The organism is Novosphingobium marinum (genome assembly GCF_013408095.1).
In the GTDB taxonomy this organism is placed as follows: Bacteria; Pseudomonadota; Alphaproteobacteria; order Sphingomonadales; family Sphingomonadaceae; genus Novosphingobium; species Novosphingobium marinum.
In genome coordinates, this window is sequence record NZ_JACBZF010000002.1 from 670,144 (window position 1) to 725,812 (window position 55,669).

The window sequence follows — 55,669 nt, forward strand, 5'->3', positions numbered from 1 at the left end:
TGCTTGCCTTCGTAGGAGACGACGTCGCGCAGCGGCTGGCCATCGTGCGCGGTGACGAAGTTGATGCCCGCCCAGGTGCGGCGCGCGCGGTGATCGAACAGGTCGGCGGAACCGGCGATGCGGTTGGCGAACTCGGGCCGCATCCCCGAATCCCCGCGCCAGAACCGGCGGGTGGCGTCGCGGAACTTGTCGTTCCACTCGGCAAAGCCGGGCGGGTGATTGCCCAGCTGGTAGCCGCCTGGGCCGATGTCCCACGGCTCGGAAATGAGCTTGAGCTGGTTGAGCACCGGGTCCTGCCGCAGGACATCGAAGAAGCCCGCGCGCGGCGTGAAGCCGTTGTTGCCGTCGCGTCCCAGCGTCACGCCGAGGTCGAAGCGGAACCCGTCGACGTGATAGCTTTCCGCCCAGTAGCGCAGCGAATCCGCCACCATCTGCAGGACGCGCGGATGGCTGAGGTCGAGGGTGTTTCCCGTCCCCGTGTCGTTCACGCAATAGCGCGGATCGTCCTCGACCAGCCGGTAGTAGGTCGCGTTGTCCAGCCCCCGGAAATTGAAGGTGGGGCCAAGCTCGCTGCCCTCGGCGGTGTGGTTGTAGACGACATCGAGGATCACCTCGATCCCTGCGGCATGGAGGCGGCGGATGGCGATGCGCAGTTCGTCGCAATGCTCGGTCGCCATGTAGCGCCGCTCGGGCGCGAAGAAGGCGAGCGTGTTGTACCCCCAGTAATTGACGAGACCCGCTTCCTGCAGCCGCCGGTCCTGCACGAACTCGTGGATCGGCAGCAGTTCCAGCGTGGTCACGCCGATCCGTTTCAGGTGGTCGATCACGCGGGGATGGGACAGCGCCGCGAAAGTGCCGCGCTCCATCTCGGGCACCTCGTCCATCAGCCTGGTCAGGCCCTTGGCGTGCGCCTCGTAGATCACCGTGTCGCTCCACGGCACCTGCGGGCGCACGTCGCCGGTCCAGTCGAAGCCGCTGGCGGTGACGACGGCCTTGGGCATCGCGGCGGCGCTGTCGCGGCGGTCGAAGGTCAGGTCCTTGCGCTTCGACCGCACGCGGTAGGAATGGAGCGCGTCGGTCCACCTGACCCCGCCGTGCAGGCCCTTGGCATAGGGATCGAGCAGCAGCTTGTTGGGGTTGAAGCGATGGCCTTCCTCCGGCTCCCACCTCCCGTGCGCGCGAAAGCCGTAGAGCAGCCCCGGCGTCGCGCCCGGCAAATAGCCGTGCCAGACCTCGTCGGTCCACTCTGGCAGTTCGTAGCAGGCAACCTGCTTGCGGCCCTTGGGATCGAACAGGCACAGGTCGATACGGTCGGCATTGGCCGAAAATACCGCGAAATTGACGCCGAGCCCGTCGAACGTCGCGCCGAGGGGGTAGGGGGAACCGGGCTCGAGCCGGTCGGGAAAGCCGTTCAAGCGATCAGGCTCCTTCGTGCCGCAGGATCACCGCGCCGAGCGGCGGCAGCGTGACGGCGGCGGACTGGTCCTGTCCGTGCAGGCCGTGTCCGTCGGCGTGGACAGAGCCGCCGTTGCCGGTGTTCGATCCGCCGTAGCCTTCGGCGTCGGAATTCAGTACCTCGGTCCAGCGTCCGTGGCCGGGAAGGCCGATGCAATAACCCTCGCGCGGTTCGGGCGTCATGTTGAACGCCGCGACGACCGGCGCGCCGCCGCCGTACCTGGCGAAGGCGAATACGCTGTTGTCGGCATCGTCCCCGACGAGCCACTGGAAGCCGCCCGGCTCGGTATCGCGTTCGTGCAGCGAGGGTTCGGCCCTGTAGAGGCGGTTGAGATCGCGCAGCAGCTTCTGGACGGCGGCGTGCTCGGGCTGGTCTAGCAGATGCCAGGGCAACGCCTCGTCGTGGTTCCATTCGGGCTCCATGCCCAGTTCGCAGCCCATGAAGAGCAGCTTCTTGCCGGGATGCGTCCACATGAAGGCAAGATACGCGCGCAGGTTCGCGAACTTGCGCCATCGGTCGCCGGGCATCTTGTTCCACAGCGATCCCTTGCCGTGCACGACCTCGTCGTGGCTGATCGGCAGGACGTACTTCTCCGAATAGGCGTAGACCATCGGAAAGGTCAGCTCGCCGTGGTGCCAGCGGCGGTGGACCGGATCGCGCTCGATGTACTGCAGAGTATCGTGCATCCAGCCCATGTTCCACTTGTAGTCGAAGCCGAGACCCCCGTCCGGGACCGGAGCGGTGACGCCCGGCCACGCGGTCGATTCCTCTGCGATGGTCATCGCACCGGGGCAGCGCTCGCCGACCACGGCGTTGAGGTGCTTGAGGAATGCGACCGATTCGAGGTTCTCGCGCCCGCCGTGGACGTTTGGCACCCACTGTCCGGCCTCGCGGCTGTAGTCGCGGTAGAGCATCGAGGCGACGGCATCGACGCGCAGGCCGTCGATGTGGAAGGTTTCCAGCCACCACATCGCCGAGGCGAGGAGGAAGCCCGAAACCTCGTTGCGCCCGAGGTTGTAGATGAGGGTGTTCCAGTCCTGGTGGAAACCCTCGCGCGGGTCCGAATGCTCGTAGAGGTGCGTCCCGTCGAAGTGGGCGAGGCCGTGCGCGTCCGTGGGAAAGTGCGCCGGCACCCAGTCGAGGATCACGCCGATCCCGGCACGGTGCGCGGCGTCGACGAAGGCGGCGAAGTCCTCCGGTTTGCCGAAGCGGGCGGACGGCGCGAACTGCGACAGCGGCTGGTAGCCCCACGACCCGCCGAAGGGATGCTCCATGATCGGCAGCAACTCGACGTGGGTGAACCCCATGTCGGCGACATATGGCAGGAGCCTGTCCGACAGGCCGCGCCAGTCGAGCGCGCGGTCTCCTTCGCCCTCGGGCTTCATCCACGAGCCTGCGTGGACCTCGTAGATCGAGATGGGAGCGCCCGTGCCGTGACGGCGGGCCCGCTCCTCCATCCAGTCGCTGTCGGTCCATGCGTAACGCGCCTTCGCGGCGACGACCGAGCCGGTCGCGGGCGGTGCCTCGGTCTGGCGGGCGAGCGGATCGGCCTTCTGCACGATGCCGCCGTCCGCGCCCGCGACTTCGAACTTGTAGCGTGCGCCGGGACCGATGCGCGGCAGGAACAGCTCCCAGACGCCGGCCGAATGGCGCAGCCGCATCGGGTGGCGGCGGCCGTCCCACTGGTTGAAATCGCCGACAACCGAAACTCGCCGGGCATTGGGCGCCCAGACCGAGAATGCGGTTCCCTCGACTCCGTCGATGCTGGTCGGCTGCGCGCCGAATGCGTTGCCGAGTTCGAAATGCCGGCCTTCGGAAAACAGGTGCAGGTCGAAGTCCGACAGGACGACGCCGAAGGCGTAGGGATCCTCGGTCTCCTGAACCGTTCCGCCCGGCCACGTGATCTTCAGGCGATAGGGCTCGTCCCTGCCGAGCCTTCCGGAGAACAGCCCGTGCGCCACTTCCTCGAGCATGCCGAGAGGCTTGCCGCCCTTGCGGGCGATGGCCTCCACTGCTTCGGCCCCCGGCTGGAACGTGCGCACGAGGACGGCGTCGCCCTCTCGGTGCGGGCCGAGGAGCGCGAACGGATCGTCGAGGCGGCCTTCGAGCACCGCCGAAGCGGCGAGGCCGAGCGTGTTGTCGTGGGCGGTCATGCGGAATCTCCGTCGATGAGGTCCCGTGCGGCGCGGGCAAGGCCGGCAACCGGCACACCGATCCAGTCGGGCCGGTTCGCCGCTTCGTAGGACACTTCGTAGGCGGCCTTCTCGATGATGAAGAGGCCGAGGATGGGGTCGGGTTCGTCGTCGCCGAAATAGCCCTTGAGGAAGGCGGTGATCGCGCTCCTGCGGAACAGGGTCGCGCGCTCGTCGGCACGGGTTTCCCACGTTTCGGCACCCGCGGGGCGCTGTTCCTCGGCGACGGCGGCGGCATAGTCGAAGCTGCGCACCATGCCCGCGATGTCGCGCGCGGGCAGGTCCTTGGCCCGGCGTTCGGCAAGCGGGCGCGTCGGCTCGCCCTCGAAATCGATGATCATCACGTCGTTGCCGGTGACGAGCACCTGGCCGAGGTGGAGGTCGCCGTGGATGCGCGTGCGGGCCTTGCCCTGCGCTGCCCCGGCGGCCTTGCGAATGCGTGCTTCGATCGCGGAACGGTTGTCCGAAAGGAACGCGGCGTCGGCGGCGATCCCTTCTTCCAGTTTCGTGCTCGCAAGGCGGGAGAGTGCCCGGTCGAACTCGCCGACGATCCGCTCGCCCAGCGCCTTCGCCTCCTCGGCGGAAACCGCCTCGGGCGCGAAATCCGCGTTGTCGGTGGGTCGCGCCAGGATGCCGTGCATTGCGGCGAGCTTGCGCCCGAGGTTCTCGGCGAAGTTCTCGTAGTTCGAGAAGGTGAAGTCGGTCTCGGTCGAGAGCCGCTCGAGCGCGCCGAGCGTCCACTGCCAGCCGTCGCCCTGGTTGTAGACAAAGGCCTGCGCGATCATCAGCGTCGTCTCGTCCGCGCCATCGGTGCGCACGACGGTGCCGAGCACGGGCGGCACGTTGGCGAAGCCGTTGTTGGCAAGGTAGCCCGCCATCTCGGCATCGGGATGGACGCCCGGCGCGACCTTGCGCAGCAGCTTCAGCACCGCCTTGCGACCAAGGATCATCGTGCTGTTCGACTGTTCGGCCGCGATCCACTCGGGTTCGGCATCGGCTTCGAGGTCGAAGTGCGCGGTCTTGCGGAATTCCAGAGCGCCGCCCTCGCTTTCGACGCTCGCCTCCCCGGCCATGCCCGAAAGCACCGAGCGCGCGAAGTCTGCGAGCGCGAACCCGTCGGTCAGCAGGCCGACGTAGCGCTCGCGGCGTACCCTCGCGATGGCGAGGTTCGAGGCGTAGGGACCGTGCTGGTCGCCCTCCCACGCGATGCCGAGCGGCAGCGTGTAGCAGGCCGAACCGCTTTTCGTCGCAACCTCGACTTCGCCAAGCAGCAGGTCCTTGACCGCCGGCATCGGGGTGGCGCGAACGAGCGAGACCTTCCCGATCGCCTCGTCCTTCGCGCCGAACCAGCGGCGATGCGGGATGTAGGCGGGCAGCACGTCGCGTTCGAGTACCTCGCGGTTGCCGTCCTTCGTGACGTCGAGAAGATCGGGGCGCAGAACGAAGGTATGCCGCTCGACTTCGGCGCCGGGCGCGGCGCTCGCCCAGTCGGGCGCATCGGCCTCGTCGGTCAGCTCGAACCACAGGAAGCCGTAGGGCGGCAGCGTCAGCAGGTAGGGAAGCTGGCCGACGGCGGGGAAGGCCGCGCCGCCCGATAGCTCCATCGGGATCAGTCCCTCGAATTCGTGCAGGTCGAGCTCGACCGCCTGCGCGGTCCGCGACAGGTTGGCGACGCACAGGATCGTGCTCCCCTCGTGGCGGCGGACGTAGGCGAGGATGCGGCGATTGGCGGGGCGCAGGAAATGCAGCGTGCCGCGCCCGAAGGCCTGGTACGCGCCGCGAACCGCCAACATACGCTTCACCCAGTTGAGCAGCGAGTGCCGGTCGCGCTCCTGCGCCTCGACGTTGATCGCCTCGTAGCCGTAGAGCGGGTCCTGGATCGGCGGCAGGGTGAGCGAGGCGGGATCGGCGCGGCTGAAACCGCCGTTGCGGTCGGGCGACCACTGCATCGGCGTGCGCACGCCGTCGCGGTCGCCAAGGAAGATGTTGTCGCCCATCCCCAGCTCGTCGCCGTAGTAGAGCACCGGTGTCCCCGGCATGGTGAGGAGGAGCGCGTTCATCAGCTCGATCCGCCTGCGGTCGCGCTCCATCAGCGGGGCGAGGCGGCGGCGGATGCCGAGGTTGATACGCGCCCTGCGGTCGGCGGCGTAAGTGTTCCACAAGTAGTCGCGCTCGGCGTCGGTGACCATCTCGAGCGTCAGTTCGTCGTGGTTGCGAAGGAAGATCGCCCATTGCGCATCCTCGGGGATGGCGGGCGTCTGGCGAAGGATGTCGGTGATCGGAAAGCGGTCTTCCTGCGCCACCGCCATGTACATGCGCGGCATCAGCGGGAAGTGGAACGCCATGTGGCATTCGTCGGTCCGGTCGGCGCGCTGGCCGAAATACTGCTGCGTGTCCTCGGGCCACATGTTGGCCTCGGCCAGCAGCATCTTGCCTTCGTAATGCGCGTCGAGGTCGGCGCGGATTTTCTTGAGCACCTCGTGCGTTTCCTGGAGGTTCTCGTTCGATGTGCCGTCGCGCTCGATCAGGTAGGGGATCGCGTCGAGCCGCAGCCCGTCCACGCCAGCATCGAGCCAGAAGTGCATGACCGACAGCACTTCCTCCAGCACCCTTGGGTTCTCGAAGTTGAGGTCGGGCTGGTGCGAGTAGAACCGGTGCCAGAAGTAGGCGCCCGCCTCCTCGTCCCAGGTCCAGTTCGACTTCTCGGTATCGAGGAAGATGATGCGGGTGCCCGAATAGAGCTTGTCGTCGTCCGACCACACGTAGAAGTCGCGCTCGGGCGATCCGGGGGGCGCCTTGCGCGCCGCCTGGAACCACGGGTGCTGGTCGCTGGTGTGGTTGATGACGAGTTCGGTGATGACGCGGATGCCGCGATCGTGGGCCGCCTCGATGAAGGCGCGCGCGTCCTCCATCGTGCCGTAATCGGGGCTGACCTCGCGATATTCGGCGATGTCGTAGCCGTCGTCCCGGCGCGGGCTCGGATAGAACGGCAGGAGCCAGATCGCGTTGACACCAAGGTCGGCGATATAGTCGAGCTTCTGCATCAGGCCGGCGAAATCGCCGATCCCGTCGTTGTTCGAATCGTAGAAGGACTTCACGTGGACCTGATAGATCACCGCGTCCTTGTACCACTGCGGGTCCTCGGAGCCGGTGATCGTCGCGGAGCCGGTGGCGATGGTTGCCTGTTCGTTCATGCCGGCGCCTCCCACTTGCGGCCCTCGGGGGCGATGAAGCGCCAGATGCGATAGGGCTCGTCGGGGGAAAGGCGGGTGTGCTGCCACTTGCCGGTCAGCTCGAAGCGGTTGCCGTTCGCCAGGTCCTCGACCGCGATGGATGCATCGTCGCCAAGGCCGAACTGCCACAGCGGCACCTCGTAGTCGCATTCGTGCGCATTGTGCGGGTCCATGTTGACCATCACCATGATGAGGTCCGACCCGTCGGGCGCGGGCTTGCCGTACCAGATCACGTTTTCGTTGTGCGCGGTGTAGAACCGGGTGTTGAGATGCGTCTGGAGCGCCGGATGCGCCTTTCGCAGGCGGTTGAGCATGGTCACGTCGGCGATGATGTTGCCCGGCGAATGCCAGTCGCGCACGCGAATCTCGTACTTCTCGGAATCGAGATACTCTTCCTTGCCGGGGCCGAGCGGCGCGGCGTCGCAGAGTTCGAAGCCCGAGTAGACGCCCCACAGGCCCGACAGCGTCGCCGCCAGCACCGCCCGGATGCGATGCGCCGGGCGGCCGCCCGTCTGCAGGAAGTGCGGGTTGATGTCGGGCGTGTTGACGAAGAAGTGCGGGCGGTAGAATTCCTTCGGCGCCTGGGTGGTCAGCTCGGTGATGTACTCGACCAGTTCATGCTTGCGATCGCGCCAGGTGAAATAGGTGTAGCTCTGCGAGAAGCCGACCTTGGCAAGGCGGTACATCATCGTCGGGCGGGTGAAGGCTTCGGACAGGAAGATCGCGTCGGGGTGCCGCGCGCGCACTTCGCCGATCATCCATTCCCAGAACGGCAGCGGCTTGGTGTGCGGATTGTCGACCCGGAAGGTCTTCACCCCGTGTTCGGCCCATAGAAGCACGACGTCGCGCAACGCTTCCCACAGGCCCGGAACCGCGTCCGGCCCGTAGAAATCGACGTTGACGATGTCCTGGTACTTCTTCGGCGGGTTCTCGGCGTATTTCATCGATCCGTCCGGTCGCCATGCGAACCAGCCGGGGTGTTCCTTCAGCCAAGGATGGTCGGGCGAGGCCTGGATCGCGAAATCGAGCGCGATTTCCAGCCCGTGATCGTGCGCCGCCGCGACCAGCCGCCCGAAATCCTCGAAGCTGCCGAGCTCGGGGTGAATCGCGTCGTGCCCGCCGTCCGGGCTGCCGATGGCATAGGGGCTTCCCGGATCGTCGGGTCCGGGGGTCAGCGTGTTGTTCGGCCCCTTGCGATTGGTCTTGCCGATAGGATGGATCGGCGGGAAGTAAAGCGTGTCGAACCCCATGTCGCGGATGCGAGGCAGGTGGGCGACGACGTCGTCGAAGGTGCCGTGCCGCGCCTTGTCGTCGGTCATCGAGCGGGGGAAGATCTCGTACCAGCTCGAGAAGCGCGCCTCGATCCTTTCGGCGTCGACAAGCTGCGGCTTCGAGGTGACCGAATGCGGGCGATGGTCCGCCGCCATCATCAGCTCATGCAGGTCGGCGGACAGGAGCAGGGCGGCGCTTTCCTCGCCTTCGGCCCGCGAAATCGCGGCATGGTGCTTTTGCAGCGCGGTCTTGAGCTTGCCCTTCGACCGTACTGCCGCCTCGTCGACCAGCAAAGCGCCTTCGGCATGGTCCACGGGCTGGGCGACGCCCGCGTCGAGCTTCTTGCGGAAGTCGCGTCGGAACCCGCCGAACCGGTCGAGCCAGGCCTCGACCTCGAATTCCCAGCGACCGAGGCGGTCGAGGGTGAACGCGCCGGTCCAGCGATCGTTCGGGTGCTGCGCCATGCGCATCGACGACCAGCCCTTCGCATCGACGGGGCGCCAGCGCAGCTCGGCGGCAAGCTGCTCGTGACCGTCGCCGAAGGCCACCGCCTCGACATCGATGCGGTCTCCGACGACCCGCTTTGCCGGGAAGTCCCCGCCGGAAACGAAAGGCGAGACGCTCTCGATCACGAAGCGCGGCGAGTTCTCGGCGAAAGCCTTGGCGGCGACCGGCTTGCGGCGCGCGGGCGGCATTATCGCATCGTGACGTCTCGCGGTGAAGAGGCGCACTTCGTAGGGGTCGAATTCGGGATCGCCGCCGCCTTCACCGGACAGCGGCTCCAGCGCGGCGAAGGTCGCGCCAACCTGCGAGAGGTGCGCCATGCGCGGAGCGGGCTGCGGCTCGCCCGAAAGGTTGGCGAACACGACGAGCGCATCGTCGCAGGTGCGCAGGTCCGGCCCGCCGCCGACGAGCCAGGTGCCGATAGCGCCGCCCGCTCCCGAAAGCCTGCGAATCTCGCCGTCGAAACCGCGCGATTTCTCGCCGATCTGCGCGGCCTCGCGCAGGCGACCGGCGAAAGCATCCGCGCCGCCGCCCATCTCTGCAGGCACGATCAGGCCCGAACCCAGCGCCGCGCCGACAAGGACGAGCGCCGTCTCCGCCTCGCCGCTGCGGTCGGACACCTCGCACAGGACGGGCGCGGCGTGACGCAGCTCCTCCATCTCGTCGACCAGCCATGAGGCATGTCCGTCCCACCAGGCATAGGACGATACGAGGTAGTCGATCCCCGCCTGTGCCAGCGGGCGCGCGGCACTGCGGCGATCTCCGAACGGACCGGCGATGAGCACGAAGCCCGGATCGAGATTGCGCAGGCGCGCCGCGATCCGTGCGGCCAGCATGGGATCGATGCGCTCGGCGCGGGAGAGGCGAAAGCCGCCGATGTGGCATGACTTCGCCAGCGCCTCGAGCCTGCTGCCGACGATGTCCTCCAGCGTGGCGGCGGCGTCGGCGTGGTGAAGGCGGGCCAGCGCCTCGCCGGTTGCGGGCATGGCGGTGCGCGGATCGACCGGCCCGTCCGTGCCGCTTTCACGCCGGATCGCGAAGGCCGAAGGATGTTCGTCCACTGCCGGATGGTCCAGCGGGAAGCGCGAGGCATCGATCTCCACGACCAGTCGCAGCTTCTTCTTGCGACATGCCTTGCCGATGGCTTCGAGGTCGCCGAGGCTCATGTCGAACGGGGAGAACGCGCCGCGAACCAGCAGTCCGTCGAAGCCGATGTCCGCCGCCCTTGAAACGAGGTCCTTCGCCGGGTCGGGACCGCTGGTCCGGGGGTCGAAGGACAGGAGGCGAAGTGTCGGATCGGTCAAGGGCTGCTCCTCGATGGGGGCTCGCGTTCTGTTCGGGGTATCCTCTTCCAACACATCTTGTGGGCCATCGTTCCGATCCTGCCGGACCGCGAACGGTGCGCAGGCAGCTTAACCCAAGTTTACAGCCTGAAAAGCCCGAAAATCCGCGACTTCTATCATCGTCTGCGACGAAATGGTGCGCAGGCGGGGCGGGTTCGGCTGCTGCTCCTCCGATCTGCGGAACGTTTCGCCGCCGCGCCCCGTTGGTTGGGAAAGCGGAAAGGAAAGATTCCATGCATCACCAAAGCAGCAGAGGACCGTTGGCGGGTGCCGCCATCGGCATCGGCATGCTGGGCGCAGTCGCGCTCGGCGGCCTGATCGCGAAACGCAAGGCCAGCCCGCGCAGCGCCGACGACGCGCCGGGCTACACCGCGCGGCGCAGCTTCGGCGCGTACGACGTCGTCGGCCGTACTGTCACCATTCGCGAGGACCGCCACAAGCTCTTCGCGTTCTGGCGCGACTTCTCGAACCTGCCCGATGTGATGGAGAACGTCGTCTCGATCACGCCCAGGAGCAGCGACGGGCGCGCCGTCTGGAAGATCCGCGCCCCTGCCGGTCGCATTGTCGAGATCGAGACCGAGATCGCCCGCGAAATCGAAGGCGAGGTCATCGCCTGGTGTTCGGTCGAGGGCTCGGACATCGAGACGAAGGGCCGCGTTGAATTCGCCGACGCGCCGGGAGATCGCGGCACGCGTGTGACGTTGATCACCGCATACGATCCGCCGGGCGGCGCGGTCGGCAAGGGGCTTGCCAAGCTCTGGCTGCGCGAGCCCGCCGTCCAGGCCCGCCATGACCTGAAGCGTTTCAAGGCGCTGATGGAGACCGGCGAAATCACGACATCCGCGCGCACCATGGACGAGACGCGAGCCGCCAAGATGGAGAATACCCGATGAGAGCGCTTACCTGGCAGGGAACCAAGGACGTTCGCGTGGAAACCGTGAGCGATCCCGAAATCATCAATCCGCGCGACGCGATCATCAAGGTCACGTCCACCGCGATCTGCGGGTCCGACCTGCACCTTTACGACGGAGTGATCCCCGGCGTGCTTGCAGGCGACGTGCTCGGCCATGAATTCATGGGCGAAGTCGTCGAGACCGGGCCGAAAAGCACGTTGCAGAAGGGCCAGCGCGTCGTCGTTCCCTTCACCATCAGCTGCGGCCAGTGCTTTCATTGCACGATCCAGCAATACTCGTGCTGTTCGAACTCCAACCCTGCCGAGAAGCAGGACATGTCGGCAACGCTCTACGGCCATGCGATGGCCGGGCTGTTCGGCTATTCGCACCTGACCGGCGGCTATTCGGGCGGACAGGCAGAGTACGTGCGCGTGCCCTATTCGGACATCGGCCCGATCGTGATCCCCGATCACCTCGACGACGACAAGGTCCTGTTCCTTTCCGACATCCTGCCGACCGGCTGGATGGGCGCGGAAAATGCCGACATCGGTCCCGACGATACCGTCGCGGTGTGGGGCTGCGGCCCCGTTGGCCTGTTCGCGATCCAGTCGGCGCTTGTCATGGGCGCGGCGCAGGTCATCGCCATCGATCACTATCCGCATCGCCTTGAGCTCGCCCGCAAGCTCGGCGCGAAGATCGTGAACTTCCGAGAGACGAACGTGCGCGAGGCGCTGATGGAAATGTCCGGCGGCATCGGCGTCGATGCCGTGATCGACGCGGTCGGCATGGAAGCGCACGGCTTCGCGATCGACAACATGATCGACATCGTGAAACAGAAGGTCGGTTTCGGCGCCGACCGGGCGAGCGCGCTCAAGCAGGCGATCCTTTCGGTCCGCCGCGGCGGGCGGGTCTCGATCCCCGGCGTCTATGGCGGGATGACGGACAAGTTCCCCCTCGGCGCGCTGATGGAAAAGGGCCTGCAGGTCCGGTCGGGCCAGACGCATGTGCAAAAGTACACAAAGCCGCTGCTCGAAAAGATCGAGGACGGCACGCTCGATACGACCTTCCTGATCAGCCACCACCTGCCGCTGGAAGACGCGGCGGACGGCTACACCAATTTCCACGATCACCAGAACGAATGGACCAAGGTGGTCCTGAAGCCCGGCATGGCGCGCGGCAGCACGAACACCGGCACGACCACCAGCAAGGAGTACGCATGATGAGCCGCAAGATCGACAAGCTGAACGGTCTCGCCGTCATTACCGGCGCTTCGAGCGGGATCGGCCTCGAACTGACGAAGCTCGCCGCCGCCGACGGCTGCGCCCTGATCCTGTCCGCCGATACCGACCTGACCGAGGCGGAACGGGCGGCGAAGGATGCGGGTGCGGCCTCGGTCGAGACGGTGCAGTGCGACCTTGCCACCGAACGAGGCGTCGCGGCACTGCTCGATGCCATCGGCAAGCGCGAGGTCGATGCGCTGTTCGCCAACGCCGGGCACGGCGGCGACGTCGCCTTTCTCGACCAGGACTGGCAGGAGGTGGAGCACATCATCGCGACCAACGTAAGTGGCACGGTGCGCCTGATCCAGGACGTGGGCCGCGCCATGCGCGCACGAAATCGCGGGCGCATCCTCATCACCGGGTCGATCGCAGGCCACATGCCCGGGCCGTTCCAGCTCGTCTACAATTCGACCAAGGCGTTCATGAACGATTTTTCGGTCGGCCTCAGGAACGAGCTCAAGGATACCGATGTCGTCGTTACCTGCCTGCAGCCAGGCGTGACCGACACCAACTTCTTCCAGCGAGCGCACATGCTCGATTCGCAGGCGAGCAAGTCGGACAGCAAGGACGATCCGGCGAAGGTCGCAAAGGACGGGTACCAGGCGCTGCTGGCCGACGACGATCTTGTGGTCAGCGGATTCATGAACAAGATGCAGGCCATGTTTGCCGACGTCCTTCCCGATTCGGTGGTCGCGCAGATGCACCGCAAGCTTGCCGAGCCGGAGAGCCGCAAGGAAAACGAGCCTGCCTGACGGCTCGCCCGCCTCCGCGCCGTCGGAGATGGTCCGGCGGCGGCTGGTGGGGGCGGTCCGGTCCGTCTTCAACGATACCGCGCGCGGAGAACGTCCCGTCCAGCCTTCGGACGAGGCGCTTTTCGCGCCGGATACCCCGATCCGCCTCGTCCATGCAGACGTGACCGCGATGATGGTGGGCGGCGTCGCGGCATTGCTGATGCAGGCGCTGCACCCGCGCGCGCTGCAGGGCGTGCTCGACCATTCGAACTTTCGCGAGGACATGCTCGGCCGACTGCGCAGGACCGCCCGGTTCATCGCCGTCACCACCTACGCGCACCGGGACGAGGCGGAAGCCGCCATCGCCCGCGTCGATGCCATTCACGCGCGCGTCACCGGCACGATGCCCGACGGCTCGCGGTACGCGGCGCAGGAGCCGGGGACGCTTGCCTGGGTGCATATCGCCGAAAGCTGGTGCTTCATGGAGGCGCACTTGCGGTACGTTCGGCCAGACATGTCGCCCGCCGATCAGGACAGGTATTTCGCGCAAAGCGGGCTTGTCGCGCGCAAGCTCGGTGCCGATCCGGTTCCCGACACGCGCAGCGAGGCGCTGGCGCTTATCGCCCGCTATCGCCCGGACCTCCGTGGCAGCCCCGATGCCCGCGAAACCGCGCGGATCGTGCTGGCAGGCACCTCGCGCAAGCCTGCGGAGCGCGCATTGCACCGGCTTCTGGGCGAAGCGGCGGTCGATCTGCTGCCGGGTTTCGCGCGCAAGATGCTCGGCCTGCGCCGCCCGCTGCTGACCAGCCTGCCCACCCGCGCCGCGACCGGGATGCTCGCCAACACGATGCGCTGGGCCTTCGGGAGGTAGCCCGCGGCCCCCGGAACCGCCGGCGTTCTCGCGCCTTACAGGGAGGATCGCATCGCGCTGGTGACAACGCCGCCGATTGGCGCGATGGTGAGGCACCTCCGGCACGTCCGGCATGGAAGGAGAGGACATCGTGGCATCCGCCCGCTCGCAAGCGAGGCCCGTCTACCTGGTAGACGGCGCGCGTACCCCGTTCATCAAGGCACGGGGAAAGCCCGGCCCGTTCAGCCCGGCGGACCTTGCCGTGCAGTGCGGGAGGCCGCTGCTGATGCGCCAGCCCTTCGCCGCCGATTCGTTCGATCAGGTCGTGCTCGGCTGCGGCAACCAGCTTGCCGGCGAGATGAACGTGGCGCGGGTCGCGGCGCTGCGGCTCGGTTGCGGCGTGCGAACGCCCGCATGGACGGTGCACCGCAACTGCGGGTCCGGCATGCAGGCGATCGACGATGCCTTTCGCAACATCGCGCACGGCGACATGGACCTCGTGCTGGCGGGCGGCACCGAATCGCTCAGCAGAGCGCCGCTGATCGTCGCCGACGATGCGACCGAGTGGCTGGCGCGGCTGCGCAGCGCCAAGGGGGCCGCGGCACGCGCCGCTGCCTTCGCGCAGTTCGAGCTGTCCTTCCTCTCGCCCGAAATCGCGCTCAAGCAGGGGCTGACCGACCCGGTGAGCGGCCTCACCATGGGCCAGACCGCCGAAGTGCTCGCCCACCGCTTCGGCATCTCGCGCGAGGAAGCAGACGCTTACGCGATGGAAAGCCATCACCGGCTCGCCAATGCGCAGAAGCAGGGCTGGCTCGACGACGAGATCGAGCCGATGTTCGCGCCCGATGGTACGCTCTACGACCACGACGACGGGGTGCGGCCGGAATCGACTCCCGAATCGCTCGCCAAGCTCAGGCCCGTATTCGAGAAGTATGGCGACGTGACGGCGGGGAACGCCAGCCAGGTGACCGACGGCGCCTGCCTGACGATCCTCGCGTCCGAAGCGGCGGTCGAAAGGCACGGCCTCACCCCCATCGCGCGGATCGTCGACAGCGAATGGGCGGCGCTCGACCCCGAGGTGATGGGCCTCGGCCCGGTTTTCGCGTCCTCGCAGCTGATGGAACGCGCCGGCCTTTCGCTCGACGACATCGACCTCTGGGAACTCAACGAGGCTTTCGCCGCGCAGGTCCTCGCCTGCCTCTCGGCGCTTGCCGACGACGGCTTCTGCCGCGAGGTGCTGGGCCGCGACGGCGCGGTCGGGCGGATCGACCGCGACCGCCTCAACGTCGATGGCGGGGCGATCAGCCTCGGCCACCCGGTCGGGACGAGCGGGGCGCGGATCGTGCTCCACCTCGTCAACGTGCTGCGCCGCGCCGGCGGCAAGAGAGGCATCGCCACGCTGTGCATAGGCGGCGGGCAGGGCGGTGCGATGCTGGTGGAGGCGCTGTGATGGAAACCGCGACGATGAAGACCGCAATGGAATTTCTCGGCCCCGACCCGCTGACCGGCGCGGAAGGCACGCGCGGCGTCCACTGGCTGCGGCGCGAGGACGGCGACCGGCTGTGGCTGATCCTCGACAAGCAGGGAGAGAGCGCCAACACCATCGACGAGGCGGTGCTGCGCGAACTCGACATGCAGCTTTCGCGGATCGAGGACGAGGACTGGCGCGCTGTCATCCTGCGCTCGGCCAAGCCCTCGGGCTTCTGCCACGGCGCGGACATCGCGATGTTCCGCGACCTCGAAGGCAGCGCCGAGCTTCGCCGCCTGGTCGACGAGGCCAACGCGGTGATCGACCGCCTTGCCGCGCTGCGTGCGACCACGGTCGCGGTGGTGCACGGGCCGTGCCTTGGCGGCGGGCTCGAGCTGGCGCTCGCCTGCGACCGGATCGTGGCGCGCGACGATGCCACGATGGGCCTGCCCGAAGTGCTGCTGGGCCTCCACCCCGGCCTTGGCGGCACCGCCCGGCTCACCCACCGCATCCAGCCGCTCGAGGCGATGAAGCTGATGCTGACAGGCCGCACGGTGAAGGCGCGCAAGGCGAAGTCGCTCGGCATCGCCGACGCCGTCGTGCCGGAGCGGAACGTCGCCAACGCCGTCGACGCGGCGGTCGCGGGCAAGCTCCCGCGCAAGGAAGGCGGCCTCGTCGGCGGGGCGATGAGCCTCAAGCTCGCGCGCAAGGCGCTTGCTCGCCAGATGCGCGGCGAGACGGCGAAGCGCGTGCCCGAAAGGCACTATCCCGCACCCTATGCGCTGATCGACTTGTGGGAGAAGCACGGCGGCTCGGTCGCCGACATGCTCGATGCCGAGCGCGAATCGTTCGTCCGCCTCCTGCCGCAGCAGACCACGCAGAACCTCGTGCGCGTTTTCTTCCTGCGCGAGCGGCTCAAGGCGAACGGCAAGGGCCGGAGCGGCGTCTCGCACGTCCATGTCGTCGGCGCGGGCACGATGGGAGCCGACATCGGCTCGTGGTGCGCGCTGCGCGGCATGCGCGTCACCATCGAGGATCCGGACCGCAAGTCGCTCGCCCGGGCGGTGAAATCCGCGCACAAGCTGTTCGATCGCAAGCTGAAGGCCAGTGCCGATGCCGTCGCGGCGAAGGACCGCTTCGTGCCCGATACGCATGGCCTGGGCGTGCGCAGCGCCGACCTCGTCATCGAGGCCGCGCCCGAGCGCGTCGACCTGAAGCGCAGGATCTACGCCCGCATCGAGGAAGAGGCGCGGCCCGACGCGATCCTTGCCACCAACACCTCCAGCCTCGACATGAACGAGCTTGCCGAGGGGCTTTCGCGCCCGGCGCAGTTCGTGGGCATCCACTTCTTCAATCCGGTCTCGCGGCTCGAACTCGTCGAAGTCGTGCGCCACGACGGCACCGGAGACGACGCCTTCGGGACCGCGCAGAAATTCGTCGGCGACATTTCGCGCCTGCCGCTGCCGGTCAAGGCTTCGCCAGGCTTCCTCGTCAACCGCGCGCTGATGCCCTACCTGGGCGAAGCGCTCCTCATGCTCGACGAGGGCGAACAGCCCGAACGCATCGATGCTGCGGCGGAAGACTTCGGCATGCCGATGGGACCGATCGAGCTGGCCGACCAGGTCGGGCTCGACATCTGCGTTGCGGTGGCCGATTCGCTTGCCCGCGATCTCGACAAGCCGCTGCCGCCGATGCCGCAATGGCTGCGCGACAAGGTCGCTGCGGGCGACCTCGGCAAGAAGACCGGGCGAGGCATCTACGAGTACGGTTCGGACGGCAAGCCGAAGAAGGATCGCGTTGCCAGCCCGCCCGACGCCGCGATGACCGACCGGCTGGTGCTGCCGATGGTCAACACCGTCGCCGCCGCGCTCGACGAGGGCGTGGTCGAGGACGCCGACAGTGCCGACGCCGCGATGATCTTCGCCACCGGCTTCGCGCCTTTCCGGGGCGGTCCGATGCACTACGCCCGCCTGCGCGGGTTCGAGGAGACGGCAAGCGTGCTCGAATTGCTGGAGGAGGCGCTGGGCGACCGCTTCACCCCGGCGGCATGGTGGGGCAAGGCGACCTGACCGGAGTCAATCGACGCGAACAGTGCATGCAAAGCTTGCACTTATCCCGGCGCTCGCCTAACGGCGGGCCATGCACAAGTCCAACTGGCGTCTCGCGGCCTTCTTCGGCACCTGGTTCCTGATCCTGTTCGGCGGGATGTATGCTCTGTTCGGGCATGCGATCCACCTGAACCCGGTGGAAAAGGCGCACCACGATCCGAAGAAGGACTTCGCCGTGGGTTCGCTCGGCACCGAACGGCTCGAGGAACTGGTCCGCGACACGCAGGCTTACGTGAAGAGCCATCCCGAAGCCCCCGCCACCATGGCGCAGGGCAAGGAACTCGCGCCCGAGGACTTCCTGAACGACGAGCTCGCGAGGAAGGGCCTGAAATGGCGCGTGCGCCGCGTGCACGGGATGGATGCGGAAATCTACAATGTTTCGTGACCGGGTGGCCGCGCCTCCGGCAGTGACCTGCCCTGTCCCTTGCCGGTCATCCATGCTACCTGCAAGCTCATGAAATATCTGGTTATCGGCCTCGGCGCGCTGGGCCTCGTCTATTTTGCCGTCATCGGTGCAGTGCTTTTCTGGCAGTTCGGACCGAAGACCTCGGTCATGGGTTTCGATACGCGGGCGGTTTCGCGAACCGCCGGGTATTCGGCGGGTGCGCTGGGCGGCGTGCGGCACAACGCCCTGCTCGACGCGACCGAGACTTACGTCGAGACGCACGACGACGTCGCGCCGAAGATCCTCGCCGGAGAGGCCTTCGCGCCGGTTCCGTTCCTCAACAAGCAGCTCGAAAAGGACGGCGAGGCCTTCCGCGTGCGTTCGACCGACGGGATGACGGCGCTCTTCTACGAAGTGTCGTAAGGACCGGGCTCGCTGTCGCGGGGCCGTGGCCGTCCGCTTGACGCGGCGCCGGAATCGGACTAGGGGCGCGCCCACCGGAGACGGGGTTTCCCGCAACCGGTCGATATAGAGCTGAACATTGGCGTCTTTTGCGTTCGGGCCTTCGGAAGGGGCAATGCCTCGCCGCAAGGCCGGTTTACGTTGGCCGGACCTGCTTCACCGAGGGGTCCGGGCAAGCGCGGAGACATCAAAGTAATCCGGTGCAATCCGGGTGGAGCGTTTTCGGCTCACGACGTGACCCCTGCGGGTACGCGCTTCCTGCCCGACGAGGCGAGGCGGCGGTTCCCGGTCATTTCGTGACCTTCCAGACGCCTTGCCTTCGCGAACGCACCGGGCCCCACGGACCGGGGTGCGACGGGTCCGTCGCGCGGGACCCGTCCCCCAAGAGTTCCCGCGCGGCGGATCCATCGCACTCCAGACAAGAAAAGAGTACTCGATGCCGACTATCAACCAGCTGATCCGCAAGGGTCGCGAACCGCAGAAGGCCAAATCGAAGGTCCCTGCGATGGAGCAGAACCCGCAGAAGCGCGGTGTCTGCACCCGCGTCTACACCACGACGCCGAAGAAGCCGAACTCGGCACTTCGCAAGGTTGCCAAGGTTCGCCTGACCAACCAGCGCGAAGTCATTTCGTACATTCCGGGCGAGGGCCACAACCTGCAGGAGCACTCGGTAGTGCTGATCCGCGGCGGGCGTGTGCGCGACCTTCCGGGCGTTCGCTATCACATCCTGCGCGGCGTGCTCGACACGCAAGGCGTCAAGGACCGCAAGCAGAGCCGTTCGAAGTACGGCGCGAAAAGGCCGAAGTGAGCCTTTTCGTTATTTGATTGGTGCGCCCTTCGCAGCCGCGAAGGGCTTGCGGCACCGGCCCGCTCCCCCGCCCGACCACCCACAGGGTACTATCGTCGGGCGGGGGAACGGGCCGGTGCCGAAGGTGGCCACGGATGTGGCCACCGCATTCCGAAGGAACTGAAAGCATGTCACGTCGTCGTCGTCCCGAGAAGCGGGAAATCCTGCCCGATCCCAAGTTCGGGGATTCGGTGCTGTCGAAGTTCATGAACAACCTCATGTACGACGGCAAGAAGTCCGCCGCCGAGCGTATCGTCTATGGCGCGCTCGATACCATGGAAACCAAGGCCAAGGCCGATCCGGTCCAGCTGTTCCACGATGCGCTGAACAACGTGAAGCCGCAGATCGAGGTCCGCTCGCGCCGTGTCGGCGGTGCGACCTACCAGGTCCCCGTCGAGGTTCGTCCCGAGCGTGCGCAGGCCCTTGCCATCCGCTGGCTGATCACCGCCGCGCGCAATCGTCCCGAAACGACGATGTCGGCGCGCCTTTCGGGCGAGCTGCTCGATGCGGCGAACAACCGCGGCAACGCTGTGAAGAAGCGCGAGGACACGCACCGCATGGCGGACGCGAACCGCGCCTTCTCGCACTACCGCTGGTAAGGGCGCTGGTAACGGCGCCGGTAACCGGAACACGCGCTCGGCCCGTCATGCGGGCGTCGCACTTTTAACCAATGGGGCGGGGACCTATCTGGGCCGCAAGGCCAAGTCCCCCAACCCCGAACCCTCAAGGAAGCTACCATGGCACGCAGCCATCCGATCGAACGCTATCGCAACATCGGCATCATGGCGCACATCGACGCCGGCAAGACCACGACGACCGAGCGCATCCTCTATTATACCGGCAAGTCCTACAAGATCGGCGAAGTCCACGACGGCGCCGCCACGATGGACTGGATGGAGCAGGAGCAGGAGCGCGGCATCACCATCACGTCTGCCGCGACGACCACGTTCTGGAAGGCCGAGGACGGCCAGGGCGAAGAGCACCGCATCAACATCATCGACACTCCGGGCCACGTCGACTTCACCATTGAAGTCGAGCGTTCGCTGCGCGTGCTCGACGGCGCGGTCGCGGTCTTCGACGGTGTCGCGGGCGTCGAGCCCCAGTCCGAGACGGTGTGGCGCCAGGCCGACAAGTACGGCGTGCCCCGCATGTGCTTCATCAACAAGCTCGATCGCACCGGTGCGGACTTCTACTACTGCGTGCAGTCGATCATCGACCGCCTCGGCGCCAAGCCGCTGGTGCTCTACCTGCCGATCGGCGCGGAGAGCGACCTCAAGGGCGTGGTCGACCTCGTGAACATGCGCGGCATCGTCTGGGAAGACGAGAGCCTGGGCGCGACCTTCAACTACGTCGACATCCCCGCCGACCTCGCCGACAAGGCCGCCGAGTATCGCGAGCAGCTCGTCGAGACCGCGGTCGAGCAGGACGACGACGTGATGGAAGCCTACCTCGAGGGCCAGGAGCCCGACGCGGCGACGCTCAAGCGCCTCATCCGCAAGGGTACGCTCGACCGTGCATTCGTCCCGGTCCTGTGCGGCTCGGCGTTCAAGAACAAGGGCGTGCAGCCCCTGCTCGACGCCGTCGTCGACTACATGCCCGCGCCGACCGACGTTCCGGCGATCAAGGGCGTCCTGCCCGATAGCGACAAGGAAGAGACGCGTCCGTCCGACGATGAGGCGCCGTTCTCCGCGCTCGCGTTCAAGATCATGAACGACCCGTTCGTCGGCTCGCTAACCTTCTGCCGCATCTATTCGGGCAAGCTCGCCAAGGGCCAGGTACTGAACTCGGTGAAGGACAAGAAGGAAAAGGTCGGGCGCATGCTGCTCATGCACTCGAACAACCGCGAGGACATCGACGAGGCATCGGCCGGCGACATCGTCGCCATCGCGGGCCTCAAGGAGACGACCACCGGCGACACGCTGTGCGCCACCTCGGCTCCGATCATCCTCGAGCGGATGGAGTTCCCCGACCCGGTCATCGAGCTTTCGGTCGAACCCAAGACCAAGGCCGACCAGGAAAAGATGGGCGTCGCGCTTTCGCGCCTCGCGGCCGAGGACCCCTCGTTCCGCGTGTCGACCGATCACGAATCGGGCCAGACGATCATCAAGGGCATGGGCGAGCTTCACCTCGACATCCTCGTCGATCGCATGAAGCGCGAGTTCAAGGTCGAAGCCAACGTCGGCGCGCCGCAGGTGGCCTACCGCGAAAGTCTCGGCCGTGAAGTCGAGGTCGACTACACGCACAAGAAGCAGTCGGGCGGTTCGGGCCAGTTCGGTCGCGCCAAGGTCGTGGTCTCGCCGGGCGAGCGCGGCCAGGGTGTCATCTTCGAGGACGAGATCAAGGGCGGCAACATCCCGCGCGAGTACATCCCGTCGGTCGAGAAGGGCATGCGCGAGCAGGCCGAAAGCGGCTACCTCATCGGCTTCCCGATCATCGACTTCACGATCCGCCTGATCGACGGCGCGTACCACGACGTCGACTCGAGCACGGTCGCCTTCGAGATCACCGGGCGCGGCGCGATGCGCGAAGCGGCCGAGAAGGCCGGCATCAAGCTGCTCGAGCCGATCATGAAGGTCGAGGTCGTGACTCCCGAGGAGTTCATGGGCGACGTCATCGGCGACCTCAACTCCCGCCGTGGCCAGATCCAGGGCACCGACACGCGCGGCAACGCGCAGGTGGTGGACGCCCACGTGCCGCTCGCGAACATGTTCGGCTACGTGAACCAGCTGCGTTCCTTCACGCAGGGGCGCGCGCAGTACACGATGCAGTTCTCGCATTACGACGAGGTCCCGGCGAACGTCGCGGCCGAGGTCAAGGAGAAGCTTGCCTGATCGGCAAGGGTCGTCTAGGGGCGGCGCTCGATTCAGCGGGTGCCGCCTAATTCCCGCAGTATCAATCTTAACGAAAAGAAGGTTTGTAGAATGGCTAAGGCAAAATTCGAGCGGAACAAGCCGCACTGCAATATCGGCACCATCGGTCACGTCGACCACGGCAAGACCACGCTGACCGCCGCGATCACCAAGGTTCTGGCCGAGGCCGGCTTCGGCGAAGCCGTCGATTTCGCGAACATCGACAAGGCTCCCGAAGAGCGCGAGCGCGGCATCACGATCTCGACCGCCCACGTCGAGTACGAGACCGAGAACCGCCACTACGCGCACGTCGACTGCCCCGGCCACGCCGACTACGTGAAGAACATGATCACCGGCGCGGCGCAGATGGACGGCGCGATCCTCGTCGTCAACGCCGCCGACGGCCCGATGCCGCAGACCCGCGAGCACATCCTGCTCGCCCGCCAGGTCGGCGTGCCGGCGCTCGTCGTGTTCCTCAACAAGGTCGACCAGGTCGACGACGAGGAACTGCTCGAGCTCGTCGAGCTCGAAGTTCGCGAGCTGCTCAGCTCGTACGACTTCCCGGGCGACGACATTCCCATCGTCGCCGGTTCGGCGCTCGCCGCCCTCGAGGGCCGCGACGACAACATCGGCAAGGAAAAGATCCTCGAGCTGATGGCCGCCGTCGACGAGTCGATCCCGCAGCCGCCGCGTCCGACCGACAAGGCGTTCCTGATGCCCGTCGAGGACGTGTTCTCGATCTCGGGCCGCGGCACCGTCGTCACCGGCCGTGTCGAGACCGGCATCGTCAAGGTTGGCGAGGAAGTCGAGATCGTCGGCCTCAAGGACACCCAGAAGACCGTCGTCACCGGCGTCGAGATGTTCCGCAAGCTGCTCGACCAGGGCGAAGCGGGCGACAACATCGGTGCGCTGCTTCGCGGCGTCGGCCGTGAGGACGTCGAGCGTGGCCAGGTTCTCTGCAAGCCCGGCTCGATCACGCCGCACACCGAGTTCGACGCGGAAGTCTACGTGCTTTCGAAGGACGAGGGCGGCCGTCACACGCCGTTCTTCGCGAACTATCGTCCGCAGTTCTACTTCCGCACGACCGACGTGACGGGCGAGGTCATCCTGCCCGAGGGCACCGAGATGGTCATGCCCGGCGACAACGTCACGATCTCGGTCAAGCTGATCGCGCCGATCGCCATGGACGACGGTCTCCGCTTCGCTATCCGCGAAGGCGGCCGCACCGTCGGTTCGGGGGTGGTGTCGAAGATCACCAAGTGATCCGACACCAGCTCCGGCTGACGACAAGGATTTTGGGCCCGGTTCTCCACGGAGAGCCGGGCCTTTTCCTTTGGACTTTCAAGATTCTTCAAACCCACCGGTGGCATGGTGTGGCCGAGCCAGTGAATCTGCTGTGTCTTCGAATTGGACCTGGAAGGGAGCGTCATGGTCTGGGGAATGGCATTGCCGAAGGGCTTCGGCGAATTCTGGCCTGACGGGGACTTCGAAGGGTGGACCGACAGTCTGAAAGGACATTTTCTGGAATCGATGCCGGCCAGCCAGCAGGCGCCTTTCGGTGAAGGTCCGCGAGGGGCGCTTCGCTATATGGGCTATGCCGTTGATAAGTTCGTCAAGGAATCGGGCACGGTTTCGGCGTCTGAAAAGCCGCCGCTTTCGCCCATCGAGCCGCATGAACCGCCCCGGCACTTCGACACCCAGAAGACTTACGACCAGCTGGGGGCGCTAGTGATGTTGAGCGACAAGATCCTGGCGACAGACGAGGCCTTCAAGGCCATTGTCGAACGGCTTGAGCCCGGCGTTCACCAGTTCTTTCCTGTCGAAATTCGAATGCCCAAGAACAAGGTCTTTCCCGACCCCTATTACATCATGGTGATCGGCGGATACCGCGAGAGCTTTTCCGCCGAAGACAGCGCGGCGGGTTCGTTCAACGAGCGCAGGCCGGGCTTCTGCTACCACGACACGTCGAAGAAGGGCACGGCTGGGTTAGCCTTTGCGCGGAGCAGGTTTGCCGGGGCACACCTGTGGAGAGAGCGTGCGTTCCGCGAGGAGCTGACCTGCATGTCTGACGAACTTGTCGGTGAGATCGCAGCCGCGGGATTGCGTATTCCCGCCCACTACCAGATGCGCGAGGTCTGAGGGGCAGGCAGGGCCAATATTTCCCTGCGGTGCGGGCTTTGTGCGGCCAATCGAAAAATGGCCCAAATCGGGGGTTGTCAGACTCGTCGCTGATACGTATAGGCGCGGCTCCCGAACGAGATTCGTCTTGTTCGAAACGAAATTCGGCAAGGGCCGCCCGTTCCCGGGTAACCGGACAGCAGCGGGGCGGGCCTTTGTTTTTTTTGGGGCGGGCAACCGTCTCGTGGCTCTTTCGCATCGGTAAGTGGACATGGAAGCTCAGAACATCCGCATTCGCCTCAAGGCATTCGACCACCGCGTGCTGGATCAGGCGACCGGCGAGATCGCGGACACCGCGCGCCGTACCGGCGCTCTTATCCGGGGCCCCATTCCGCTGCCGACGAAGATCGAGAAGTTCACCGTGAACCGCGGTCCGCACATCGACAAGAAGTCGCGCGAGCAGTTCGAGGTGCGTACGTACAAGCGGCTGCTCGACATCGTGCAGCCCAACGCCACGACCGTCGATGCGCTGATGAAGCTCGACCTGGCCGCCGGCGTGAACGTCGAGATCAAGTTGGCCTGAGCCAATTTGCCGAAGCTCTCGCTAAGGCGGGGGCTTCCGTCCGCCCGGTCGGACGTTAACCGACCGGACCGAATTTTCGGGGTCGCGCAAGTGGCCCCGGGTTCCCGCCCAGGCAGGGACCCGCAGACACAGGGATACCTCCGGCACCGCCTTCGGGCATCGCCGGGCAAGCGTCCCCCGTCTCGCCGCAGGTGCCGGTACCGGTGCCGCGCGGCAATCAGCCCGGACGGGGCGCGCATCACGAACCAGGGCTGGCAAGCACGCGGGGATGGGCCTCGTGTGCCTCTGTTTTAGGAGTTTTGGTCATGCGTACCGGCGTGATCGCCAAGAAAGTGGGAATGACCCGCCTCTTCCAGGACGATGGACGGCACGTGCCGGTCACCGTCCTGTCGCTTGAGGATTGCCAGGTCGTTTCCGTCCGCACCGAGGATCGTGACGGCTACGTCGCGGTGCAGCTCGGTGCCGGCACGGCGAAGCAGAAGAACGTGAACAAGCCGCAGCGCGAGCATTTCGCGAAGGCGGAAGTTCCCCTGAAGATGAAGGTCGCCGAGTTCCGCGTCGCCGACGACGCGCTGCTCGACGTAGGCGCGACGATCGCCGCCTCGCACTTCGTGCCCGGCCAACTCGTCGACGTTGCCGGCCACACGCAGGGCAAAGGCTTTGCTGGTCCGATGAAGCGCTGGGGCTTCGGGGGCCTGCGTGCCACCCACGGCGTCTCCCTCTCGCACCGTTCGCACGGTTCGACCGGTAACCGCCAGGATCCCGGCAAGGTCTTCAAGAACAAGAAGATGGCCGGCCACATGGGCGACCGCATGCGCACGCAGCAGAACCTCGAGATCGTCCGCGTCGACGACGAGCGCGGCCTGATCTTCGTCAAGGGTTCGGTTCCGGGTTCGAAGAACACCTGGCTGACCGTCGAGGACGCGGTGAAGGTCTCGCGCCACGCCGACGCGCCCTATCCCGCCGGGCTGAAGCAGGCCGGTGGCGACAACAACAGCAACGACGCGCCCGAGACGCCCGCGGAAGATACCGCGGCGCCCGAGGCGACCGAAGGCCAGGAGGGCTAATCGTGAAGGTCAAGGTCCTCAATCTCGACGGGTCTGCCGGCAAGAACGACATCGAGCTTTCGGATGACGTGTTCGGCCTCGAGCCGCGCGCCGACATCCTGCACCGTGTCGTCACCTGGCAGCTCGAGAACCGCCGCGGCACCGCCCGCCCGACGCGCGAGCGTTCGGACGTTGCGCGCACCGGCAAGAAGTTCGGTCGCCAGAAGGGCGGCGGCACGGCTCGCCACGGCGACCGCAAGGCCCCGATCTTTGTCGGCGGCGGCAAGGCGCACGGCGCCCGCAAGCGCGAGTTCGAGCAGTCGCTGAACAAGAAGGTTCGCGCGCTCGGCCTCAAGATGGCGCTTTCCGCCAAGGCGAAGGACGGCCTCGTGGTCGTCGACAGCCTCGACGTGAAGGATGCCAAGACCAAGGCGCTCGCCGGCCAGTTCAAGAAGGCGGGCTGGGGCCGCAAGGTCCTCGTCATCGACGGCGAGCAGGTCGACCAGGGCTTCGCCCGCGCGGCCGGCAACCTCGTCGATGTCAACGTCCTGCCTGCGGTCGGCGCGAACGTCTACGACATCCTCAAGCATGACACGCTGGTGCTGACGCGCGCCGCGGTCGAGAAACTGGAGGCGCGGTTCGCCCTCCCGGGAGGGTCTAACTGATGGCTAAGGCGAACAAGGCGGAAGGCGTGGACACGCGCCACTACGACGTGATCGTCGCGCCGCACATCACCGAGAAGTCGACGCTGCTGTCCGAGCACAACGCGGTCGTCTTCCGCGTTGCCGACAGCGCGACCAAGCCGGAGATCAAGGCTGCGGTCGAGGCGCTGTTCGACGTCAAGGTGACGGGCGTGAACACGATCACCCAGAAGGGCAAGACGAAGCGCTGGAAGGGCAAGCCCTACAAGCGCAACGACGTGAAGAAGGCGATCGTGACGCTGGCCGAGGGCCAGTCCATCGACGTCACCAGCGGAATCTGAGGACCGGACGATGGCACTCAAGAACTACAACCCCACCAGCCCCGGCCGGCGAGGTCTGATCCTCGTCGACAAGTCGGCGTTGTGGAAGGGCAAGCCCGTCAAGGCGCTGACCGAAGGCAAGCGCAAGACCGGCGGCCGCAACAACAAGGGCCACGTGACCAGCCGCGGCATCGCGGGCGGGCACAAGCAGAAGTACCGCTACATCGACTTCAAGCGTCGCAAGTGGGACGTCTCGGCCACCGTCGAGCGGATCGAGTACGATCCCAACCGCACCGCGTTCATCGCGCTGATCAAGTACGATGACGGCGAGCAGGCCTACATCATCGCGCCGCAGCGCCTTGCCGTGGGCGACAGCGTCGTCGCCGGCGAGAAGACCGACGTGAAGCCCGGCAACGCGATGCTCCTGTCGCAGATGCCGGTCGGCACGATCTGCCACAACGTCGAGATGAAGCCCAACAAGGGCGGCCAGATCGCGCGTTCGGCGGGTACCTACGTGCAGATCGTCGGTCGCGACCGCGGCCTCGTCATCGTCCGCCTCAACTCGGGCGAGCAGCGCTACGTGCGCGGCGACTGCATGGGCACGGTCGGGGCGGTTTCGAACCCCGACAACCAGAACCAGAACTTCGGCAAGGCCGGCCGCACGCGCTGGAAGGGCCGTCGTCCGCTGACCCGCGGCGTCGCCAAGAATCCGGTCGACCACCCGCACGGCGGTGGCGAGGGCCGGACTTCGGGCGGCCGTCACCCGGTCACCCCGTGGGGCAAGCCGACCAAGGGTGCGCGCACCCGTCACAACAAGCAGACGGACAAGATGATCATCCGTTCGCGCCACGCGAAGAAGAAGAGGTAAGCGATAATGGCACGTTCCGTCTGGAAAGGCCCCTTCGTCGATCTGCACCTCCTGAAGAAGGCGGAGACCGCCCAGGATGCAGGCACCCGCGCCGGCCCGATCAAGACCTGGTCGCGGCGCTCGACGATCCTGCCGCAATTCGTCGGCCTGACGTTCAGCGTCTACAACGGCCAGAAGTTCATCCCCGTGTCCGTCAACGAGGACATGGTCGGCCACAAGCTCGGCGAGTTCGCGCCCACGCGCAGCTTCCCCGGCCACGTCGCCGACAAGAAGGGCAAGCGCTGATGAGCAAGCAGAAGGCACCCCGCCGCGTCGCCGAGAACGAGGCGCTGGCCGTCGGCACGACGATCCGTGGTTCGGCCCAGAAGCTGAACCTGGTCGCCGGCCTGATCCGTGGCAAGAAGGCCGAGGATGCGATGAACATCCTCTCCTTCTCGAAGCGCGCGATGGCGCAGGACGCGAAGAAGGTCCTCGCCTCTGCGATCGCGAACGCGGAAAACAACCACAACCTGGACGTCGACGCGCTCGTCGTGGCCGAAGCCAGCGTTGGCAAGTCCATCACCATGAAGCGCTGGCATGCGCGCGGTCGCGGCAAGTCGACCCGCATCCTGAAGCCGTTCAGCCGGCTGCGCATCGTGGTCCGCGAAGTCGAGGAGGCGTAAGCCATGGGTCAGAAGAGCAATCCGATCGGCCTCAGGCTGCAGATCAACCGCACGTGGGACAGCCGCTGGTACGCGGAAGGCCGCGACTACGGCCGTCTGCTTGAGGAAGACCTCAAGATCCGCAAGTACATCATCGAGACGATGCCGCAGGCGGCGATCTCGAAGGTCGTGATCGAGCGCCCGGCCAAGCTGTGCCGCATCTCGATCTATGCCGCGCGCCCCGGTGTCATCATCGGCAAGAAGGGCGCCGACATCGAGAAGCTGCGCAAGAAGCTGTCGGACATGACAGACAGCGAAGTGAAGCTGAACATCGTCGAGATCCGCAAGCCCGAGATCGACGCCAAGCTCGTCGCGCAGGGCGTTGCCGACCAGCTCGTCCGCCGCGTGGCCTTCCGCCGCGCGATGAAGCGGGCGGTGCAGTCCGCGCTGCGGCTTGGTGCGGAAGGCATCAAGATCGTCTGCGGCGGCCGTCTCGGCGGTGCCGAGATCGCCCGCGTGGAATGGTACCGCGAAGGTCGCGTCCCGCTCCACACGCTGCGCGCCAACGTCGATTACGCCGAAGCCGAGGCGCTGACCGCCTACGGGATCATCGGCATCAAGGTCTGGATCTTCAAGGGCGAGATTCTCGGCCACGATCCGATGGCCCAGGACCGTCTCATGATGGAGGCCCAGACCTCCGGCGTGCGTCCGGCGCGCTGAGGCTAGGACAGGGTAAGAGCAATGCTGCAACCGAAGAAAACCAAGTTCCGCAAGGCCTTCAAGGGCCGGATCAAGGGCGACGCCAAGGGCGGCACCGAGCTGAACTTCGGCTCGTACGGCCTCAAGGCGCTCGAGCCCGAGCGCGTCACCGCACGCCAGATCGAGGCCGCGCGCCGTGCGATCACGCGCCACATCAAGCGCCAGGGTCGCCTGTGGATCCGCATCTTCCCGGACGTTCCGGTGTCGAAGAAACCCGCCGAGGTCCGTCAGGGCAAGGGCAAGGGTTCGGTCGAATACTGGGCCGCCCGCGTGAAGCCGGGCCGCATCCTGTTCGAGCTCGACGGTGTCTCCGGCCCGCTCGCGGCCGAGGCCTTCGAGCGCGCCGCGATGAAGCTGCCGATCAAGACCAAGGTCGTTGCCCGCCTCGGCGACACCTCGCACCTGGGAGCGTGACGATGGCGAACCGTACCGAAGATTTCCGCGCCAAGAGCGACGACCAGCTTTCGCAGGAGCTGACCGACCTTAAGCGCGAACAGTTCAACCTGCGTTTCCAGGCGGCGACCAACCAGCTCGAACGCCCGGCGCGCATCAAGGAAGTCCGCCGCGACATCGCCCGTATCCGGACGCTGCAGTCCGAACGCGCGCGCGAAGCGGCCAAGGCGTAAAGGAGGACCCGATGCCCAAACGTGTTCTGATCGGGACCGTGGTCTCCGACAAGACCGACAAGACCGTCACGGTGCTCGTCGAACGGCGCGTGAAGCACCCGCTTTACGGCAAGATCATCCGCCGTTCGAAGAAGTACCACGCGCACGATGCCGACAATGCCTACAAGATGGGCGAGCGCGTGCGCATCCAGGAGACCAAGCCGATCTCCAAGACCAAGACCTGGGAGGTCCTCGACCGCATCCAGGCCGGTCAGGTCGCCGCCCTCGAAGCCGATCTCGAAGTCGAGGCCGCAGGCAACTGAGATAGTTTTTTGGAACTGCCGGACACCGTTCCGGCAAGCCAGTGAGAAGGAACCGGATCGATGATCCAGATGCAATCCAATCTCGACGTCGCGGACAACAGCGGCGCAAAGCGCGTCCAGTGTATCAAGGTGCTGGGCGGGTCGAAGCGCCGTGTCGCGGGCGTCGGCGACGTCATCGTCGTGTCGGTGAAGGAAGCGCAGCCGCGCGCCCGCGTGAAGAAGGGGGACGTGCACCGCGCCGTGATCGTGCGCACCAAGAAGGACGTTCGCCGTCCCGACGGCAGCGTGATCCGCTTCGACAGCAACGCCGCGGTCCTCGTGAACAAGAGCGAGGAGCCCATCGGCACCCGTATCTTCGGCCCCGTCGTCCGCGAACTGCGCGGCAAGGGCTTCATGAAGATCATCTCGCTCGCTCCGGAGGTGCTGTAATGGCTGCCGCGAAGATCAAGAAGGGCGACAGCGTCGTCGTGCGCTCGGGCAAGGACAAGGGCCGTACCGGCACCGTCCTCCAGGTCATGCCGAAGGAAGGCAAGGTCCTGGTCGAGGGCATCAACGTCGCGACCCGCCACCGCAAGCCCACGCAGGCTAACCCGCAGGGCGGCATCGACCGCGCGCCCGCACCGATGGCGATCGGCAAGGTCGCCGTCGCCGATCCCAAGGACGGCAAGCCCACCCGCGTCCGCTTCGAGGAGCGCGACGGAAAGAAGGTCCGTGTCGCCGTCAAGTCCGGGGAGACCATCGATGGCTGACAAGTACACTCCGCGCATGCGCGCCCGCTACGACGAGCAGATCGTCAAGGCGATGACCGAGAAGTTCGGCTACAAGAACCACCTCGAAGTCCCGCGTATCGAGAAGATCACGCTCAACATGGGCGTCGGCGAGGCGAGCCAGGACAAGAAGAAGGTCCAGACCGCCGCCGAGGAAATGGAACTGATCGCCGGCCAGAAGCCGGTCATCACCAAGGCGAAGAAGTCGATCGCGCAGTTCAAGCTGCGCGAGGGCATGCCGATCGGCTGCAAGGTCACCCTGCGCCGCGAACGCATGTACGAATTCCTCGACCGCCTGATCACCATCGCGATGCCCCGCATCCGCGACTTCCGCGGGCTCAACCCGAAGTCGTTCGACGGTCGCGGCAACTACGCGATGGGCCTCAAGGAGCAGATCATCTTCCCGGAGATCAGCTACGACAGGATCGAGAAGGTGCGCGGTATGGACATCATCGTGACCACCACCGCGAAGACCGACGAGGAAGCGCGCGAACTGCTGCGCCTGTTCGGTTTCCCGTTCCCGGCGGAAGCCGCCGAAGAAAAGCAGGCCGCGTGAGCGGTCCGTTGAACGCTAGCAAAGCAAAGAGAGCTTAAGTCCATGGCGAAACTGAGTTCCGTGAACAAGAACGAGCGTCGCAAGAAGCTCGTGAAGAAGTACGCGAACAAGTACGCGAAGCTGAAGGCTATCGCGAACGACAAGTCGCTCGACGAGACCGAGCGTCTCATCGCGCGTCTCAAGATGGCCGAGATTCCGCGCAACGCGAATCCGACCCGCGTGCGCAATCGCTGCGCCACCACCGGCCGCCCGCGCGGCTACTATCGCAAGTTCGGCCTCTGCCGCGTCGAGCTGCGGGACCTTGCCAACAAGGGCATGATCCCCGGCGTCACGAAGTCGAGCTGGTAAGGGGTAAAACCGAATGGCGATGACCGATCCCCTGGGTGACATGCTCACCCGCATCCGCAACGGCCAGCAGGCGAAGAAGGACTCCGTCCTGTCGCCCGCGTCCAAGCTGCGCGCCCGCGTGCTCGAAGTCCTCCAGCGCGAGGGCTACATCCGCGGCTTCAGCGAGGACGATACCGGCAAGCACAAGCAGCTGCGGATCGAACTGAAGTATTTCGAGGGCGAGCCCGCGATCAAGCACCTCGCCCGTGTCTCCAAGCCGGGCCGCCGCGTCTATTCGGGCAGCAAGGAGCTCCCGATCGTGCGCAACGGCCTTGGCATCACCATCGTCTCGACGCCCCGGGGCGTGCTTTCGGACAACGAAGCGCGCACCGAGAACGTCGGCGGCGAAGTGCTGGCGGAGGTGTTCTGATGAGCCGCATCGGCAAGAAGCCGGTTGCCATCCCGAATGGCGTGACCGCCGATCTCAAGGACGGCCAGCTTTCGGTCAAGGGCCCCAAGGGCACCCTGACCATGGGCCTGTCCGATCTCGTCTCCTATGAAATGGGCGACGACGGGATCGTGGTCCAGCCGGCGAACGACAGCAAGGAAGCGCGCAGCCACTGGGGCATGCAGCGTACCCTCGTATCGAACCTCGTCGAAGGTGTGACCGAAGGGTTCACCAAGACGCTTGAGATCTCCGGCGTCGGTTATCGTGCGCAGGCGCAGGGCAAGAAGCTCAAGCTTCAGCTCGGCTACAGCCACGATGTCGACATCGACGTGCCCGAGGGCATCGAGGTCAAGACGCCCGACAACACCACGGTGGAAATCTCGGGCATCGACAAGCAGCAGGTCGGCCAGCTCGCCGCCGAGATCCGTCGCTGGCGCAAGCCCGAACCCTACAAGGGCAAGGGCATCAAGTACCGCGGCGAATACGTCTTCCGCAAGGAAGGGAAGAAGAAGTAAGATGGCCAAGCTTTCCCTTTTCGACCGCCGCCGCCGTCGCGTCCGCACCGCGCTTAGAGCGCGTTCCGGCGACCGCCCGCGGCTTTCGGTGCACCGCACCGGCCGCCACATCTACGCGCAGATCATCGACGATGCGCAGGGCCGCACGATCGCCGCAGCGAACACGCTGGGCGGCAAGGGCGCCGACGTCGATGCCGCCGCCAAGGTGGGCAAGGACCTGGCCGAGGCCGCCAAGAAGGCGGGCGTGACCAGCGTCGTGTTCGATCGCGGCGGTTTCCTGTTCCATGGCCGCGTCAAGGCGCTGGCCGACGCCGCGCGTGAAGGCGGACTGGAGTTCTGATGATGGCAGACGATAACAACCAGACGGCCGAAGCAGCCGAGAACCTGACCGAGAAGAAGGTCTCTCAGGAACACCCGCAGGGCGGCGCCCCGCAGGAAACGCGCGAGCGTGGCCCGCGCGGGGATCGGGGCGACCGTGGCGGTCGCGGCGGTGGCCGCGGTCGCGGTCGCGGCCGGGACGATCGCCGTGGCGGTCGCGGTGGCGACGACGACGGCGAGGAGCTGATCGAGAAGCTCGTCCACATCAACCGCGTCTCCAAGACGGTGAAGGGCGGCAAGCGCTTCGGTTTCGCCGCGCTGGTCGTCGTGGGTGACGGCAAGGGCCGCGTCGGCTTCGGCCACGGCAAGGCCCGCGAGGTTCCCGAGGCGATCACCAAGGCGACCGCGTCGGCCAAGAAGAAGATGATCCGCGTCCCGCTCAAGGAAGGCCGCACGCTCCACCACGACGGCAAGGGCCGGTTCGGTGCGGGCAAGGTCAATGTCCGCACGGCGCCCGCCGGTACCGGCATCATCGCCGGCGGCCCGATGCGCGCCGTTTTCGAGAGCCTGGGCGTCTCCGACGTCGTGACCAAGTCGGTCGGCACCTCGAACCCCTACAACATGATCCGCGCCACCTTCGACGCGCTCACCGACCAGACTTCGCCGAAGTCGGTCGCGCAGCGTCGCGGCAAGAAGGTCGCCGACCTGCTCGGCCGTGGCGGCGCGAACGAGGCGGAGGCCCAGGCCGACGCCGAAGCCATCGCGGAGTAAGGACCATGGCCAAGAACAGCACGATCACGATCCGCCAGGTCGGCTCGCCGATCCGTCGGCCCGAGAGCCAGCGCAAGGTCCTCGCGGGCCTCGGCCTCGGCAAGATGCACAAGACCGTCGAGCTTCAGGACACTCCCGAAGTTCGCGGCGCGATCGCCAAGATCCCGCACCTCGTCGAAGTCGTCGCCGACTGAGCGAGGGTTACAGCGTAATTGAGAAGGCCCCGGTGGAAACGCCGGGGCCTTTTCGTTTCGGCGCAAAGGTTCAGCGGCGGCAGTCGCCCCACACCGCGATGGTGTCGGTGCGCTGGCGTTCGGGCGTGCGGACCATGTCGACGAGGCGGCAGTTCTCGCCGACGTAGGCGAGGACGCGGCGGTGGGTCTGTTCGTTGACCGGACCGTTACGCAGCGGATGCGCCATGACCACCGCGCCGGGCCTCAGCGCCAGGACGCGCTTCGTCTCGCCCAGCGTCGAAAGGTGGCTCGTGTCGCGCTCGATGTCGTGCGACAGGTGCGTCGGGAAAACGAGCGGCGTCGCCATCGGCTGCCCGGTCAGGCGGTAGAGCTGCGGCGGCGCATCGTAAAGCAGCAGCGGACCGCTCCCGACATGCTCGCGGACGCCTTGCGCCAGGCGCTCGATCGCCGCGCGCGACTGCGCCGCGTGCCCGTACTGGAAGGGCGAGGTGATCTGGAAGCCGAACACGGCGAGCGCGATTACCGCTCCGATGCCGAGCACGCCGCGCGACAGGAAGGCGCTTGCGGCAAGGCACAGCGGCACTAGCAGCGGGATCGCGTAGTGCAGGTAGAAGTTGGGGACCGCGACGAGGCCGACGATGCCGGCAGCCAGCCAGAGCAGCGTGAAGCGGCGACCATCGCGTTCCTGCCGGGCCAGCCCCAGGATCGCCAGCAGCGCGACCGGGGCGAGGGCCAGCGCCATGAACTTGCCGCGCACGAGCGAGGTCAGCAGGTGAGGCTGCTTGTCGAGATTGGAAGTGACCATCGCGTGCCAGTATTCGGGCCAGTGCCCGATGGCTGCGTACCCCAGCGCGATGGCGAGCGCGGGCGCAGCGCCGATCGCCGCCCAGGTCACGGCCGTTTGAGACAGCCTGCGCGGCGCAACGCCGGCGCGCCACAGCGTCCAGATGCCCAGGAGGCCGAGGAACGCGGCTTCGAACAATGCCGTCGTCTTGAGCGTGATTCCTGCTCCGGCGACGAGCATCGCGAGCAGGACCGAACGCGGCACGCGGCCTTCGCGAAGCGCGGGCAACGCGCGCCAGACGAGCAGCGCGGCACCGGCGATGAACAGGTTGTAGAACACGGGGCTCTGGCCGCCGAAACCCTGCAGCGGCGCAAGCCATAGGAGGTAGACGACGCCCGCCAGCAGCGCGCCCTGAGCGCCCGTCCAGCTTCGTGCCATGGCGGCGATGCACCAGGCGGTACCGGCGGCGAACAGCGTGGCGGCAATCTGGTAGGCCAGCGGCGCTTCGGAGAACGCGGCGATCAGCCAGAACAGTACGAAAAGTCCGAAGGGCTTGCGGTCCCAGACATCGACGTATGGCACCGCGCCGTGATGCATGGCGATGCCGACGGTGTGGTAGAACACCTCGTCGCCGTGGAGGTTGGGATCGCCGAAGGTATCGAACCGCAGCGCCACCGCGACGACCAGCAGGATCGCGAAGACCGCCGCGGGATGCAGCGCGCGGGCGCGCGTCGGCGCCGGCGTTTCCCCGGCGATCGTTTCCGGACCGGCAGCAGCGATGGTTGCGTTCACACCGAATCCCCTTGTTCCCCGCCTGCCGCTATGCGCTCCGATGGTTAACGCGAGGTTACGATGGCCGGGGCGACAGTGCGCCTCGCACGCGCCGCATCTCCCCGGTATCGGGCATGGCCGCAATAGGGGGTGACACGGCGCGCCGTATCGGCTAACGGGCCGCCTTTCCATCCAGCGCGAACAAAGCGAAAGCGAGTGCACGACATGAAACTCAACGACATCCGCGACAACGAGGGCGCCCGCCACCGGCGCATGCGCATCGGCCGGGGCATCGGCTCGGGCAAGGGCAAGACCGGCGGCCGTGGCCAGAAGGGCGCGAAATCGCGTTCGGGCGTCTCGGTCAACGGCTTCGAGGGCGGTCAGATGCCGCTCCACATGCGGATCCCGAAGCGCGGCTTCAACAACAAGCAGTTCGCCAAGGACTACGCCGAAGTGAACCTCGGCATGATCCAGAAGGCGATCGACGCGGGCAAGCTCGATGCCGGCTCGACCATCGATCACGACGCGCTGAAGGCTGCGGGCCTGGCGCGCGGCGGCAAGGACGGCGTCCGCCTGCTCGGCAAGGGCGAGTTCTCGGCCAAGGCCACCTTCAAGGTCGCCGGCGTGTCGAAGGGCGCGCGCGAGGCCGTGGAGAAGGCCGGCGGCTCCGTGGAAGCCACCGCGCCCGCCAGCGAAGAAGCGGCAGCCGAATAAGCGGGGTGCGCCGCTGCGCGATGCAGGGGCGTCCCGTCGTCCGCAGAGGTGTGCGGTGTCGATAGCCGCAGCCTGCGCGGGAATCGACGACGGGGGTTCGACATCGCCGCCCGCACACTATATGGGCGGTCCCACCCTTGAGGATTAAGGTCTTTCCAGTTCGATGGCATCACGCGCCGACAACTTCGCCAGCTCGCTGAGTCTCGCCAATTTCTCGAAGGCGACCGAGCTCAAGAAGCGCATCTGGTTCACGATCGGGGCGCTCATCGTCTTCCGGTTCCTGAGCTTCGTGCCGCTTCCGGGCGTCAATCCGCTGATCCTCGAGGATCTGTACGACCAGACGCGCGGCGGCATCCTCGACCTGTTCAACACCTTTTCGGGCGGCAGCCTCGAGCGCATGAGCCTCATCGCGCTCGGCGTCATGCCCTACATCACCGCTTCAATCGTCGTGCAGCTTGCCGCCTCGCTCCATCCGGCGCTGATGGCGCTTAAGAAGGAAGGCGAGGCGGGGCGCAAGAAGCTCAACCAGTACACGCGCTACGGCACCGTGTTCCTGTGCATGATCCAGGGCTGGTTCATCGCTTCGGGCCTCGAGGCCTACGGCGCGCAGAGCGGGCTGCAGGCGGTTGTCGACCCCGGCTACATGTTCCGCGTCGGCGCGGTCATCAGCCTTGTCGGCGGTACGATGTTCCTGCTCTGGCTTGGCGAGCAGATAACTTCGCGCGGGATCGGCAACGGCGTCTCGCTTATCATCATGGCGGGCATCGTCGCCCAGATGCCGACCTTCGTCGCCAACCTCTTCGAGGGCGGGCGCAGCGGCTCGATCAGCCCGTTCGTCGTCGTCGGCCTGGTGCTGATGATCATCGTGCTGATCCTGTTCATCTGCTTCATGGAGCGCGCGCAGCGGCGCCTGCTGATCCAGTATCCCAAGCGCGCGACGCAGCGCGGCATGATGCAGGCGGACCGCAGCCACCTGCCGCTCAAGCTCAACACCGCTGGCGTCATCCCGCCGATCTTCGCCAGCTCGCTCCTGCTGCTGCCGCTCACCATCACGCAGTTCGCGGGCAACTCGCTCTCGACCGACAGCGCGATGGGCGGTTTCGTGGTGTCGCTGAACCAGTACCTTCAGCACGGGCAGCCGATCTACATGCTGCTGTACGGTGCCGGGATCATCTTCTTCTGCTTCTTCTACACCGCGATCGTCTTCAATCCGGAGGACACGGCGGAGAACCTCAAGAAGAACGGCGGCTTCATCCCCGGCATCCGGCCGGGCAAGAATACCGCCAACTATCTCGACTACGTGCTGACGCGCATCACGGTGATCGGCGCGGCCTACCTGACGGTGGTCTGCATCGTGCCCGAGTACTTCATCGCGCAGACGGGACTGCCGATGTTCTTCCTGGGCGGCACCAGCCTGCTCATCGTGGTGAACGTGACCGTCGACACGATCACGCAGATCCAGTCGCACCTGCTGGCCCACCAGTACGGCGACCTCATCAAGAAAGCCAAGTTGAAGGGCAGGGTGCGCTAAGCGTCGCGGCTGCCATGGGGGGATACGAGAGGTGAACATCATCCTGCTTGGTCCGCCGGGGGCGGGCAAGGGAACCCAGGCGCAGCGCCTCATGGATCGCCACGGCATGCGCCAGCTTTCCACCGGCGACATGCTTCGCGCCGCCGTCAAGGCGGGAACGCCCGTAGGGCTTCAGGCGAAGGCGGTGATGGAGCGCGGCGAACTCGTCTCCGACGAGATCGTCTCGGCGCTGATCAGCGAAGAGCTGAAGGTCATGGGCGATGGCGCAGGCGCCATTTTCGACGGCTACCCGCGCACCGCCGAGCAGGCTGCCTCGCTCGACGCGATCCTTGCCGAACACGGTCGCACGCTCGACCACGTGATCGAGCTGGGCGTCGACGAGGAGGCCCTCGTCGAGCGCATCACCGGCCGCTTCACCTGCGCGAACTGCGGCAAGGGCTATCACGACACGTTCGAGCAGCCGAAGCAGCCGGGTGTCTGCGATCGCTGCGGCTCGACCGAATTCAAGCGCCGTCCCGACGACAACGCGGAAACCGTGCGTACGCGCCTTGCCGAGTATCACGCCAAGACGGCCCCGATCCTGCCGATCTACGAAGATCGCGGCATCGTGCGCCGGATCGACGGCATGGCGGACATGGACGCGGTCACCGCCTCGATCGAAGGGATCCTCGCGGGCTGATGCGCTTGCGGCTAGCCTTCGCGGCATTCGTCGCCGTCCTCGCCGCCGCCCCGGCGCATGCGGCGGTCGAGCGCCAGTCGGACGCGGGTTTCGTCATCCGCCATCTCGCCGACGTTTCCGCGACGCCCGGCGAAGTGTGGGACGTGCTGGTGAAGCCGTCCGAGTGGTGGAACGGTGAACACACCTACACCGCCGATGCGGGCAACCTGTCGCTCGATACGCGCGCCGGCGGATGTTTCTGCGAAATCCTCCCGAACGAGGACAGTCCGCGTGCTTCGCCGCGCGGCAGCGTCGAGCACATGCGCGTCGTCTACATCGAGAAGGACCGCGCGCTGCGCCTGTCGGGCGCGCTGGGGCCGCTCCAGTCCGAGGCGCTGAACGGCACGCTGACCTTCATGCTCAAGCCGCAGGGCGATGGCACGCGCATCCTCGTCGAATATGTCGTTGGCGGCTACATGCGGCTGCCAGCCGGGCCGATATCGGGGGCGGTCGACCAGGTGATCGGCGGCCAGCTTGCCAGCCTTGCGGGCAAGTTCGGTCCGGTGGCGCTTCTCGAGCCGGAAGCCGCCCCCGGGAATGATGGGGCCGGGGACGACGCCGTTGTGGAAGAACCCATCGCGGATGAGCCCGCCGCCGAGGAGCCCGAGGCCGACGAGGGTGACGAGCGGGACGGAAGCGACGAGTTCGACAAGGCTTTCGAGGGGCGCTGACCCGCGCCGCGCAGGACCTTTGACGAGCCGCGAGCGATATAGTAGGTATACGCTCGTGCATGACGGGTGGGTGTCTTCGATCGGGTATCGACAGGCAACGCACGCCGCGCGGCTCGCCGGGCGTTGACAGCTTGTGCGAATCATTCTAAGCGCGCCTTTCACACGACAGGAACGGCCAGGTCCGGCAGGCGGAAGCATGAGCGTGCGCCAACCGGGCTTTTTTCCATTTGGCCTGACCGTTTTCGTCGAGGTGTCAACGCGATGAGATAGGGGATCGCGGACGGTCGCAATGGCCCTTTCCGCAAGCCCCTGTGGAGCAGGAGAATTAAGTGGCTCGTATTGCCGGGGTCAATATCCCCACCAACAAGCGCGTGATCATCGCGCTTACCTACATTCATGGTATCGGCCGCACCAAGGCGGTCGAGATTGCCGACAAGCTCGGTATCGATCATGCCCGCCGCGTGCAGGATCTTTCGGACTCCGAAGTCCTCCAGATCCGCGAGACGATCGACGCCGATCACACGGTCGAGGGCGACCTTCGCCGCGAGACGGCGATGAACATCAAGCGACTGATGGACCTGGCCTGCTATCGCGGCCTGCGTCACCGCAAGGGCCTTCCGGTCCGTGGCCAGCGCACGCACACCAACGCGCGCACCCGCAAGGGCAAGGCCAAGCCGATCGCCGGCAAGAAGAAGTAATCAGGAACCCACGCACGGGTTTCAGGTTCGAACTTTCGCGACATCTGACAGGACACCGATACCATGGCACGCGAACCCCAGCGCATCAAAAGGCGGGAGCGCAAGAACATCTCGAGCGGCATCGCCCACGTGAATGCCAGCTTCAACAACACGATGGTCACCATCACCGACGCCCAGGGCAACGCCATCAGCTGGTCCTCGGCCGGCATGATGGGTTTCAAGGGCAGCCGCAAGTCCACTCCCTACGCCGCGCAGGTCGCGGCCGACGACGCGGGCAAGAAGGCCGCCGAACACGGCGTCCGGACGCTCGAAGTCGAAGTCAAGGGACCGGGCTCGGGCCGCGAGAGCGCGCTCCGCGCCCTGCAGGCGGTAGGCTTCACCATCACCTCGATCCGCGACGTCACGCCGATTCCGCATAACGGCGTGCGCCCTTCCAAGCGTCGCCGCGTCTGATCGAGTCCTTCGGCGGCGCACCGTCTCGCGCCGCCACCCGAATGGATCGGCCGCGGCCCGCACGGGCGTCGCGGCCGTAACCGCAAGTTAACCCAGGGGAAGTCCATGACTGTCAACATCAAGAACTGGCAGGAACTGAAGAAGCCCAACAGCCTTGAAATCAAGCCGGGAACGGACTCCAAACGCCGCGCGACCTTCGTCGCCGAGCCGCTCGAGCGCGGCTTCGGCCTGACGCTCGGCAACGCGCTGCGCCGCGTGCTGCTCTCCAGCCTTCAGGGCGCCGCGATCACCTCGATCAAGATCGAGAACGTGCTCCACGAATTCTCCTCGCTCGCCGGCGTGCGCGAGGACGTCACCGACATCGTCCTGAACGTCAAGCAGATCGCGCTCAAGATGCAGGGCGAAGGCCCCAAGCGCCTTCAGCTTTCCGCGACCGGTCCCGCCGAAGTGAAGGCAGGCGACATTGCCGTTTCGGGCGACATCGAGGTGATGAACAAGGATCTCGTGATCTGCCACCTCGACGAAGGCGCGACGCTCAACATGGAGCTCACCGCCGACACCGGGAAGGGCTATGTCCCGGCGGTCCAGAATCGCCCGGTCGATGCGCCGATCGGCCTGATCCCGGTCGATTCGCTCTACTCGCCGGTTCGCCAGGTTTCCTACAAGGTCGAGAATGCGCGCATCGGGCAGGAGCTCGACTTCGACAAGCTGAGCCTGACGCTCGAGACCGACGGCACCGTCACGCCGGAGGACGCGGTCGCCTATGCCGCGCGTATCCTGCAGGACCAGCTCGCGCTGTTCGTCCACTTCGAGGACATCGCGCCGGTCGGTGCGCCGCAGATGATCGGCATGGCGGCGCCCGCGCAGGAAGAGAGCGACACCAACCAGCTCAACCGCTACCTTCTCAAGAAGGTCGACGAGCTCGAACTGTCGGTGCGTTCGGCCAACTGCCTCAAGAACGACAACATCATCTACATCGGCGATCTGGTCCAGAAGACCGAGGCCGAGATGCTGCGCACGCCGAACTTCGGCCGCAAGTCGCTCAACGAGATCAAGGAAGTCCTGTCCTCGATGGGCCTTCGCCTCGGCATGGACATCCCGGGCTGGCCGCCCGAGAACATCGAGGAAATGGCCAAGAAGCTGGAGCAGGAACTGCTCGGCTGACCGGCTGACGAACGGGGCATGGGCCGGACCCCCTCAATCCGGCCCGTACCGGGGTACCTCGCACGGCCCCTTTACGAACGGAGTGAATTGAAATGCGTCACGGAATTTCGCAGCGCAAGCTCGGTCGCAAGAGCGGCCACCGCACGGCCCTGTTCCGCAACATGGCCGCCGCGCTCATCAAGCACGAGCAGATCCAGACCACGCTGCCCAAGGCCAAGGAACTGCGTCCCTACGTCGAGAAGCTGATCACGCTGGCCAAGCGCGGCGGTCTTTCGAATCGTCGCCTCGCGCACAGCCGCCTGCTCGATCCCGCGCAGGAAAAGAAGCTTTTCGAGGTTCTGGCCGAGCGTTACGCCGGTCGCGACGGCGGTTACACGCGGATCATCAAGGCGGGCTACCGCGCATCGGATGCCGCGCAGATGGCGATCATCGAATTCGTCGACCGCGACACCGAGGCCAAGGGCCAGGATTCGGGTCCGGTCGAAAACGAGGAAGTCGAATACGAAGAGGCATAAGGCCTCTGTATCGCAAGCCTGAAGGGCGGCGCGGTCGATCCGCGCCGCCCTTTTGTTTTGCGTGCGACGCCCGCCTTGACCGCGCGCGCCGAACCCGACAGCCTGCGGCCCGAAACGATACCCGGGAGAGCACGATGGCAAATGGCGCGGCAAGGTTCGGCGCCGGTCCGAAGACGGTCGGCGGCACGCTTGTCGCCGCCGCGAACCTTCACGGCGAGGCTCCCGCGCTCGTATTCGACGGAGTGCGTTCGAACTGGCGGGACCTGCTCGCCGAAGTGCGCGAGATGGCGCGGCGCCTTGTCGGCGCGGGCGTCGCGCGGGGCGAGCATATCGGCGTGCTCATGCCCAACTGCCGCGACTACGTGGTGCTCTACTATGCGACCCAGCTGGTCGGCGCGCGGGCGGTCCTGCTCAACTCGCGCTACCGGCCCGACGACCTGGCCTACGTCATTCCGAAGGCGGACATCGACGTGCTCTTCGTCGGCGGACACGCCCGCGAGCATTGCGACTACCGCCCGATGCTCGAGGAAGCGCTGCCCGGCATCGCGCAAGCCTTGCCGCTCGCCGGGGCGCCGCGACTGCGCTCGATCTACGAACTTGGCGACACGCGCGAGGGGCCGTGGCCGCAGCTTGCGGAGCTTGACGAACGCGCGGCGGGGATATCGCCGGACGAGGTCGATCGCAGGGCTGCGGAAGTGGAACCCGACGATGTCGGCCTGATGATCTTCAGCTCGGGCACCACGTCGCGCCCGAAGGCCTGCATGCTCACCCATCGCTCGCTGACCGACAGCGGCGAGGCGCTGGCCGAACGCTTCCGGCTGGGGCCAGAGGACGTCGTCTGGGACCCGCTGCCGCTGTTCCACATGTCGACGATCCTGCCGCTGGCCGCCTGTCGCGCCGCCGGGGCCTGCTTCATCGGCATGTCGCATTTCGATGCCGACGGCGCGATGGACCTGCTCATCCGCGAGCGCCCGACGGTCCACTACGCGGGTTTCCCGACGATCGTCGGCGCGCTGGTCCAGCATCCGCGCTTCCCCGAGTACGACCAGTCGCGCCTGCGTATCAATCACGTGGTCGGGCCGCCCGATCTCCTGCGGCGCTATGCCGCCTCGTTTCCAGGCGCGGTGCCGGTCAACAGCTACGGCCTGACCGAAGCGACCGGCGTCGTCTGCTACAGCCCGCTCGACGATCCGCCCGAGTTGCTGTTCGAGACAAACGGCCGCGTGTTCGACGGAACGGGGGTCAGCATCCGCGATGCCGGGAACCGTGAGCTTCCCGATGGCGAACCCGGAGAGATCTGCCTTTCCGGTTTCCAGATCTTCGCGGGCTATTACGAGGACGAGGATGCCAACCGCAAGGCTGTCGACGATGCGGGCCGGCTGCATACCGGGGACCTAGGGCGGATCGGGCCGGGAGGAAGGCTCGTCTACGAAGGGCGGCTCAAGGACATGCTCAAGATCGGGGGCGAGAACGTCGCGGCCGTCGAGATCGAGGGCTTCCTGATGCGCCACCCGGCCATCGCCATGGCACAGGTGGTCGGCGTGCCCGATGAGCGGCTGATGGAAGTCGCCGCCGCCTTCATAGAATGCGCGCCCGGCGAAACCGTCGCCGAGGCCGAAGTGATCCGCCACTGCCTGGGGCAGATCGCCAGCTACAAGATCCCGCGCTACGTCCGGTTCGTAAGCGACTGGCCGATGAGCGCCACGAAGATACAGAAGTTCGTCCTTCGCCGCGATTTCGTGCCGACCGGGCGCATAGACCTCGCCGCTTTCCGCGCCGCAGAGGACGCCGGGTGAGCGATACCGACTACGACGTCATCGTCATCGGCGCGGGCGGGGCGGGGCTGGCGGCGGCCTCTGCCGCATCGGAGGAGGGCGCGCGCGTGCTGGTGGTGGAAGCGGCGGACCGCACCGGCGGTTCGACCGCGCTTTCGGGCGGCGTGTTCTACGCGGCGGGAACCTCGCTCCAGCGAGAAGCCGGGATCGAGGACGACACGCCCGAGGCGATGTTCGCCTATTACATGTGGCTCAACCAGTACAAGCTGGAGCCGGGCCTCGTCCGGCGGCTTTGCGAGGATGCGACGCCCGCGTTCGAGTGGCTGCGCCGGATCGGCGTCGCGTTCGACACCGACGGGCTCTATGCCTCGGGCGTCGACAAGGTGCGGCGCGGGCACCGCGCGGCGGGCATGGGTGCCGCGATCGCCGAGGCGCTCGAAGGCTCGTTCGCCGGGCGCGGAGTGGATGTCGCGCTGTCTACGCGTGTCGAGGACCTGCTGGTCGAGGAAGGCGCGGTGCGCGGCATCCGTGTTGCCGGGGAGCCGGTGCGCGCCCGTTCGGTCATCGTCGCGAGCGGCGGCTTCGGAGCGAACCCCGACATGCTGGCCGCGCTCTACCCCGACGCTGCCCGTCACGGCGACCTTCACTGGTACATCGGCGCCGATACGTGCCGGGGGGACGGCATCGCGATGGGTCGCAAGGCGGGCGCGGCGATCAGCCATCCCGACAACCGGGGGCTGCTCCTCCTGACGCCGGGTTTCGCAAAGGAGCTTGAAGTCTACCTGCCCGGATGGCTGGTCATGGTGAACCGCCTGGGCCTGCGCTTCATCGACGAGACCATCGAGTATTCAGTGCTGTCGCAGGTCATGAACGCGCAGCCCGAGCGGGACTGTTTCGCGATCTTCGACGAGGCCTCCCGCGCGGCATCGAAGAGCACGCCGGAGCGGCCTGCACCGAACTGGGAAGCCGAACGCCTGCTCGATCATGTCGCGGACGGCCTGGTCGAGCGCGCCGACTCGCTCGACGCGCTTGCCGGCAAGCTGGGAGTCCCCGCCGCCGCGCTTCGCAACACGGTCGCGCAGTACAATGCCGACGTCGCGCATGGCGAGGATCGGGCCTTCTTCAAGCCGCCAGACATGCTGCGGACGATCTCGGAACCGCCGTTCTACGCCGCGCGCATCCGAGCCGCGATCGTGTGCTGGACCGGGACGGGCCTGAGGATCGACACCGGAGCGCGTGTCCTCGGCACCGACAACGCGCCGGTCCCCGGCCTCTACGCGGCAGGCGAGACGACGGGGGGCATGTTCGGGGAATGCTATGCCGCAGGCGGTGCTTCAATCGCCAACGCGGTGGTGTTCGGCCGGATCGCCGGCGCGAATGCTGCCCGAGCCACCGCCTCACAGGACAGGCGTTCATAAAAAAGACGATAAACCTTAACAACTGCTGCAACGGCAGTTCAGCGTCACCTCACGGGGGCCCTGCTAGAAAGGGCATGCAATCGGGCAATCCGGCCCGACCAACCGAGAGGACCAGACGACATGAAGACCCTTAGCAAGATACTGGTCGGAACCGTGGCCGCCGGCGCTATGGCGGTCTCCACGGCAACTCCGGCCCAGGCACGCGACCGTGACGGCGGCATCGATGCCGGCGAAGTGATCGCAGGCGCCCTCGTCATCGGCGGGATCGCCGCCGTTGCCGCAGCGGCGAGCGACAACGACCGCGACCGCTGGGATTACCGCGACCGCCGCTACGACAGTCGCTACGACCGCGATCGCTACGGCTATCGCTATCGTGGACGCGGGATGGACCCGCGCGCGGCAGTCGACCAGTGCGTCCGCGCCGTCGAGCGCAGGGCGAGCCGCTACAGCTATGGCCGTGCCGAGGTTACCCGCATCACCCGCGTGCGCGACAGGCGCCGGGGATTCGAGGTAAGGGGCCGCCTGGCTGTCGATGAGCGCGGCTACGGCCGTCGCGGCCGCCGCGGTTACGATACCGGCAAGTTCAGCTGCGACGTCGAATACGGGCGCATCCGCGACCTCGACATCGACGGCATCCGCGGCTTCTGATACACGGCGAGGCGGTTCATGCTTGCGACAGTATGAGCCGCCTATTTTTCGACGGATGGGCGAGGCAGATCGCCTTTTCGAGGATCACGATCGCATGAAGAACTTCGTTTCGCGCCCGGCTGTGGCCATTGCCGCCGCCGCGGCGCTTTCGTTGACGGCAACGCCCGCAATGGCCCGCGGTTACGGCGACTGGCACCGCTATCGCCACCATCACGATCGGGGCATCGACGGCGGTGACGTTCTTGCCGGAGTGCTGATCATAGGCGGCATCGCGGCGATTGCTGCGGCCGCCAGCAAGTCGAGCCGCGACCGCAACGAGCGTGACTATCCGGGCCGCCCGCCGCGTCCCGGCGAGGACGACTGGCGCGACTACGGCGACGACCGCGACGACCGGGATCGCGACGACGACTATGCGCGCGGCGCGACCTCGCGCAGCCTCGATGCCGCTGCGGACGCCTGCGTCTTCGAAGTCGAGCGCGGCGAAATCCGGATCGAATCTATCGACAGCGTCGAGCGGACGCGCGTCGGCTACGACAACGTGGACGGCTGGGACGTTGCGGGCCGGCTAGAGGATGGCCGCGCCTTCGCGTGCACCGTCGATACCGACATGCGCATCCGGCGCGCGAGCGTCGACGGCCGGGCGGTCTACTGAGCCCGCCGCGACCGCCCCTTCGAGCCTCTCAGACCTGGCGTGCTCCCCCGTACGAGGGGAGCGCCAGCGACCATCGGATCGCCGCGCCGCGCAAGGCGAAGCCTGCCGCCGCGGCCACCGCCCAAGTGATCGCCGGCGACAGGCCAGCGAGGATACCCACGGCAGCCAGCGAAGCGGCAAGCGCGGCGGCGGTCACGTATAGTTCCGGGCGCATCAGGATCGAGGGCTGGCCCGCCAGCACGTCGCGGATGATGCCGCCGACGCAGCCGGTGACCACGCCCATCAGGATCGCGGGAACCGGCGGCACTCCGAAGCGCAGCGCCTTGATCGTGCCGAGCACCGAATAGGCCGCAAGGCCCGCCGCATCCGCCCACTCGATCAGGTTGCCCGATCCTTCCCACCACCGCCGGGGCGCGATCCACGCAACGATCGCGACGCCAAGGCACACCGGCGCGACGAGCGGGTCGCGAACCCAGAACACCGGCGCTCCGATCAGCAAGTCGCGCACCGACCCGCCGCCGACGCCGGTCACCAGCGCGAAGAACGCCATGGTCACGAACGTCTGCCGCAGCCGCGCGGCAAGCAGCGCGCCGGTCAGCGCGAAGATGGCGATCCCCAGAAGATCGAGCGCAGGGGGAAGGGCGGGCATGTCGCTGGGCATGGCGATCCCCATAATGCGAACCGGCACCGCGCGCCATCGCCGCATGAAGGCGCCGGTGACAGGCAACCCGGCGGCGGCTAGGCGGTTTCACAAGTGTACATAACCCAACGGACATTCGACGATGCGCAAAGCTCTCCTCCCGCTCCTCCTCGCCACTGCCGCGTGCACGCAGGCGCCGCCCATGGCCGAAGCGCCGCCGCCGCCCGCCGCGCCTGCCGAAGAAGCGCCGTACGACATGACGGCGCAGCGCGCGAAGCTCGCCATTATCGAGATGAACCCCGATACGAGTTACCTGACCGCAGAGGAGCGCGAGGTCGTCAACCTGCTCATCGAGGCGTCGAACCTGATGAGCGAGATCTACCTTCGCCAGCGAAGCCCGGACAACCCGGCGATCCGCGCCGCCATCGCGCGCAGCCGCCGCGCCGATGCGAACCTGCTGCTCGAGATGTTCGACCGCAATTACGGCCCCTGGGACGAGTTGCAGGAACTGCACCCTTTCTGGGGCAGCGACGCGATGCCCGAAGGGGCGGGCTTCTATCCCGCCGACCTGACGCGCGCGGAATTCGACGCATACCTTGCCGCCAATCCCGGCCAGCGCGCGGCTCTGACCAGCCCCTACACCGTGGTGCGGCGTGAAGGTGCGCGCCTCGTCGCGGTGCCCTATTCGGTCGCCTACCGCCAGTGGCTCGAACCTGCCGCCGCGCTCCTGCGAGAAGCATCGGCGAAGACGAGCAATCCCAGCCTGGAGCGGTTCCTGCGGCTGCGCGCCGATGCATTCCTGTCCGACGACTACTTCGAAAGCGAACTGGCGTGGATGGACCTGACCGGCACGCCCATCGAGGTCGCCATCGGTCCCTACGAGGTCTACACCGACCGCCTCTACGGCACGAAGACTGCGTTCGAGAGCTTCGTGACGCTCAAGGACCCTCAGGAGTCGGCCGCGCTCGACAAGTACAAGGGCTACCTGCGCGACATGGAAGCCAACCTGCCGATCGAGGACAGCTACAAGAATTTCCAGCGCGGCTTCGAAAGTCCCATCGCGGTCGCCGACCAGGTGCGCGGCGGCGGGGACAACGTGCCGGGCGTCCAGACCATCGCCTTCAACCTGCCCAACGACGAACGCGTGCGCGAAGCCAAGGGCGCGAAGAAGGTGATCCTGTCGAACGTGCTTGGCGCGAAGTACGACCGCATCCTCGATCCCATCGCCGATCACGCGCTGGTGCCTGCGCAGGCCGCGCTCGTGCGCAAGAAGTACATGCAGCTGTTCACGCTGTTCCACGAATTATCGCACAGCCTCGGCCCCGGCACGATCGAGGTCGACGGCACGCCGACGACGGTGAACGAGATGCTGCGCGACCAGTACTCGGCACTCGAGGAATCGAAGGCCGACGTCATGGGCGTGTGGAACATCCTGCTGATGATGGACAAGGGCGAGGTTCCCGTGGCCGAGAAGCCGCAGCTCTTCGCCTCGTACTTCGCCGGTCTGTTCCGCGCGATGCGCTTCGGCGTGCTCGAGGCGCACGGCAAGGGAGCGGCGCTGCAATACGGCTATCTCAAGGACAAGGGCGCATTCCGCTGGGACGCGGGCGCACGGCGCTACGTCGTCGACAACGCGCGGATGGAAGCTGCCGTGCGCGACCTGCTCCACGACCAGCTCATGCTGCAGGCGCGCGGCGACTACAACGGCACCGTCGCCTTCTTCGACAAGTGGGCGAACCTCGACGCGCAGGCCGAGGCGGTGATCGCCTCGATGGACGACATTCCGGTCGACATCCTGCCGGTCTATCCCGACGAGGTTTGAGGGGAGAACTCAGGGCGCGGGCGTGGCGGAAACCTTGACCGTGCGCGGCGTTAGATAGCTTACCGCATTTCCGTCCGCGTCGGTGCGGACGCTTGCGGTCTCGAACAGGCCCGCCTTGCAGATTGCCGCGCCGATCTTGGCATTTTTCATTCCTGCTGAATGGCAGTCGGCGACTCGTCCCGTAGGATCCACGTCGAGGACCAGATTGACAACAGCTTCCGCAGCCCCGTCCGGCAGGCCGGCAACCGTGACAGTAGCGTCGACACCCTTGCGCAGTGCGCCGACGCGGTCACCTTCCTCGTTGCCCGGAAGATAGAGCGGACAAGTACGGTGTCGGCGAAGAAGCGCGTTGTTCCTGTTGCGTCTCTGGCCGACTTCATATCTCTGGCCGATAGTTTCGAGCAGATCTGTCCGGCAAGCCGTTCGTCACCAAAAGTCTGCTGTGGCTTGCAGGAGATCACCCGACCGGCTGGGTCGACGACCACGTCGACAAGCGCGGCTGCGGATTTCTCCTTGCGAATTGCCCAGTCGGGATAGTCTGTCGCCCCCGCTGCTCCAGACACGTCGGGTATGAAAAATGCTGCGGAAAGCATAAATGAAATCAGTGGCAAGGTAATTCCCCGTTCGTCTTCGGCGTGCGCACGCTATCGCGTTACCGATTTATCTCAATGAGGTGATTTTGATAACCTATAACCTCATCCGAGGTCGGTGCCCCTTCAGCTTCGCCGCAGGCTCCGGCGGCGGCGGAACAGGAGGATGAAGCCGATGAACGTGCCCCCCAGGGCCACGGCGGCGAAGGCGATCAGGATGGGGTGATGCGTGTCCTCGCGGGTTTGCAGGTCCATGATGTGAAGACCCCAGGCGAAATCGAACACGCGCCAGAAGGGTGTTCGCACCGCTGAAATCTCGGCGCTTACGGGATCCACGTAGACATGCGTCCCGTCGCGCAGCGTCGCCTGCCAGATGTCCTCTGCCCGGCGCCAGTCGAAAGGAGGGGAGGCGGCCTTGTGGAACGTCAGCGAGGCAAGGTCGCGCCCGCCGACGATCCGGCTTGCGACGACCGCCCGGATTTCCACGGACGAGGGTCCGGGCAATGTCTCGCCGCTGGCCGGATCGAACCTGATGCGCCGTCCGTCCGCCGCCTCGATAACTCCGAACGGACCGTCCGGTCCCGGCATCAGCACGATGCGCCGCGCCGGTATGTTCACGGGCACGCGAAGGCTCGCGCCGGGCGCGATCACCGCTGCCGGGATGTCCCGTCGCAAGTGGTTGCCGCGAACTTCCTCGATGGGCCGCAAGGTCATCAGCAGTCCCGTCGCCGTCCACAGGATCAGCGGAACGCCGATGAGCCAGCCCAGCCAGATGTGCCAGCGCGCCAGGCTCCGCATCGCTTTTCCGTTACGCATCGGCATGGCTTGTCCTGTCTCAGTCCGTCGCGAACAGTTGACCGGGATCGGCGAAGGCCTTCATCTCGATTGCGTTGCCGGAAGGGTCGCGGAAGAACATCGTCGCCTGTTCGCCAGGCTTGCCGCGAAAGCGCACGTGCGGTTCGATCTCGAAATCGACCCCGGCAGCGGTCAGCCTGTCGGCGAGTGCCTGCCAGTCCTCCATCGACAGCACGATGCCGAAGTGCGGCACCGGCACGTCGTGGCCGTCGACCGGGTTCGCGCCGGCGGCGGGCGCGGCCATGCCGTCCACCCGGTGCGCGACGATCTGGTGGCCGAAAAAGTCGAAGTCGATCCAGTCGGCCGCGCTGCGTCCTTCGGGGCAACCCATCGTCCCGCCCCAGAAGCGGCGCGCGGCTGCAAGGTCGTGAACAGAGAAGGCGAGATGAAACGGGCGAAGGGTCATGATCCTTCCCGGGTACGCAGTCCGAGCGCGAATGCAAAGCCGAGGATCGACGATGCACCGTATCCGATCAGCGGGGCCGGGTAGCTCGACATCAGCGCCATCGTGCCGAACCCGAACAGCGCGCCACCGAGCGCGAACCGTTCGACGCGCGGCAACGGGACCGCGAAGATCACGAGCAGGAACGCGGCGGCGAAGCTGGCGGCAAGGCCGAACGCGATCCAGACCGAACGGAGAGCCGCGTCGGTCAGCACGTGCTCGACGAAGGGCTGGGGCGCCAGCGGCGGTCCGGCGGCCATCACCAGGCTGCTGGCGAAAGTGACGATCGCGACGAGACCGACCTTCCAGTCCCGGCTGACGTGATGGATGCCAACCGCCGCGATGGTGAGCGCGAACCCGCTTGCCGCGTCGGGCTGGACAAAAGTGCCGAACAGCGCTGCGAGAAGGATCGGCGCGCATTCGTTCGGTGCGCGCGCGGCAAGGACCGCCAGCGCCGGGATGGCGAAAGCGCCGGTGTGCAGCACCAGCGGACCGAGCGGGAGCCAGCGCGCGACGCCGTTGATCTCGGGTCCCGTGATGCGCGGCATCGCTAGCAGCACGACGAGCGCCGCCGCCAGCAGCCAGATCGCGCGCGCCGCTTTCGGCCCGCGCCCGAACGCGGTCCACAGCGCGCCGACTGCGAGCGCCACGGCGTTTGTCGCGAGGTACCTGCCGGGCGCTCCCGCCGTCCACAGCCAGGCGAGCCCGGCGAGGACCGGGAGGGCGAGCGCGGCAAGGGCGGGCAACAGATGCCTTGCCCCGGCCGGCGTCGCCATCCGCGTCAGATGTGGATCGGCTTGCCGGTCACCGCCATTGCCGCTTCCTTCAGCGCCTCGGCGTGCGTCGGGTGGGCGTGGCAGGTATAGGCGATGTCCTCGCTCGTCGCGCCGAACTCCATCGCCTGCGCGGCCTGCGCGATCATCGTGCCCGCGACCGACGCGATGCACCACACGCCGAGCACCCGGTCGGTCTTCGCATCGGCGATGACCTTGACGAAGCCTTCGGGCTCGCGGTTGGTCTTGGCGCGGCTGTTGGCCATCATCGGGAACTTGCCGACGCGGACCTCGTGCCCTGCTTCCTTCGCCGCTTCCTCGCTGAGGCCGACGCCGGCGAATTCGGGCCAGGTGTAGACGACGCTGGGGATGACCGCGTGGTTCACGATGCCGGTCTGGCCCGCGATGTTCTCGGCGACGGCAATGCCCTCGTCCTCGGCCTTGTGGGCAAGCATCGGGCCGGGGATGACGTCGCCGATGGCCCAGACGTGGTGGACTTTGGTGCGGAATTCGTGGTCGGTCTCTATCTGCCCCCGCTGGTTCGTCTCGAGGTCGATGTTGTGGAGGCCGAGGCCCTCGGTATTGGGCCGCCGCCCGATCGAGACGAGCACGCAGTCGGCCTCGAGCTTCTCGGCATCGCCGCCCTTGGCGGGTTCGAGTGTCAGCGTGACCTTCCTGCCCTTCACGGACGCGCCGGTGACCTTGGTCGAAAGCCTGAGCTCCATGCCCTGCTTCTTGAAGATCCTGGCCGCTTCCTTGCGAACGTCGCCGTCCATGCCGGGCAGGAGCTGGTCGAGGAATTCGACGACGGTCACTTTCGCGCCCAGTCGCCGCCAGACCGATCCGAGTTCGAGCCCGATCACGCCGCCGCCGATCACCACCATGTGGTCGGGCACCTTGCCGAGCGCGAGCGCACCCGTCGAATCGACGATCAGGCCCTTGTCGTTGTCCACCTCGACGCCGGGAAGCGGGGTGACGCTTGAGCCGGTGGCGATGACCACGTTCTTCGCGCGGTAGTCCTTGCCGGCGACGTCGACCGTATGCGCGTCCTTGAACACGGCGTGGCCCTTCAGCCAGTCGACCTTGTTCTTCTTGAACAGGAACTCGATGCCGCCGGTCAGTTCCTTGACGGCGGTTGCCTTCTCGTCCTGCATCGCGCCGAGGTCGAGGCTGACCTTCTCGGCCTTGATGCCGAACTTGGCCATCGTCCCGTGCGCGGCCTCGTCGAACAGCTCGGAGCCGTGGAGCAGCGCCTTCGAGGGAATGCAGCCGACGTTGAGGCAGGTGCCGCCCAGCGTCTCGCGGCTTTCGGCGCAGGCGACCCTGAGGCCGAGCTGCGCGGCACGGATCGCGGCGACGTAGCCGCCGGGGCCGGCACCGATGACGAGGACGTCGTAGTCGAAGTTCTGGTCAGCCATTCGTATTCCCTCAGAGGTCGATCAGGATCCGGGCGGGATCCTCGATCGCTTCCTTCATGATCTTGAGCGCGGTCACCGCCTCGCGGCCGTCGATCAGGCGGTGATCGTAGCTGAGCGCGAGGTACATCATCGGGCGGATGACGACTTCGCCGTTCACCGCGACCGGGCGGTCCTCGATGCGGTGGAGGCCCAGCACCGCGGACTGCGGCGGGTTGATGATCGGGGTCGACATCAGCGACCCGAAGACACCGCCGTTGGAGATGGTGAAGGTGCCGCCTTTCATCTCTTCCATGGTGAGCGTGCCATCCTTCGCTTTCTTGCCGAATTCGGCGATGGCGAGCTCGATCTCGGCAAAGCTCATCGCGTCGGCATTGCGGATGACCGGGACCACGAGGCCGTTGGGCGCGGAAACCGCGACCGAGATGTCGACGTAGTCGTGATAGACGATCTCGTCGCCCTCGATGTAGGCGTTGGCGGCGGGCACGTCCTTCAGCGCGAGGCATGCGGCCTTGGCGAAGAAGCTCATGAAGCCGAGCTTGATGCCGTGCTTCTTCTCGAACAGCGACTTGTACTTCTCGCGCGTCTCGATGACGGCGGTCATGTCGCAATCGTTGAAGGTGGTGAGCAGCGCGGCGGTGTCCTGCGCGCTCTTCAGGCGCTTGGCGATCGTCTGGCGCAGGCGCGTCATGCGCACGCGCTCCTCGCGGCGCTCGCCCCTGGCGGCGGGGGCGGGCGAGGGCGACGGCGAAGCGGACGGTGCGGGCGCGGGAGCGGCGCCGCCGTCCTTCTTGGCCTGCGCCGCGGCGACGACGTCCTCCTTGGTCAGGCGGCCGTCCTTGCCGGTACCCTTCACCGAGGAGGGGTCGATCCCGTGTTCGAGCACGGCGCGGCGCACGGCAGGGGAAAGCACCGCGGCATCGCCCGTTTCCTCTCCGTCGGACGCGCGCGCGGCATCGTCGGAGGCGGCCGCCGGCTTGTCCTTCGCGGCGGGGGCGGGGGCCGAGCCGCCTTCGCCTTCCTCGATCATCGCGATCAGCGCGCCGACCTCCACCGTGTCGCCCACGGCGGCGATCTGCTCGCCCATGACGCCGTCGATCGGCGACATGACCTCGACCGCGACCTTGTCGGTCTCGAGGCTGGCGATGGGTTCGTCCTGCCTGACGGCCTCGCCGGGCTGCTTGAGCCATTCGCCGATGGTGGCTTCGGCGACGGATTCGCCGAGCGTCGGGACTTTGACTTCGCTGGACATTCGTTTTCCTTACCTGCCCGGTGCTATCAGGACTTCTTGCGGCGGATTTCGTCGCGCACGGAAATGCCGAGCGCATCGGCGACGAGCGCCGCCTGTTCGGAGACGTGGCGCGAGGCAAGGCCGGTTGCCGGCGAGGCGGCGACGTTGCGGCCCGCGTAGCGCACGCGGCCGACGTCCCTGCCGGCTTCGGCCAGCGCTTCCTCGATCTGGTTCTGGACGAAGAACCACGCGCCGTTGTTGCGCGGCTCTTCCTGGCACCAGACGACTTCCTCGAGACTGGTCATGCGGCCCATGCGGATCGCCAGCGGCTCGCCGGGGAAGGGGTAGAGCTGCTCGAGCCGCACGATGCTGGTGTTGTCGACCTCGTTCTCGCGCCGCGCCTCGAACAGGTCGTAGGCGACCTTGCCCGAGCACAGGATCAGCCGCTTCACGTCCTTGTCGGCGGGCGGCTGGATGTCGGAGAGGATGCGCATGAAGTGCCCCTCGCCGATGAAGTCGCTCGCGGGCGATTTCGCCATCGGGTGCCGCAGGAGCGACTTGGGCGTCATGATGACCAGCGGCTTGCGGAACGGGCGGTGCATCTGGCGGCGAAGCACGTGGAAGTAGTTCGCCGGCGTGGTGATGTTGCACACCTGGATGTTGTCGCCCGCGCAAAGCTGAAGGAAGCGCTCGAGCCTGGCGGAGGAATGCTCCGGCCCCTGTCCCTCGTACCCGTGGGGCAGCAGCATCACGAGGCCGTTGGCGCGCAGCCACTTTGCCTCGCCCGCAGCGATGTACTGGTCGATCATGATCTGCGCGCCGTTGGCAAAATCGCCGAACTGCGCTTCCCAGAGCACCAGCGTCTTGGGATCGGCCATGGCGAAGCCGTATTCGAAGCCGAGCACGCCGTACTCGGAAAGCGGGCTGTCGTAGACCTCGAACCTGCCGTGCGGCACGCTGTCGAGCGGCACGTACTTGTTCTCGGTCTCCTGGTCGACCCAGACCGCGTGGCGCTGCGAGAACGTGCCGCGTCCCGAATCCTGGCCCGAAAGGCGCACGTTGTAACCTTCCGAGAGCAGCGATCCGAACGCCAGTGCCTCGCCCGTCGCCCAGTCGAAGCCATCGCTCTCGTCGAACATCTTGCGCTTTGCATCGAGCACGCGGCCCAGCGTCTTGTGAATCCTGAGGTCGGCCGGCACTTCGGTCAGCGTGCGGCCGAGGCTGTCGAACAGCTTGGCCTCGATGCCGGTATCGACGTTGCGACGTGCGGTTTCGGGATCGACCGGCTTGTTGAAGCCGCTCCACCGCCCGGCGAACCAGTCCGCCTCGTTGGGCTGGTAGCTCTTGGCCGCCTCGAACTCGGCGTCTAGCTGTTCGGTGAAGTGGTCGGCGGTCTCCTTGAGGAAGCCGTCGTCGATCAGCCCCTCGTCCCTGAGGCGCGATGCGTACATCTCGCTCACCGGCGGATGCTTGCGGATTTTCGCGTACATCAGCGGCTGGGTGAAGCTGGGCTCGTCGCCCTCGTTGTGGCCGAAGCGGCGATAGCACCACATGTCGATGACCACGTCCTTGTCGAAGCGCTGGCGGTACTCGATCGCCAGCTTGCAGCAGAACGTGACGGCTTCGGGATCGTCGCCGTTGACGTGGAAGATCGGCGCCTGGACGCCTTTCGCGACATCCGAGGGATAGGGCGAGTTGCGCGCGAACTGCGGGCTC

At 66.6% G+C, this 55,669-nt stretch carries 60 protein-coding genes (2 of these 60 running past the window's edge); 46 read left to right on the forward strand and 14 right to left on the reverse strand.

The window, feature by feature from the left end; genetic code table 11:
- The 4 genes in view from glgX to FHS75_RS17725 are tightly spaced (at most 4 nt apart) and all read right to left on the reverse strand, a layout consistent with a single transcriptional unit that may run on beyond the window.
- A protein-coding gene (gene glgX, locus FHS75_RS08005) for a glycogen debranching protein GlgX (RefSeq protein WP_179407152.1) crosses the window boundary here: on the reverse strand, positions 1-1,415 show its 5' portion. It extends 688 nt beyond the left edge of the window; the window shows 1,415 of its 2,103 coding nt (coding positions 1-1,415); it begins with the start codon at positions 1,413-1,415; its stop codon lies off the left edge, out of view.
- Positions 1,416-1,419: 4 nt separating this feature from the next.
- A complete protein-coding gene (gene glgB, locus FHS75_RS08010; protein WP_179407153.1) occupies positions 1,420-3,609 on the reverse strand; it encodes a 1,4-alpha-glucan branching protein GlgB in 2,190 nt (729 codons plus the stop codon).
- Positions 3,606-6,842 (reverse strand): maltose alpha-D-glucosyltransferase, encoded by a 3,237-nt coding sequence (gene treS, locus FHS75_RS08015; RefSeq protein ID WP_179407154.1) that lies wholly within the window; start codon positions 6,840-6,842, stop codon positions 3,606-3,608. The genes glgB and treS overlap by 4 nt, the downstream gene beginning before the upstream one ends.
- The gene (locus tag FHS75_RS17725) at positions 6,839-9,961 is read right to left on the reverse strand and encodes an alpha-1,4-glucan--maltose-1-phosphate maltosyltransferase (protein ID WP_218845161.1); all 3,123 of its coding nucleotides are present in this window, start codon (positions 9,959-9,961) and stop codon (positions 6,839-6,841) included. The genes treS and FHS75_RS17725 overlap by 4 nt, the downstream gene beginning before the upstream one ends.
- A gap of 272 nt (positions 9,962-10,233) precedes the next feature.
- Here FHS75_RS17725 and FHS75_RS08025 point away from each other — a divergent pair, with 272 nt between their 5' ends.
- The 33 genes from FHS75_RS08025 to rpmD all read left to right on the forward strand — a co-directional run bounded on the left by FHS75_RS08025 (position 10,234) and on the right by rpmD (position 33,673).
- A complete protein-coding gene (locus tag FHS75_RS08025; RefSeq protein WP_179407155.1) occupies positions 10,234-10,893 on the forward strand; it encodes an SRPBCC family protein in 660 nt (219 codons plus the stop codon).
- Positions 10,890-12,113: a zinc-dependent alcohol dehydrogenase gene (locus FHS75_RS08030; protein ID WP_179407156.1), complete on the forward strand. Its 1,224-nt coding sequence runs from the start codon at positions 10,890-10,892 to the stop codon at positions 12,111-12,113. The genes FHS75_RS08025 and FHS75_RS08030 overlap by 4 nt, the downstream gene beginning before the upstream one ends.
- Positions 12,110-12,925 carry an SDR family NAD(P)-dependent oxidoreductase gene (locus tag FHS75_RS08035; protein ID WP_342356009.1) on the forward strand — a complete coding sequence of 272 codons (816 nt, stop codon included), beginning with the start codon at positions 12,110-12,112 and terminating at the stop codon, positions 12,923-12,925. The genes FHS75_RS08030 and FHS75_RS08035 overlap by 4 nt, the downstream gene beginning before the upstream one ends.
- A gap of 28 nt (positions 12,926-12,953) precedes the next feature.
- Positions 12,954-13,775: an oxygenase MpaB family protein gene (locus FHS75_RS08040; protein ID WP_179407157.1), complete on the forward strand. Its 822-nt coding sequence runs from the start codon at positions 12,954-12,956 to the stop codon at positions 13,773-13,775.
- Between the two features lie 130 nt (positions 13,776-13,905).
- Positions 13,906-15,204: an acetyl-CoA C-acetyltransferase gene (locus FHS75_RS08045; RefSeq protein ID WP_342356010.1), complete on the forward strand. Its 1,299-nt coding sequence runs from the start codon at positions 13,906-13,908 to the stop codon at positions 15,202-15,204.
- Entirely contained in the window at positions 15,204-17,291 is a 2,088-nt protein-coding gene (locus FHS75_RS08050) for a 3-hydroxyacyl-CoA dehydrogenase NAD-binding domain-containing protein (RefSeq protein WP_179407159.1), read from the forward strand. Before FHS75_RS08045 ends, FHS75_RS08050 begins: the two co-directional genes overlap by 1 nt.
- 70 nt (positions 17,292-17,361) lie before the next feature.
- A complete protein-coding gene (locus FHS75_RS08055) occupies positions 17,362-17,715 on the forward strand; it encodes a hypothetical protein (RefSeq protein WP_179407160.1) in 354 nt (117 codons plus the stop codon).
- Between the two features lie 69 nt (positions 17,716-17,784).
- The gene (locus FHS75_RS08060; protein WP_179407161.1) at positions 17,785-18,138 is read left to right on the forward strand and encodes a hypothetical protein; all 354 of its coding nucleotides are present in this window, start codon (positions 17,785-17,787) and stop codon (positions 18,136-18,138) included.
- 475 nt (positions 18,139-18,613) lie between these two features.
- The gene (gene rpsL / locus FHS75_RS08065; protein ID WP_179407162.1) at positions 18,614-18,985 is read left to right on the forward strand and encodes a 30S ribosomal protein S12; all 372 of its coding nucleotides are present in this window, start codon (positions 18,614-18,616) and stop codon (positions 18,983-18,985) included.
- A 167-nt stretch (positions 18,986-19,152) separates the two neighbouring features.
- Entirely contained in the window at positions 19,153-19,623 is a 471-nt protein-coding gene (rpsG, locus tag FHS75_RS08070; RefSeq protein ID WP_179407163.1) for a 30S ribosomal protein S7, read from the forward strand.
- A 138-nt stretch (positions 19,624-19,761) separates the two neighbouring features.
- The gene (gene fusA, locus FHS75_RS08075) at positions 19,762-21,855 is read left to right on the forward strand and encodes an elongation factor G (RefSeq protein WP_179407164.1); all 2,094 of its coding nucleotides are present in this window, start codon (positions 19,762-19,764) and stop codon (positions 21,853-21,855) included.
- Positions 21,856-21,945: 90 nt separating this feature from the next.
- The gene (gene tuf, locus FHS75_RS08080; protein ID WP_179407165.1) at positions 21,946-23,136 is read left to right on the forward strand and encodes an elongation factor Tu; all 1,191 of its coding nucleotides are present in this window, start codon (positions 21,946-21,948) and stop codon (positions 23,134-23,136) included.
- Between the two features lie 165 nt (positions 23,137-23,301).
- Positions 23,302-24,012 (forward strand): imm11 family protein, encoded by a 711-nt coding sequence (locus tag FHS75_RS08085; RefSeq protein WP_179407166.1) that lies wholly within the window; start codon positions 23,302-23,304, stop codon positions 24,010-24,012.
- Between the two features lie 250 nt (positions 24,013-24,262).
- Positions 24,263-24,574, forward strand: coding sequence for a 30S ribosomal protein S10 (gene rpsJ / locus FHS75_RS08090; protein WP_098106970.1), 312 nt, complete (start codon positions 24,263-24,265; stop codon positions 24,572-24,574).
- 305 nt (positions 24,575-24,879) lie between these two features.
- Positions 24,880-25,641 carry a 50S ribosomal protein L3 gene (gene rplC, locus FHS75_RS08095; RefSeq protein WP_179407167.1) on the forward strand — a complete coding sequence of 254 codons (762 nt, stop codon included), beginning with the start codon at positions 24,880-24,882 and terminating at the stop codon, positions 25,639-25,641.
- 2 nt (positions 25,642-25,643) lie between these two features.
- Entirely contained in the window at positions 25,644-26,285 is a 642-nt protein-coding gene (gene rplD, locus FHS75_RS08100) for a 50S ribosomal protein L4 (protein WP_179407168.1), read from the forward strand.
- A complete protein-coding gene (locus FHS75_RS08105) occupies positions 26,285-26,602 on the forward strand; it encodes a 50S ribosomal protein L23 (RefSeq protein WP_179407169.1) in 318 nt (105 codons plus the stop codon). Before rplD ends, FHS75_RS08105 begins: the two co-directional genes overlap by 1 nt.
- Positions 26,603-26,612: 10 nt before the next feature.
- A complete protein-coding gene (rplB, locus tag FHS75_RS08110) occupies positions 26,613-27,449 on the forward strand; it encodes a 50S ribosomal protein L2 (RefSeq protein WP_179407170.1) in 837 nt (278 codons plus the stop codon).
- Between the two features lie 6 nt (positions 27,450-27,455).
- Entirely contained in the window at positions 27,456-27,734 is a 279-nt protein-coding gene (gene rpsS / locus FHS75_RS08115) for a 30S ribosomal protein S19 (RefSeq protein WP_179407171.1), read from the forward strand.
- Positions 27,734-28,111 carry a 50S ribosomal protein L22 gene (gene rplV / locus FHS75_RS08120; RefSeq protein ID WP_179407172.1) on the forward strand — a complete coding sequence of 126 codons (378 nt, stop codon included), beginning with the start codon at positions 27,734-27,736 and terminating at the stop codon, positions 28,109-28,111. The genes rpsS and rplV overlap by 1 nt, the downstream gene beginning before the upstream one ends.
- 3 nt (positions 28,112-28,114) lie before the next feature.
- Positions 28,115-28,810, forward strand: a complete 696-nt coding sequence (gene rpsC / locus FHS75_RS08125) for a 30S ribosomal protein S3 (RefSeq protein ID WP_179407173.1) — start codon at positions 28,115-28,117, stop codon at positions 28,808-28,810.
- A 21-nt stretch (positions 28,811-28,831) separates the two neighbouring features.
- A complete protein-coding gene (gene rplP / locus FHS75_RS08130; protein ID WP_179407174.1) occupies positions 28,832-29,263 on the forward strand; it encodes a 50S ribosomal protein L16 in 432 nt (143 codons plus the stop codon).
- A gap of 2 nt (positions 29,264-29,265) precedes the next feature.
- Complete coding sequence (gene rpmC, locus FHS75_RS08135; protein WP_179407175.1) at positions 29,266-29,475, forward strand: 50S ribosomal protein L29; 210 nt, start codon at positions 29,266-29,268, stop codon at positions 29,473-29,475.
- An 11-nt stretch (positions 29,476-29,486) separates the two neighbouring features.
- Entirely contained in the window at positions 29,487-29,777 is a 291-nt protein-coding gene (gene rpsQ / locus FHS75_RS08140; protein ID WP_179407176.1) for a 30S ribosomal protein S17, read from the forward strand.
- A 60-nt stretch (positions 29,778-29,837) separates the two neighbouring features.
- Positions 29,838-30,206 (forward strand): 50S ribosomal protein L14, encoded by a 369-nt coding sequence (rplN, locus tag FHS75_RS08145; protein ID WP_179407177.1) that lies wholly within the window; start codon positions 29,838-29,840, stop codon positions 30,204-30,206.
- Positions 30,206-30,526, forward strand: coding sequence for a 50S ribosomal protein L24 (gene rplX / locus FHS75_RS08150; protein ID WP_179407178.1), 321 nt, complete (start codon positions 30,206-30,208; stop codon positions 30,524-30,526). Before rplN ends, rplX begins: the two co-directional genes overlap by 1 nt.
- Complete coding sequence (rplE, locus tag FHS75_RS08155) at positions 30,519-31,100, forward strand: 50S ribosomal protein L5 (protein ID WP_179407179.1); 582 nt, start codon at positions 30,519-30,521, stop codon at positions 31,098-31,100. The genes rplX and rplE overlap by 8 nt, the downstream gene beginning before the upstream one ends.
- A 42-nt stretch (positions 31,101-31,142) precedes the next feature.
- Positions 31,143-31,448, forward strand: a complete 306-nt coding sequence (gene rpsN, locus FHS75_RS08160; protein WP_179407180.1) for a 30S ribosomal protein S14 — start codon at positions 31,143-31,145, stop codon at positions 31,446-31,448.
- A gap of 13 nt (positions 31,449-31,461) precedes the next feature.
- Positions 31,462-31,857 (forward strand): 30S ribosomal protein S8, encoded by a 396-nt coding sequence (gene rpsH / locus FHS75_RS08165; protein WP_179407181.1) that lies wholly within the window; start codon positions 31,462-31,464, stop codon positions 31,855-31,857.
- On the forward strand, positions 31,857-32,390 hold the full coding sequence (gene rplF / locus FHS75_RS08170) for a 50S ribosomal protein L6 (RefSeq protein WP_179407182.1): 534 nt from the start codon (positions 31,857-31,859) through the stop codon (positions 32,388-32,390). The genes rpsH and rplF overlap by 1 nt, the downstream gene beginning before the upstream one ends.
- 1 nt (position 32,391) lies before the next feature.
- A complete protein-coding gene (gene rplR / locus FHS75_RS08175; RefSeq protein WP_179407183.1) occupies positions 32,392-32,730 on the forward strand; it encodes a 50S ribosomal protein L18 in 339 nt (112 codons plus the stop codon).
- Positions 32,731-32,732: 2 nt separating this feature from the next.
- Positions 32,733-33,479 (forward strand): 30S ribosomal protein S5, encoded by a 747-nt coding sequence (gene rpsE / locus FHS75_RS08180; RefSeq protein WP_373284985.1) that lies wholly within the window; start codon positions 32,733-32,735, stop codon positions 33,477-33,479.
- A gap of 5 nt (positions 33,480-33,484) precedes the next feature.
- A complete protein-coding gene (gene rpmD, locus FHS75_RS08185; protein ID WP_179407184.1) occupies positions 33,485-33,673 on the forward strand; it encodes a 50S ribosomal protein L30 in 189 nt (62 codons plus the stop codon).
- A gap of 70 nt (positions 33,674-33,743) precedes the next feature.
- Here rpmD and FHS75_RS08190 read toward each other — a convergent pair whose 3' ends face one another.
- Positions 33,744-35,249 carry an ArnT family glycosyltransferase gene (locus FHS75_RS08190; RefSeq protein WP_179407185.1) on the reverse strand — a complete coding sequence of 502 codons (1,506 nt, stop codon included), beginning with the start codon at positions 35,247-35,249 and terminating at the stop codon, positions 33,744-33,746.
- A 204-nt stretch (positions 35,250-35,453) separates the two neighbouring features.
- On the opposite strand from FHS75_RS08190, the gene rplO reads away from it, so the two are divergent.
- The 12 genes from rplO to FHS75_RS08250 all read left to right on the forward strand — a co-directional run bounded on the left by rplO (position 35,454) and on the right by FHS75_RS08250 (position 46,185).
- Positions 35,454-35,942: a 50S ribosomal protein L15 gene (gene rplO / locus FHS75_RS08195; RefSeq protein ID WP_179407439.1), complete on the forward strand. Its 489-nt coding sequence runs from the start codon at positions 35,454-35,456 to the stop codon at positions 35,940-35,942.
- A gap of 163 nt (positions 35,943-36,105) precedes the next feature.
- On the forward strand, positions 36,106-37,473 hold the full coding sequence (secY, locus tag FHS75_RS08200) for a preprotein translocase subunit SecY (RefSeq protein ID WP_179407186.1): 1,368 nt from the start codon (positions 36,106-36,108) through the stop codon (positions 37,471-37,473).
- Between the two features lie 31 nt (positions 37,474-37,504).
- Complete coding sequence (locus tag FHS75_RS08205) at positions 37,505-38,152, forward strand: adenylate kinase (protein WP_179407187.1); 648 nt, start codon at positions 37,505-37,507, stop codon at positions 38,150-38,152.
- Positions 38,152-38,862: an SRPBCC family protein gene (locus FHS75_RS08210; RefSeq protein ID WP_179407188.1), complete on the forward strand. Its 711-nt coding sequence runs from the start codon at positions 38,152-38,154 to the stop codon at positions 38,860-38,862. The genes FHS75_RS08205 and FHS75_RS08210 overlap by 1 nt, the downstream gene beginning before the upstream one ends.
- Positions 38,863-39,191: 329 nt before the next feature.
- On the forward strand, positions 39,192-39,560 hold the full coding sequence (gene rpsM, locus FHS75_RS08215; RefSeq protein WP_179407189.1) for a 30S ribosomal protein S13: 369 nt from the start codon (positions 39,192-39,194) through the stop codon (positions 39,558-39,560).
- A gap of 63 nt (positions 39,561-39,623) precedes the next feature.
- Entirely contained in the window at positions 39,624-40,013 is a 390-nt protein-coding gene (rpsK, locus tag FHS75_RS08220; RefSeq protein ID WP_058736858.1) for a 30S ribosomal protein S11, read from the forward strand.
- 105 nt (positions 40,014-40,118) lie between these two features.
- Complete coding sequence (locus tag FHS75_RS08225; protein ID WP_179407190.1) at positions 40,119-41,177, forward strand: DNA-directed RNA polymerase subunit alpha; 1,059 nt, start codon at positions 40,119-40,121, stop codon at positions 41,175-41,177.
- Positions 41,178-41,269: 92 nt separating this feature from the next.
- Entirely contained in the window at positions 41,270-41,692 is a 423-nt protein-coding gene (rplQ, locus tag FHS75_RS08230) for a 50S ribosomal protein L17 (RefSeq protein ID WP_179407191.1), read from the forward strand.
- 134 nt (positions 41,693-41,826) lie between these two features.
- Positions 41,827-43,488 (forward strand): class I adenylate-forming enzyme family protein, encoded by a 1,662-nt coding sequence (locus FHS75_RS08235; protein ID WP_179407192.1) that lies wholly within the window; start codon positions 41,827-41,829, stop codon positions 43,486-43,488.
- Positions 43,485-44,885 carry an FAD-dependent oxidoreductase gene (locus tag FHS75_RS08240; protein ID WP_179407193.1) on the forward strand — a complete coding sequence of 467 codons (1,401 nt, stop codon included), beginning with the start codon at positions 43,485-43,487 and terminating at the stop codon, positions 44,883-44,885. The genes FHS75_RS08235 and FHS75_RS08240 overlap by 4 nt, the downstream gene beginning before the upstream one ends.
- A gap of 120 nt (positions 44,886-45,005) precedes the next feature.
- Positions 45,006-45,533, forward strand: coding sequence for a hypothetical protein (locus tag FHS75_RS08245; protein WP_179407194.1), 528 nt, complete (start codon positions 45,006-45,008; stop codon positions 45,531-45,533).
- A gap of 94 nt (positions 45,534-45,627) precedes the next feature.
- A complete protein-coding gene (locus FHS75_RS08250; protein WP_244959012.1) occupies positions 45,628-46,185 on the forward strand; it encodes a hypothetical protein in 558 nt (185 codons plus the stop codon).
- A 28-nt stretch (positions 46,186-46,213) separates the two neighbouring features.
- Here the strand turns inward: FHS75_RS08250 and FHS75_RS08255 are convergent, their stop codons facing one another.
- The gene (locus FHS75_RS08255) at positions 46,214-46,846 is read right to left on the reverse strand and encodes a trimeric intracellular cation channel family protein (protein ID WP_179407195.1); all 633 of its coding nucleotides are present in this window, start codon (positions 46,844-46,846) and stop codon (positions 46,214-46,216) included.
- Between the two features lie 121 nt (positions 46,847-46,967).
- Between FHS75_RS08255 and FHS75_RS08260 the strand changes: the two genes are divergently transcribed.
- On the forward strand, positions 46,968-48,647 hold the full coding sequence (locus FHS75_RS08260) for a dipeptidyl-peptidase 3 family protein (RefSeq protein WP_179407196.1): 1,680 nt from the start codon (positions 46,968-46,970) through the stop codon (positions 48,645-48,647).
- A gap of 9 nt (positions 48,648-48,656) precedes the next feature.
- On the opposite strand, the gene FHS75_RS08265 is transcribed toward FHS75_RS08260, so the two are convergent.
- The 8 genes from FHS75_RS08265 to FHS75_RS08300 all read right to left on the reverse strand — a co-directional run.
- The gene (locus FHS75_RS08265; protein ID WP_179407197.1) at positions 48,657-48,797 is read right to left on the reverse strand and encodes a hypothetical protein; all 141 of its coding nucleotides are present in this window, start codon (positions 48,795-48,797) and stop codon (positions 48,657-48,659) included.
- A complete protein-coding gene (locus FHS75_RS08270; RefSeq protein WP_179407198.1) occupies positions 48,794-49,258 on the reverse strand; it encodes a hypothetical protein in 465 nt (154 codons plus the stop codon). Before FHS75_RS08270 ends, FHS75_RS08265 begins: the two co-directional genes overlap by 4 nt.
- 105 nt (positions 49,259-49,363) lie before the next feature.
- On the reverse strand, positions 49,364-50,053 hold the full coding sequence (locus FHS75_RS08275; protein ID WP_179407199.1) for a PepSY domain-containing protein: 690 nt from the start codon (positions 50,051-50,053) through the stop codon (positions 49,364-49,366).
- A gap of 19 nt (positions 50,054-50,072) precedes the next feature.
- Positions 50,073-50,498 carry a VOC family protein gene (locus FHS75_RS08280; RefSeq protein WP_179407200.1) on the reverse strand — a complete coding sequence of 142 codons (426 nt, stop codon included), beginning with the start codon at positions 50,496-50,498 and terminating at the stop codon, positions 50,073-50,075.
- Positions 50,495-51,280, reverse strand: coding sequence for a hypothetical protein (locus FHS75_RS08285; protein WP_179407201.1), 786 nt, complete (start codon positions 51,278-51,280; stop codon positions 50,495-50,497). Before FHS75_RS08285 ends, FHS75_RS08280 begins: the two co-directional genes overlap by 4 nt.
- Before the next feature lie 35 nt (positions 51,281-51,315).
- Positions 51,316-52,725: a dihydrolipoyl dehydrogenase gene (gene lpdA / locus FHS75_RS08290; protein ID WP_179407202.1), complete on the reverse strand. Its 1,410-nt coding sequence runs from the start codon at positions 52,723-52,725 to the stop codon at positions 51,316-51,318.
- A gap of 10 nt (positions 52,726-52,735) precedes the next feature.
- Positions 52,736-53,974: a 2-oxoglutarate dehydrogenase complex dihydrolipoyllysine-residue succinyltransferase gene (odhB, locus tag FHS75_RS08295; protein WP_179407203.1), complete on the reverse strand. Its 1,239-nt coding sequence runs from the start codon at positions 53,972-53,974 to the stop codon at positions 52,736-52,738.
- A gap of 26 nt (positions 53,975-54,000) precedes the next feature.
- Positions 54,001-55,669: the 3' portion of a 2-oxoglutarate dehydrogenase E1 component gene (locus FHS75_RS08300; protein ID WP_179407204.1), read on the reverse strand. Its footprint extends 1,142 nt past the window's final position; the window shows 1,669 of its 2,811 coding nt (coding positions 1,143-2,811); its start codon lies beyond the right edge, outside the window; the stop codon is at positions 54,001-54,003.

Coding starts and splice junctions, on each gene's coding strand:
- rpsH (WP_179407181.1), top strand. CDS start 31,462: ATGGCGATGACCGATCCCCTGGGTGACATGCTCACCCGCATCCGCAAC.
- rplF (WP_179407182.1), top strand. CDS start 31,857: ATGAGCCGCATCGGCAAGAAGCCGGTTGCCATCCCGAATGGCGTGACC.
- FHS75_RS08245 (WP_179407194.1), top strand. CDS start 45,006: ATGAAGACCCTTAGCAAGATACTGGTCGGAACCGTGGCCGCCGGCGCT.
- FHS75_RS08265 (WP_179407197.1), bottom strand. CDS start 48,797: ATGAAAAATGCCAAGATCGGCGCGGCAATCTGCAAGGCGGGCCTGTTC.
- FHS75_RS08060 (WP_179407161.1), top strand. CDS start 17,785: ATGAAATATCTGGTTATCGGCCTCGGCGCGCTGGGCCTCGTCTATTTT.
- odhB (WP_179407203.1), bottom strand. CDS start 53,974: ATGTCCAGCGAAGTCAAAGTCCCGACGCTCGGCGAATCCGTCGCCGAA.
- FHS75_RS08035 (WP_342356009.1), top strand. CDS start 12,110: ATGATGAGCCGCAAGATCGACAAGCTGAACGGTCTCGCCGTCATTACC.
- FHS75_RS08085 (WP_179407166.1), top strand. CDS start 23,302: ATGGTCTGGGGAATGGCATTGCCGAAGGGCTTCGGCGAATTCTGGCCT.
- rpsK (WP_058736858.1), top strand. CDS start 39,624: ATGGCACGCGAACCCCAGCGCATCAAAAGGCGGGAGCGCAAGAACATC.
- FHS75_RS08235 (WP_179407192.1), top strand. CDS start 41,827: ATGGCAAATGGCGCGGCAAGGTTCGGCGCCGGTCCGAAGACGGTCGGC.
- rpsL (WP_179407162.1), top strand. CDS start 18,614: ATGCCGACTATCAACCAGCTGATCCGCAAGGGTCGCGAACCGCAGAAG.
- treS (WP_179407154.1), bottom strand. CDS start 6,842: ATGAACGAACAGGCAACCATCGCCACCGGCTCCGCGACGATCACCGGC.
- lpdA (WP_179407202.1), bottom strand. CDS start 52,725: ATGGCTGACCAGAACTTCGACTACGACGTCCTCGTCATCGGTGCCGGC.
- FHS75_RS08260 (WP_179407196.1), top strand. CDS start 46,968: ATGCGCAAAGCTCTCCTCCCGCTCCTCCTCGCCACTGCCGCGTGCACG.
- fusA (WP_179407164.1), top strand. CDS start 19,762: ATGGCACGCAGCCATCCGATCGAACGCTATCGCAACATCGGCATCATG.
- rplB (WP_179407170.1), top strand. CDS start 26,613: ATGGCACTCAAGAACTACAACCCCACCAGCCCCGGCCGGCGAGGTCTG.
- FHS75_RS08055 (WP_179407160.1), top strand. CDS start 17,362: ATGCACAAGTCCAACTGGCGTCTCGCGGCCTTCTTCGGCACCTGGTTC.
- glgB (WP_179407153.1), bottom strand. CDS start 3,609: ATGACCGCCCACGACAACACGCTCGGCCTCGCCGCTTCGGCGGTGCTC.
- rplC (WP_179407167.1), top strand. CDS start 24,880: ATGCGTACCGGCGTGATCGCCAAGAAAGTGGGAATGACCCGCCTCTTC.
- rpsC (WP_179407173.1), top strand. CDS start 28,115: ATGGGTCAGAAGAGCAATCCGATCGGCCTCAGGCTGCAGATCAACCGC.
- rplV (WP_179407172.1), top strand. CDS start 27,734: ATGAGCAAGCAGAAGGCACCCCGCCGCGTCGCCGAGAACGAGGCGCTG.
- FHS75_RS08210 (WP_179407188.1), top strand. CDS start 38,152: ATGCGCTTGCGGCTAGCCTTCGCGGCATTCGTCGCCGTCCTCGCCGCC.
- FHS75_RS08280 (WP_179407200.1), bottom strand. CDS start 50,498: ATGACCCTTCGCCCGTTTCATCTCGCCTTCTCTGTTCACGACCTTGCA.
- secY (WP_179407186.1), top strand. CDS start 36,106: ATGGCATCACGCGCCGACAACTTCGCCAGCTCGCTGAGTCTCGCCAAT.
- rpmC (WP_179407175.1), top strand. CDS start 29,266: ATGGCGAACCGTACCGAAGATTTCCGCGCCAAGAGCGACGACCAGCTT.
- FHS75_RS08030 (WP_179407156.1), top strand. CDS start 10,890: ATGAGAGCGCTTACCTGGCAGGGAACCAAGGACGTTCGCGTGGAAACC.
- rpsG (WP_179407163.1), top strand. CDS start 19,153: ATGTCACGTCGTCGTCGTCCCGAGAAGCGGGAAATCCTGCCCGATCCC.
- tuf (WP_179407165.1), top strand. CDS start 21,946: ATGGCTAAGGCAAAATTCGAGCGGAACAAGCCGCACTGCAATATCGGC.
- FHS75_RS08275 (WP_179407199.1), bottom strand. CDS start 50,053: ATGCGTAACGGAAAAGCGATGCGGAGCCTGGCGCGCTGGCACATCTGG.
- FHS75_RS08040 (WP_179407157.1), top strand. CDS start 12,954: ATGGTCCGGCGGCGGCTGGTGGGGGCGGTCCGGTCCGTCTTCAACGAT.
- rplQ (WP_179407191.1), top strand. CDS start 41,270: ATGCGTCACGGAATTTCGCAGCGCAAGCTCGGTCGCAAGAGCGGCCAC.
- rpsN (WP_179407180.1), top strand. CDS start 31,143: ATGGCGAAACTGAGTTCCGTGAACAAGAACGAGCGTCGCAAGAAGCTC.
- rplX (WP_179407178.1), top strand. CDS start 30,206: ATGGCTGCCGCGAAGATCAAGAAGGGCGACAGCGTCGTCGTGCGCTCG.
- FHS75_RS08255 (WP_179407195.1), bottom strand. CDS start 46,846: ATGCCCAGCGACATGCCCGCCCTTCCCCCTGCGCTCGATCTTCTGGGG.
- FHS75_RS08105 (WP_179407169.1), top strand. CDS start 26,285: ATGGCTAAGGCGAACAAGGCGGAAGGCGTGGACACGCGCCACTACGAC.
- FHS75_RS08250 (WP_244959012.1), top strand. CDS start 45,628: ATGAAGAACTTCGTTTCGCGCCCGGCTGTGGCCATTGCCGCCGCCGCG.
- rpsJ (WP_098106970.1), top strand. CDS start 24,263: ATGGAAGCTCAGAACATCCGCATTCGCCTCAAGGCATTCGACCACCGC.
- rpsS (WP_179407171.1), top strand. CDS start 27,456: ATGGCACGTTCCGTCTGGAAAGGCCCCTTCGTCGATCTGCACCTCCTG.
- rpmD (WP_179407184.1), top strand. CDS start 33,485: ATGGCCAAGAACAGCACGATCACGATCCGCCAGGTCGGCTCGCCGATC.
- FHS75_RS08225 (WP_179407190.1), top strand. CDS start 40,119: ATGACTGTCAACATCAAGAACTGGCAGGAACTGAAGAAGCCCAACAGC.
- rpsQ (WP_179407176.1), top strand. CDS start 29,487: ATGCCCAAACGTGTTCTGATCGGGACCGTGGTCTCCGACAAGACCGAC.
- FHS75_RS08025 (WP_179407155.1), top strand. CDS start 10,234: ATGCATCACCAAAGCAGCAGAGGACCGTTGGCGGGTGCCGCCATCGGC.
- rpsE (WP_373284985.1), top strand. CDS start 32,733: ATGGCAGACGATAACAACCAGACGGCCGAAGCAGCCGAGAACCTGACC.
- rplE (WP_179407179.1), top strand. CDS start 30,519: ATGGCTGACAAGTACACTCCGCGCATGCGCGCCCGCTACGACGAGCAG.
- rplP (WP_179407174.1), top strand. CDS start 28,832: ATGCTGCAACCGAAGAAAACCAAGTTCCGCAAGGCCTTCAAGGGCCGG.
- FHS75_RS08050 (WP_179407159.1), top strand. CDS start 15,204: ATGGAAACCGCGACGATGAAGACCGCAATGGAATTTCTCGGCCCCGAC.
- rplO (WP_179407439.1), top strand. CDS start 35,454: ATGAAACTCAACGACATCCGCGACAACGAGGGCGCCCGCCACCGGCGC.
- rplN (WP_179407177.1), top strand. CDS start 29,838: ATGATCCAGATGCAATCCAATCTCGACGTCGCGGACAACAGCGGCGCA.
- rplR (WP_179407183.1), top strand. CDS start 32,392: ATGGCCAAGCTTTCCCTTTTCGACCGCCGCCGCCGTCGCGTCCGCACC.